The 40,470-nt window shown below is 62.6% G+C and carries 38 protein-coding genes, 2 tRNA genes, 2 pseudogenes and 1 riboswitch; of the genes and pseudogenes, 24 read left to right on the top strand and 18 right to left on the bottom strand.

Annotated elements, in window-relative coordinates; all coding sequences use genetic code 11:
• Nucleotides 1-245: 245 nt before the first annotated feature.
• The 3 genes from rtcA to F2P46_RS32250 form a co-directional block, all read right to left on the bottom strand.
• The gene (gene rtcA / locus F2P46_RS32240; protein WP_166898147.1) at nucleotides 246-1,268 is read right to left on the bottom strand and encodes an RNA 3'-terminal phosphate cyclase; all 1,023 of its coding nucleotides are present in this window, start codon (nucleotides 1,266-1,268) and stop codon (nucleotides 246-248) included.
• A 42-nt stretch (nucleotides 1,269-1,310) separates the two neighbouring features.
• Entirely contained in the window at nucleotides 1,311-2,546 is a 1,236-nt protein-coding gene (locus tag F2P46_RS32245; protein ID WP_166898149.1) for an RtcB family protein, read from the bottom strand.
• 544 nt (nucleotides 2,547-3,090) lie between these two features.
• Nucleotides 3,091-4,554 carry an RNA-binding protein gene (locus F2P46_RS32250; RefSeq protein ID WP_229509547.1) on the bottom strand — a complete coding sequence of 488 codons (1,464 nt, stop codon included), beginning with the start codon at nucleotides 4,552-4,554 and terminating at the stop codon, nucleotides 3,091-3,093.
• A gap of 284 nt (nucleotides 4,555-4,838) precedes the next feature.
• Here F2P46_RS32250 and rtcR point away from each other — a divergent pair, with 284 nt between their 5' ends.
• The 6 genes from rtcR to F2P46_RS32280 all read left to right on the top strand — a co-directional run bounded on the left by rtcR (nucleotide 4,839) and on the right by F2P46_RS32280 (nucleotide 12,117).
• Complete coding sequence (gene rtcR / locus F2P46_RS32255; protein WP_166898153.1) at nucleotides 4,839-6,455, top strand: RNA repair transcriptional activator RtcR; 1,617 nt, start codon at nucleotides 4,839-4,841, stop codon at nucleotides 6,453-6,455.
• A gap of 109 nt (nucleotides 6,456-6,564) precedes the next feature.
• Nucleotides 6,565-6,673, top strand: a riboswitch (glycine riboswitch).
• 167 nt (nucleotides 6,674-6,840) lie between these two features.
• The gene (locus F2P46_RS32260; RefSeq protein ID WP_166898154.1) at nucleotides 6,841-8,073 is read left to right on the top strand and encodes a D-amino acid dehydrogenase; all 1,233 of its coding nucleotides are present in this window, start codon (nucleotides 6,841-6,843) and stop codon (nucleotides 8,071-8,073) included.
• A 113-nt stretch (nucleotides 8,074-8,186) separates the two neighbouring features.
• Nucleotides 8,187-8,933 (top strand): hypothetical protein, encoded by a 747-nt coding sequence (locus F2P46_RS32265; protein ID WP_229509548.1) that lies wholly within the window; start codon nucleotides 8,187-8,189, stop codon nucleotides 8,931-8,933.
• Between the two features lie 33 nt (nucleotides 8,934-8,966).
• The gene (locus tag F2P46_RS32270) at nucleotides 8,967-9,560 is read left to right on the top strand and encodes a C39 family peptidase (protein ID WP_229476879.1); all 594 of its coding nucleotides are present in this window, start codon (nucleotides 8,967-8,969) and stop codon (nucleotides 9,558-9,560) included.
• Between the two features lie 113 nt (nucleotides 9,561-9,673).
• Complete coding sequence (locus F2P46_RS32275) at nucleotides 9,674-10,690, top strand: MerR family transcriptional regulator (protein WP_166898156.1); 1,017 nt, start codon at nucleotides 9,674-9,676, stop codon at nucleotides 10,688-10,690.
• Nucleotides 10,691-10,707: 17 nt separating this feature from the next.
• Nucleotides 10,708-12,117 (top strand): carotenoid oxygenase family protein, encoded by a 1,410-nt coding sequence (locus F2P46_RS32280; protein WP_166898158.1) that lies wholly within the window; start codon nucleotides 10,708-10,710, stop codon nucleotides 12,115-12,117.
• A gap of 9 nt (nucleotides 12,118-12,126) precedes the next feature.
• Here the strand turns inward: F2P46_RS32280 and F2P46_RS32285 are convergent, their stop codons facing one another.
• On the bottom strand, nucleotides 12,127-12,903 hold the full coding sequence (locus F2P46_RS32285; RefSeq protein ID WP_166898160.1) for an enoyl-CoA hydratase: 777 nt from the start codon (nucleotides 12,901-12,903) through the stop codon (nucleotides 12,127-12,129).
• 58 nt (nucleotides 12,904-12,961) lie between these two features.
• The gene (locus F2P46_RS32290; RefSeq protein WP_166898162.1) at nucleotides 12,962-14,173 is read right to left on the bottom strand and encodes a murein transglycosylase A; all 1,212 of its coding nucleotides are present in this window, start codon (nucleotides 14,171-14,173) and stop codon (nucleotides 12,962-12,964) included.
• Between F2P46_RS32290 and F2P46_RS32295 the strand changes: the two genes are divergently transcribed.
• Nucleotides 14,157-14,339: a hypothetical protein gene (locus F2P46_RS32295; protein WP_166898145.1), complete on the top strand. Its 183-nt coding sequence runs from the start codon at nucleotides 14,157-14,159 to the stop codon at nucleotides 14,337-14,339. The two genes, F2P46_RS32290 and F2P46_RS32295, sit on opposite strands and share 17 nt — an antisense overlap.
• Before the next feature lie 2 nt (nucleotides 14,340-14,341).
• On the opposite strand, the gene apaG is transcribed toward F2P46_RS32295, so the two are convergent.
• Entirely contained in the window at nucleotides 14,342-14,716 is a 375-nt protein-coding gene (gene apaG / locus F2P46_RS32300; protein WP_166898164.1) for a Co2+/Mg2+ efflux protein ApaG, read from the bottom strand.
• A gap of 181 nt (nucleotides 14,717-14,897) precedes the next feature.
• On the opposite strand from apaG, the gene rpe reads away from it, so the two are divergent.
• The 3 genes and pseudogenes from rpe to F2P46_RS32315 all read left to right on the top strand — a co-directional run bounded on the left by rpe (nucleotide 14,898) and on the right by F2P46_RS32315 (nucleotide 16,483).
• Nucleotides 14,898-15,569 (top strand): ribulose-phosphate 3-epimerase, encoded by a 672-nt coding sequence (rpe, locus tag F2P46_RS32305; protein ID WP_166878176.1) that lies wholly within the window; start codon nucleotides 14,898-14,900, stop codon nucleotides 15,567-15,569.
• 338 nt (nucleotides 15,570-15,907) lie between these two features.
• A pseudogene (locus F2P46_RS32310) lies at nucleotides 15,908-16,188 on the top strand (type II toxin-antitoxin system RelE/ParE family toxin).
• Between the two features lie 16 nt (nucleotides 16,189-16,204).
• Nucleotides 16,205-16,483 (top strand): HigA family addiction module antitoxin, encoded by a 279-nt coding sequence (locus tag F2P46_RS32315; RefSeq protein WP_166898166.1) that lies wholly within the window; start codon nucleotides 16,205-16,207, stop codon nucleotides 16,481-16,483.
• 550 nt (nucleotides 16,484-17,033) lie between these two features.
• Here F2P46_RS32315 and F2P46_RS32320 read toward each other — a convergent pair.
• The 3 genes from F2P46_RS32320 to F2P46_RS32330 all read right to left on the bottom strand — a co-directional run bounded on the left by F2P46_RS32320 (nucleotide 17,034) and on the right by F2P46_RS32330 (nucleotide 20,952).
• Nucleotides 17,034-19,088: a TonB-dependent receptor gene (locus F2P46_RS32320; protein ID WP_166898167.1), complete on the bottom strand. Its 2,055-nt coding sequence runs from the start codon at nucleotides 19,086-19,088 to the stop codon at nucleotides 17,034-17,036.
• 120 nt (nucleotides 19,089-19,208) lie between these two features.
• On the bottom strand, nucleotides 19,209-20,708 hold the full coding sequence (locus F2P46_RS32325) for a PepSY domain-containing protein (RefSeq protein ID WP_166898169.1): 1,500 nt from the start codon (nucleotides 20,706-20,708) through the stop codon (nucleotides 19,209-19,211).
• The gene (locus F2P46_RS32330) at nucleotides 20,701-20,952 is read right to left on the bottom strand and encodes a hypothetical protein (RefSeq protein WP_166898170.1); all 252 of its coding nucleotides are present in this window, start codon (nucleotides 20,950-20,952) and stop codon (nucleotides 20,701-20,703) included. Before F2P46_RS32330 ends, F2P46_RS32325 begins: the two co-directional genes overlap by 8 nt.
• 56 nt (nucleotides 20,953-21,008) lie before the next feature.
• Here F2P46_RS32330 and F2P46_RS32335 point away from each other — a divergent pair, with 56 nt between their 5' ends.
• From F2P46_RS32335 to F2P46_RS32345, 3 genes are all read left to right on the top strand, one after another.
• Nucleotides 21,009-21,266, top strand: coding sequence for a hypothetical protein (locus F2P46_RS32335; protein ID WP_166898172.1), 258 nt, complete (start codon nucleotides 21,009-21,011; stop codon nucleotides 21,264-21,266).
• A 100-nt stretch (nucleotides 21,267-21,366) separates the two neighbouring features.
• Entirely contained in the window at nucleotides 21,367-22,296 is a 930-nt protein-coding gene (locus F2P46_RS32340) for a hypothetical protein (protein ID WP_166898173.1), read from the top strand.
• 22 nt (nucleotides 22,297-22,318) lie between these two features.
• Nucleotides 22,319-22,999 (top strand): hypothetical protein, encoded by a 681-nt coding sequence (locus F2P46_RS32345; RefSeq protein WP_166898175.1) that lies wholly within the window; start codon nucleotides 22,319-22,321, stop codon nucleotides 22,997-22,999.
• Between the two features lie 16 nt (nucleotides 23,000-23,015).
• On the opposite strand, the gene F2P46_RS32350 is transcribed toward F2P46_RS32345, so the two are convergent.
• The 3 genes from F2P46_RS32350 to F2P46_RS32360 are packed head-to-tail and all read right to left on the bottom strand — an operon-like array spanning nucleotide 23,016 to nucleotide 24,709.
• Nucleotides 23,016-23,519, bottom strand: coding sequence for a hypothetical protein (locus tag F2P46_RS32350; protein ID WP_166898176.1), 504 nt, complete (start codon nucleotides 23,517-23,519; stop codon nucleotides 23,016-23,018).
• A gap of 36 nt (nucleotides 23,520-23,555) precedes the next feature.
• Nucleotides 23,556-24,428: a carboxypeptidase-like regulatory domain-containing protein gene (locus tag F2P46_RS32355; protein ID WP_166898178.1), complete on the bottom strand. Its 873-nt coding sequence runs from the start codon at nucleotides 24,426-24,428 to the stop codon at nucleotides 23,556-23,558.
• Nucleotides 24,429-24,460: 32 nt separating this feature from the next.
• Nucleotides 24,461-24,709, bottom strand: coding sequence for a hypothetical protein (locus tag F2P46_RS32360; RefSeq protein ID WP_166898180.1), 249 nt, complete (start codon nucleotides 24,707-24,709; stop codon nucleotides 24,461-24,463).
• Nucleotides 24,710-25,027: 318 nt separating this feature from the next.
• Here F2P46_RS32360 and F2P46_RS32365 point away from each other — a divergent pair, with 318 nt between their 5' ends.
• The 7 genes from F2P46_RS32365 (at nucleotide 25,028) to trpC (ending at nucleotide 31,218) form a co-directional block, all read left to right on the top strand.
• The gene (locus F2P46_RS32365; RefSeq protein WP_166898181.1) at nucleotides 25,028-25,477 is read left to right on the top strand and encodes a hypothetical protein; all 450 of its coding nucleotides are present in this window, start codon (nucleotides 25,028-25,030) and stop codon (nucleotides 25,475-25,477) included.
• A gap of 148 nt (nucleotides 25,478-25,625) precedes the next feature.
• The gene (locus tag F2P46_RS32370; RefSeq protein WP_166898184.1) at nucleotides 25,626-26,339 is read left to right on the top strand and encodes a phosphoglycolate phosphatase; all 714 of its coding nucleotides are present in this window, start codon (nucleotides 25,626-25,628) and stop codon (nucleotides 26,337-26,339) included.
• Between the two features lie 194 nt (nucleotides 26,340-26,533).
• Nucleotides 26,534-28,030 (top strand): anthranilate synthase component I, encoded by a 1,497-nt coding sequence (gene trpE, locus F2P46_RS32375; protein ID WP_166898186.1) that lies wholly within the window; start codon nucleotides 26,534-26,536, stop codon nucleotides 28,028-28,030.
• Between the two features lies 1 nt (nucleotide 28,031).
• On the top strand, nucleotides 28,032-28,595 hold the full coding sequence (locus F2P46_RS32380) for an aminodeoxychorismate/anthranilate synthase component II (protein ID WP_166898187.1): 564 nt from the start codon (nucleotides 28,032-28,034) through the stop codon (nucleotides 28,593-28,595).
• Nucleotides 28,596-28,620: 25 nt separating this feature from the next.
• On the top strand, nucleotides 28,621-29,652 hold the full coding sequence (gene trpD / locus F2P46_RS32385) for an anthranilate phosphoribosyltransferase (protein WP_166898189.1): 1,032 nt from the start codon (nucleotides 28,621-28,623) through the stop codon (nucleotides 29,650-29,652).
• Between the two features lie 123 nt (nucleotides 29,653-29,775).
• Nucleotides 29,776-30,408, top strand: a complete 633-nt coding sequence (locus F2P46_RS32390) for a LysE family translocator (protein WP_166898191.1) — start codon at nucleotides 29,776-29,778, stop codon at nucleotides 30,406-30,408.
• Nucleotides 30,409-30,417: 9 nt separating this feature from the next.
• Nucleotides 30,418-31,218, top strand: coding sequence for an indole-3-glycerol phosphate synthase TrpC (gene trpC, locus F2P46_RS32395; protein WP_166898192.1), 801 nt, complete (start codon nucleotides 30,418-30,420; stop codon nucleotides 31,216-31,218).
• A gap of 44 nt (nucleotides 31,219-31,262) precedes the next feature.
• Here the strand turns inward: trpC and F2P46_RS32400 are convergent, their stop codons facing one another.
• Genes F2P46_RS32400 through F2P46_RS32425 form a run of 6 tightly spaced genes read right to left on the bottom strand, consistent with a single transcriptional unit; the run spans nucleotide 31,263 to nucleotide 38,542 of the window.
• Nucleotides 31,263-33,086, bottom strand: coding sequence for a M61 family metallopeptidase (locus F2P46_RS32400; protein ID WP_166898194.1), 1,824 nt, complete (start codon nucleotides 33,084-33,086; stop codon nucleotides 31,263-31,265).
• Nucleotides 33,087-33,132: 46 nt separating this feature from the next.
• Entirely contained in the window at nucleotides 33,133-33,723 is a 591-nt protein-coding gene (locus tag F2P46_RS32405; RefSeq protein ID WP_166898195.1) for an NTP transferase domain-containing protein, read from the bottom strand.
• A gap of 14 nt (nucleotides 33,724-33,737) precedes the next feature.
• Nucleotides 33,738-35,957: a xanthine dehydrogenase family protein molybdopterin-binding subunit gene (locus F2P46_RS32410; protein WP_166898197.1), complete on the bottom strand. Its 2,220-nt coding sequence runs from the start codon at nucleotides 35,955-35,957 to the stop codon at nucleotides 33,738-33,740.
• Between the two features lie 10 nt (nucleotides 35,958-35,967).
• Nucleotides 35,968-36,426: a (2Fe-2S)-binding protein gene (locus tag F2P46_RS32415; protein WP_166898198.1), complete on the bottom strand. Its 459-nt coding sequence runs from the start codon at nucleotides 36,424-36,426 to the stop codon at nucleotides 35,968-35,970.
• A gap of 52 nt (nucleotides 36,427-36,478) precedes the next feature.
• Nucleotides 36,479-37,297, bottom strand: a complete 819-nt coding sequence (locus F2P46_RS32420) for a DsbC family protein (RefSeq protein ID WP_166898200.1) — start codon at nucleotides 37,295-37,297, stop codon at nucleotides 36,479-36,481.
• Between the two features lie 24 nt (nucleotides 37,298-37,321).
• Nucleotides 37,322-38,542 carry an FAD-dependent monooxygenase gene (locus F2P46_RS32425; RefSeq protein ID WP_166898201.1) on the bottom strand — a complete coding sequence of 407 codons (1,221 nt, stop codon included), beginning with the start codon at nucleotides 38,540-38,542 and terminating at the stop codon, nucleotides 37,322-37,324.
• 118 nt (nucleotides 38,543-38,660) lie between these two features.
• On the opposite strand from F2P46_RS32425, the gene F2P46_RS32430 reads away from it, so the two are divergent.
• From F2P46_RS32430 to F2P46_RS32450, 4 genes and pseudogenes are all read left to right on the top strand, one after another.
• A tRNA-Phe gene (locus F2P46_RS32430) sits at nucleotides 38,661-38,736 on the top strand.
• A 331-nt stretch (nucleotides 38,737-39,067) separates the two neighbouring features.
• Nucleotides 39,068-39,489, top strand: a pseudogene (locus tag F2P46_RS32435) (fasciclin domain-containing protein).
• Between the two features lie 92 nt (nucleotides 39,490-39,581).
• A tRNA-Phe gene (locus F2P46_RS32440) sits at nucleotides 39,582-39,657 on the top strand.
• A gap of 442 nt (nucleotides 39,658-40,099) precedes the next feature.
• Complete coding sequence (locus F2P46_RS32450; protein ID WP_166898203.1) at nucleotides 40,100-40,354, top strand: hypothetical protein; 255 nt, start codon at nucleotides 40,100-40,102, stop codon at nucleotides 40,352-40,354.
• Nucleotides 40,355-40,470 lie beyond the last annotated feature (116 nt).

Genomic DNA, 40,470 nt, shown 5'->3' on the forward strand with positions numbered 1-40,470 from the left:
ATCGACTGTTAATTGTTAAAGAACGTATTCGGTATTTCTATCTTGCCGCATGGTACGAAGCGTTGTGTTCGTTGCAGCAGAGAGGTGAGATTATGCAGCGTTTCGCGTTTCTCGTCAACCTCTTTTTACTACCGCGCCTCCTTGGAGACGGCCCTGACAGGCTGCTAACTACTTGATTTCGTTAACCCTTTCTGCGGGGAGGCGAACTATAGCAAAGCCTGCCCCGAACTGACAAGGGCTCTTTTTTACGCCGTGGCACGAACGGTACAGGTGCTGCGCTGCTCACCTTCTTCCAGGGTGATCGACACCGGCAGAAAACGGCCGATGACTTCCGCATTGGTGATGGCATGCTGGGAGATCACATCGGCCGTAAAACTGCCGCCGCCGGCCAGCGCCATCGGCAGCATCAACTGATCGGCCAGGTGCTCGCCCACCGCCGCCTGCGATGTTATATAGCGGCGCGCCTCGTGCATCGCATCCTTGGCGACGGTTTCGGCCCGCACCATTTTCTCGCCGAACGCGCAAAACACCTCGCTCGCGTATTCGTATTCCAATGTGATCAGCAAGGCATTGCCCGGCCCCTGATCGGCTGGCAAGCCACGCATGCGCAACTGGTCTCCCGACCAGCCCATTCCCAGGCCGACGCATTCGAGCTCGCGCAGCGCGATCGACGCGGGCAATCCCGCCACCATGCCCTCGGCATAGCCGCCAGTACGCTCGCCGCGCTCCGTCAACGTCAGCTGCTGCAATTGCGGGCATGGCGCGATAGTGGCCACAATGCAGCCGCCGCCCGCCGGATAAAACCCGGAACGCAGCAATTCAATGTTGATGTCCGCCCCCATCTTGCGCAGCAACGGTAAATATGCACGTTGCAGGAACTGCGCCGGCGGCGCCATGGGATTATGCGTGCCGCCGCTGATGCGCACCGTCGACGGGCCGTCCGCATGCAACAGGGCCAGCATCACCGTTTGCAGCACCAGCGTGCAACTGCCGGCCGAACCGATCGCGAACTGGTAATCGCCACCCTTGATTGCCTTGGGCGCAAACAGCAGCGTCTGCGACCCCAATTGCGCGCCGGTGACGATAGCCCCGCTGATCCCGGTGGCCGCCTGGACCGCCACCAGATGCTGGCGCAGCAGCCCGGGCTTCTTGCGGCCGGCCCGGATATTCTTGATGCAAAACGCCTGGCCGGTAATCATGGACAAGGTCAGCGCACTGCGCAGGATTTGTCCGCCGCCTTCGCCGACGGCGCCATCTAATTCAATCATCTTCAACTTTTCTTCTTATATATAGTGTAACCAGCGGCGGCATCAACCCTTGACGCACACCACCTGCTTGAGGATATGGACCACATCCACCAGGTCGCGCTGGGCGTGCATGACGGCGTCGATATCCTTGTACGCCATCGGAATCTCGTCGATCACGTTTTCATCCTTGCGGCATTCCACGCCCTCGGTCGCCTTGACCTGGTCGTCAACGGTGAAACGACGCTTCGCTTCGGTACGGCTCATGGTGCGGCCGGCGCCGTGGCTGCAGCTGTTAAAGCTGTCCGGATTGCCTTTACCACGAACGATAAAGCTCTTCGCCCCCATCGATCCCGGGATGATACCCAGTTCACCCGGACGGGCCGACACGGCGCCCTTACGGGTAATCAGCACATCTTTACCGAAGTGATGCTCCTTCTGCACATAATTATGGTGGCAATTGACCGCCTCCACGTGCGTCTCGAACGGCTTGGTGATCACGGTACGCACCGCCGCGATCAGGTTATGCATCATCACGTCGCGATTGGTGCGGGCGAATTTCTGCGCCCAGCTGACTGCCTCGATGTAATCGTTATAGTGCTGCGTTCCTTCGGCCAGGTACGCCAGATCCTGGTCGGGCAGGTTGATGAAGTGCGTGCGCATATCCTTCTTGGCCAGCTCGATGAAGTGGGTGCCGATGGCGTTACCCACGCCGCGCGAACCCGAATGCAGCATGAACCACACGAAACCTACCTCGTCCAGGCAGACTTCCACAAAATGGTTACCGCTTCCCAGGGTTCCCAGGTGACGGTAGTTATTCGTGGTTTTCAGCTTCGGCGTTTTCAGGCAGATGGCGTCGAATTCATCCTTCAACTGGCCCCAGGCCACATCCACCGCCGCTGGCGGCGTATTCCACGAACCCTCATCGCGGCCGCGGTAGCCGCGCGTCTTCGGCGACATACCGTGCGGGATCGCGCGCTCGATGGCGCTACGCAGCGCCGACAGGTTATCCGGCAGGTCGTTCGCGGTCAGGGTGGTCTTGGCAGCCATCATGCCGCAGCCAATATCCACGCCAACAGCCGCCGGAATCACCGCGCCGAGGGTCGGAATCACGCTGCCAATGGTCGAGCCTTTACCGAGGTGAACGTCGGGCATGACCGCGATATGCTTGTAGATGAACGGCATTTTGGCGGTGTTGGCCAGCTGCTTCTTGGCCACGTCTTCCACCGGCACGCCTTTGGTCCACATTTTGACGTGGCGGCCATCGTCCACATTCAGGACATCGTAGTTTTCGTTTTTCATATTTTTCTCACTATATATAAGGTGATGCAAGGGGGCGACAACATCGCCCGGATAATTTGCTCTACCAGTTGAGCTACGGCCGCTTGCGCAACCGCCCGGACTCGAACCGGGAACGCAATGTAGTCCGGACTGCATTCGCCAAAAATCAATTCCCGACAAGGAGTCGGCGGGACAAACAGTTGCCGGCTTCAGGCCAACAGCAACCCCTATGTAGTCCTGCCCGCATTCGGGGTAAAACGATTGAGCACGGCGCGACAAGAAAAATCCGATGCGAAATAGATTTGGAGATGTATTCGCACCAAGCATTCGCACCGCGCTCAAAACCTGTACAACAAATTCCCGACAAGGAGCGGCAAGACATGTCAGCTGTAGGACGCGAAGCCCTTGCAGCCGTGGATGTAGTCTTAACCTGCATTCGGGGTAAAACGATTGAGCACGGTGCGACAAAATTTTGCTGCGAACTTGGACATTTGCAAAATGTATTCGCATCGGCATTCGCACTGCACTCAAAACCGGTACATCAAAAAAACTTACTCAAGCAACCTTACTCAAGCGCGATCGCTTCGATCTCGCCCACCCAATGCGCCGCGCCCAGCTGGCCGGCCGCAAAGGCGGCGATGATTTTGAACACATCATCCGAAAAACCACCGACATTCAACACATCGGCGCGTTCCGCCGCCTGGCTGGTACTGTTCGGCGTGCAGTCGATACACACCAGCCGCGCCGCCGGATTGCGCTGCTTGAACACCGCCCATTCGGTCATCGTGGCGGTGGCGCCCGCACGCTGGTCGATCCACGATTCATTGTCGGACACGTACACCACCAGGTCGGCCATCACCTTCTGCTTGTTCATGTGCGCCAACGGTGCGCTGCAATTGGTACCACCGCCGCCAATCGCCGCCAGCTTCTGCGCATTGGTCATGACCGTATCGCGGGCATTCAATGCGCAAACCCGCACATAATTCTCGAACGGCAGCACCAGTGCATCCGGATTCTTGCGCAGCATCGCTGCGGCGATCAGCCCGGCCACATCGATACAACGCACCTTCGAGGTGCCGCCGCCCCGATAACCCGACACCGGCGACTGCATCGATCCGGATACATCCGGGCAAATCACGACCTTGCCCTCCACCTGCGGCACGTTCGACAGCGACAGTTCCAGCGCATCCTGCAAAGCATCGCTGATGGCCCGTGGCACATCGTCTGAAGCCGCCATATACGCCGACATTAGCTGGTACGGAAACACGCCCGCCTTGGCAATCGCCACCGGATCGCGCAGCTTGTCGGCGATGACTTCGACCATGCCCGGCAGCGCGTACACACCATTGCGGCCGAAGGTATTCAAATTCATGCGCACCATGTGCCAGCCGCCCTGGCGCGCAATCTGCGCCCATGCCTGCGCCGACAATGACAATGAAGTCAGCATCTGGAACGGCACCTCCGGCACCGGCTGCGACTGGTCGGCCTTGTACGCTTCGAAGGCCTTCAGCGCATCCGGCAGCGCCTCCGCGTTAAACGGCTTGCCGATCGACCAGGCGAAAAACGCTTCACGCCAGGCTTGCGACGGCTTCGGATGCACCATCTTCACCACATCGCCCAGCGACGGCATGGCGCCGATCGAGGCCGCCAGCAGCTCTTTTTCCGATGCGCGGTTCAACCATTGCTGCACCAGCTTTTTCGACCGGCTGCCCAGCGATTTACGACCCGCCGCGCCGGAGCGAATAATCTGTACCACATTGCGCAGCATCTTGCCGTTATTGACCACGCGGCGGAACACCGGGGTCAGTTCCGGCGCGCCCTTGGCGGCCAGTACAGCGGTCAACAGCGCCGGCATATCCTTCATATAACCGCGTTCGCGGCAGTAAATCGCGGTCTGCGCGATAAATTTGGCGTCGACCTTCTCGCACAGCTCCAGCACCGTCGCCAACTGCGATTGCGCATTGACGTAATAGGTCGAATTCAGGCATCCGGTGGCGGCATACTGCGCCAGCTGGTGCCGTGGCGTCATGCTGTAAGCCGGAGCGCCTGTCGAATTAAGACCATCGGCGCGAGGGACAAAGATTCCCTTCAAGGTCTGGAACAACTGTGCGTTTGCCATTTTGCCTTCCTCATTTTTCTTGTTTGTATCTCCTCTATTGCAAAGGGCGTGCCAGCTCGCAGCCCATCCGCATCAATTCCCCTTAAGTCCTTGATTTAAAAAAGATTACCAATTCGCCAAGCCAAACCGGCAAGAAATGGACAAGCTGGCAAGCACGTGATAAATTATCCGACAAGATAAAACTTTATACAGATATGAAACAGAAACGCATCGTGGTCATCGGATTCGTCGGCACCCAGCTCGACAGTGGCAAGGGCCCGGCCCGTTGGGAGAAGTGGCGCCCAAGCATCGCCATCACCCAGCACGAGGAATACGCCGTGCACCGCTTCGACATGCTCTACAGCGGCAAATTCGGCCCGGTGGTCGACGCCGTCACGGCCGACATCGCCGCCGTCTCGCCCGAAACGACGGTGGTCCCGCACAACATACCGATCAGCGACGCCTGGGATTTCGGCGAGGTCTACAGCGCCCTGTTCGATTTCGCCAAGCGCTACCCCTTCGATCCGGACAACGAGGATTACTGGATCCACATCACCACCGGCACCCACGTCGTGCAGATCTGCATGTTCCTGATGACGGAAGCGCGCTTCTTCCCCGGCCGCCTGCTGCAAAGCTCGCCGCCACGGCGCCAGTCCACCACCGAACCGGGCAGCTACGCGCTGATCGACCTCGACCTGTCGCGCTACGACCAGATCGCCCAGCGCTTTTCGCGCGAGCAAGCCGAAGGCGTGGCTTTCCTCAAGTCCGGCATTGCCACCCGCAACGCCAGCTTCAACACCATGATCGACGAGATCGAGCGCGTGGCCATCAAGTCGCGCGCGCCGATGCTGCTGATGGGGCCGACCGGCGCCGGCAAATCCTTCCTCGCGCGCCGGGTCTACGAACTGAAGAAAACGCGCCACCAGATCGACGGCAAGTTCGTCGAGCTCAACTGCGCCACCCTGCATGGCGACGGCGCCGCCTCGACCCTGTTCGGCCACGTCAAGGGTTCCTTCACGGGCGCCGCCGCCGACCGCCCCGGCTTGCTGCGCAGCGCCCACAAAGGCTTGCTGTTCCTCGACGAAATCGGCGAACTTGGTCCGGACGAACAGGCCATGCTGCTCAAGGCCATCGAAGAAAAGCGCTTCCATCCGGTCGGCAGCGACAGTGAAGTGCAGAGCGACTTCCAGCTCATCGCCGGCACCAACCGCGACCTGGCAAGCGAGGTGGTGGCCGGGCGCTTTCGCGAAGACTTGTACGCGCGCATCAATTTATGGACCTACGCCCTGCCCGGCCTGGTGGACCGGCCCGAAGACATCGAACCCAACCTGGTCTACCTGCTCAACCAGTTCAGCCAGGAATACGGGCAGATGGTGCGTTTCAACAAGGAGGCGCGCGAGCGCTACATGCGCTTTGCGATGTCGCCCGAGGCAGTCTGGGCCGGCAACTTCCGCGACCTGTCGGCGTCGGTCACGCGCATGGCGACCCTGGCCGAGGCGGGCGGCATTTCGGAGGGCATCGTCAGCGCCGAAGTGGCCCGGCTGCAAAAACTCTGGCACCACTACACGCGCGCGCCGGCGCCCACCCTGGCCGAGGTCGACCTCGCCGGGCTAATGGGCGACGAAGCCGCCGCCGGCCTCGACCTGTTCGACGCCCTGCAACTGGCCGCCGTGGTGCAGGTGTGCCGCGCGTCGAGCACCTTGTCCGACGCCGGGCGCAAGCTGTTCGCCGTCTCGCGCAGTGCCAAGAGCAAACCCAACGACGCCGACCGCCTGAAAAAATTCCTGGCGCGGTTCGACCTGGACTGGGATCGGGTCAGCGGCAGTCGGTAATTTGTCGGTATTGTCTTGGAAACAACAGCTATCATTTAAATAGGTTGTATTGGCGATAATTCCTGCGGTATTCTGCATACATATGCCCACGGCATACTTAGCGCAACGCTAAGCGTTATCGGGAGAGTCTGTCGATCGCAATGTCTCAGGTAAGGATCGATGGCGCCGAAGGAGCAACCGCCCCGGAATCTCTCAGGCCCCAGGACCGATAACGCATTTGAACTCTGAAGAGCCACCGGGAGTCGTCATCCGGTGCACCGAAGGAGCAAACCGGCCACGCATCGCGCGTTGCCGGCGAATCTCTCAGGTCCAGCACAGAGGGGGTATCCGACGCGCAGCGGCGCGCGGACTCTCCTATCTGACGTTTTTCGGACCTGGAAGACACATGAAAACCATTGCAGTAATAGGCGGCGGGATCACCGGCGTCACGACCGCTTACGCCCTTGCCAAACGTGGCTTTGCCACCACCCTGCTCGAACAACACCGCTACGCGGCGATGGAAACCTCGTTCGCCAACGGCGGCCAGCTGTCGGCCTCCAACGCCGAAGTCTGGAACCACCGCTCCACCATGCTCAAGGGCTTGAAGTGGATGTTCCGGCGCGACGCGCCGCTGCTGGTCAGCCCAAAACCGAGCTGGCACAAGCTGTCGTGGTTCGCCGAATTCGCCGCCGCCATTCCCCACTACCGCAGGAACACCGTGGAGACGGCGCGCCTGGCGATTGCCGCGCGCGAGCACCTGTTCGCGTGGGCCGAAGCCGAGGGCATCGACTTCGACGTCAAGCGCAAAGGCATCCTGCACATCTACCGCGACAAGGCCGGCTTCGAGCACGCCGCCAAGGTCAGCAGGATGCTGGCCGCCGGCGGCCTGGCGCGGCGGGCGGTGACTCCCGGCGAAATGCGCGCCATCGAGCCGACCCTGGCGGGCGACTTTTACGGCGGCTTTTTCACCGACAGCGACGCCACCGGCGACATCCACAAATTCACCACGGGCCTGGCCGCCGCCGCACGCCGCAATGGCGTGGACTGCCGCTACGGCATGCGGATCGGCGCAGTGCGCACCGACGGCCGCCACGCCCAGGTGACCGTGGGCGACGGCGAGCGCACCCAGACCGAGACCTACGACGGCATCGTCATCTGCGCCGGCACCGCCAGCCGCGCGCTGGCCGCCAGCCTGGGCGACCGGGTCAACATCTATCCGGTCAAAGGCTACTCGATCACGGTCAACCTGAACGACGCGGCCAGCCAGGCGGCCGCACCCACCGTCAGCCTGCTCGACGACGCCACCAAGCTGGTGACCAGCCGCCTGGGGATCGATCGCTTCCGCGTGGCCGGCACGGCCGAATTCAATGGCTTCAACCGCGACATCCGCGACGACCGGATTCGCCCGCTGATCGACTGGGTGCATGAATGCTTCCCCGGCGTGAACACGCGCAGCGTGATTCCGTGGGCCGGCCTGCGCCCGATGATGCCGACCATGCTGCCGCGCGTCGGTCGCGGCAAGTCGCCCTGCGTCTTCTATAACACGGGCCACGGGCATCTGGGCTGGACCCTGTCCGCCGTCACCGCCGACATGATCGGCGACTTGATGCAACGCTCTCTCGATTTTCCGACGCACTGACCATGTGCGTTGACAACGGTGTCCGGCATGCGTGCATGCCAATGCAGTCGCAGCACCCACCCCGCCTGGACAGGCGGGGCTCCAGTATCAATCTATGTGAGGAGAAGTCAATAATGCAAACAAAAATGCTCTCATGCCGTCCCATGCTCGCCGCCCTGCTGTGCGGCGCCAGCCTGGCCCTGGCCGGTGCGCCGGCACAGGCCCAGTCCGATGGGACCAGCACCTTCAAAGCGGTGCCCAAGCGCGCGGCAGCGGCGGCGCAGGCTGCGGCCCAGCGCGACTTCGCCCAGTTCGTGACGCACCAGGTACAAGTGCGCGGCGCCAGCGGCGCGCCGGTCGACTTCCCGCTCGACATCAACGACATGCAGGACCTGAAGGACGCCAAGATCGGCTACGGCTTCCCGGTCTATACGATCGATCCGAACGAGCTGCTGGCGGGACGCGGCAGCATGAAACAGATGGCCAAGGCGACCGGTCAGTGGCGCTTCGTCATCCTGTTGAACCGGCGTCCGATCGGCATGGCGACGGTGGAACTCAATAACGGGAACTACGAAACGGTCGCCTACGGCGCCGCCGTGCTGGCCAAGGATGTGGATGCGTCGATGGGCTACTACGCCGACGCCGAGCGAAGCAATGTGCGTTTCGTGCGCATCTACCAGGCGCGGTCCGACGTGCTGGAAGTGGTCGCCCGCGAAGACGGCCGCACCCGCTATGCACCTTTGCATTCGGCGCGCGAATCGCTGCTGATGCAACAGCGCGCCGTCAAGGACGGCAAGGCCGGCGACGCCCTGATGGACGAAGCGGAGCTGCTGCAGCCGCTGCGCAGCGCGGTCAAGCAGAACCTGGACGCTTCGAAGTAAGCCGACCATCCTCAGAACGAATCAGGAGATAACATGAACACAAATATGAAAAAGATCGTCGTCGGTGTCTCACTTTTGCTGGCGCTGCCGGCAGCCATGGCGCAATGGCGCACGCTGAGCGTGCCGCTGACGACCCAGGAACACAGCCAGTGGTGCTGGTCGGCGTCGAGCAAGGCGGTGCTGAACTATTACAAGAAGACACCGAGCCAGTGCCAGATCGTAAACTGGGCGTTCGGCTTGAACTACGCCTGCGGAAACACCTACTTCAACTGGAACAGCCCGGCCAACCAGCCGAACAATATGTACGGTTCCAACGGCAGCGTGCAGAACATCCTCAAGGCGTGGGGCGTGGCGAACGGCGCATACAGCGTGGCCTCGTCATGGAGCAGCGTGGTATCGGACATCAACGCCAATCGTCCGTTCGTGATGCGCTACGGCTGGAGCAACGGCGGTGGGCACATCATGGTGGGACGCGGGTACGAGACGGCCAATGGCGTGAACAACGTGTACATCATGGACCCTTGGCCGGGTGAGGGCCAGACCTACCGCACCTATAACTCCGCGGTGTCGGCGTCGGACCATCGCTGGACGCACACGCAGCGCATGAGCATCAACGGACCGACCTGAATGGCCTGAATTGCAAAACCGGGGTTTTCCCCGGTTTTGCAGGCTGTTGACGCGCTTGCGCTTGACCCTCTCGCTACGTGACGGTTTACCATCTTGCAAATGGAGAAACCGGCATGCTACTGAAAATAGGACAACTGGCCAAACGCAGCGGCTTGAGCGTGCGCGCCTTGCGCCATTACGACGATATCGCCTTGCTCACGCCCTCGGTCCGCTCGGACAAGGGTTACCGCCTGTACGACAGCGCGGACGTGGCCCGCCTGTATCGCATCCAGGCGCTGCGCCGCCTCGACCTGCCGCTCACGCAAATCCAGGCGATGCTGGCCGACGGCGGCGCCAGCCTGCCGCAGGTGGTGGCGCAGCAGATCGCGTCGCTCGAACGCCAGATCGCGCAAGCGAGCGCCCTGCACGGCCAATTGCGCGACTTGCAGGCGCAACTCGACGAGCGCCACGAGCCGTCGATGGACAACTGGCTGGCCGCCCTCGAACGCATGGCCGCCAGCGCACGCTACTTCACCGACGCCGAACTGCATACGCTCAAGACGCGGCGCCAGCACAGCGGCAGCGGCGGCGCCAATGCACAGCTGACCGCCACGCTGCACGAGCTGATGGCCCGGGGCCTGGCGCCCGACAGCCCTGAAGCCGGCGCGTTCGCGCAACGCTGGATCGCCACCCTGCTGGAGAGCGTGGGCGGCGATGAAGGGATGCTGATGAAGCTCTACGCCATGAACTGGAACGAGCCCACCCTGCACACTCTCAGCGGGGTTGACCGCGCGGCGATGCAGTTCATCTCGCACGCCATGGCGCACCGGCGCCTGGCCATCTACGCCAACTACTGCAGCCCGGCCGACATGGCCCTGCTGCGCCAGCACTACGTCAAGCAAACCGACACCTGGCCCATCCTCATCTGCGCCTTGCGCAATCACCTGGCCGAAGGCACGCCGGCCGCCAGCGTCGAGGTGCAAGCACTGGCGCGCCAGTGGCAGGCCCTGTCGCTGGCCAAGGCGGCGGGCCAGCCCGCGCTCCAGGCCAAGCTGCGCCACGCTTTCGACATGGAGCCCGGCTTGCGCACCGGCTCCGGCATCGACGCGCCGCTGATCGCGTACGTACGCGAAGCCATGCACAGTCTTTAAACCCACCAGGAATCACCATGCCAGGCCATTTCTTCACGGGGAACTACGCTCCCCTCGATACCGAATGCGACATCGACGCACTGCAGGTAGCCGGCACGCTGCCGCCGCAACTGCGCGGCGCGCTGTACCGCGTCGGACCGAACCCCCGCTTCGCGCCGCGCGACGACCACTATCACTGGTTCTCGGGCGACGGCATGGTGCACGCCTTCTTCATCGACGACGGCAAGGTGGCCTATGCCAACCGCTGGGCGCGCACGCCGAAATGGCAGCTCGAAAATGACGCCGGCCATGCGCTGTTCGGCACCTTCGGCAACCCGGCCACCAGCGACCCGTCAGTCCACGGCAAGAACAGCGGCACCGCCAATACCAATATGGCCTGGCACGGCGGGCGCCTGTTTGCGCTGGAAGAATCGCACCAGCCGTTCGAAATGGACCCGCACACGCTGGCGTCGAAGGGGCACCAGGATTTCGACGGCGCCGTGAACAGGCGCTTCACCGCGCATCCCAAGGCCGATCCGGCCACCGGCGAGCTGCATTTTTTCTCCTACCTGCCCGACAGTCCGGGGGAGCCCAACATGCAGTACGGCGTGCTCGATGCGCACTGCCGGGTCACCACGTCAGGCGTCTTCCGCGCCCCCTACGCAAGCATGATGCACGACTTCATGCTGACCGAACGCCATGTGCTGTTTCCGGTTACCCCGCTGACCATCAGCGTGGAACGCGCCATGAAAGGACTACCCTTGTTCGCATGGGAAGCGGAAAAGCGCAGCCACGTCGGCATCGGCGTGCGTGGTCAAGCGATGGACAAGCTGCGCTGGTTCGCCAGCGACGCCTGCCACGTGTTCCATGTGATGAACGCCTGGGACGATGGCGGGCGCATCGTGGCGTATGTGATGGAGTCACGCACCGCACCCGGCATGCCCAACGCCGACGGCAGCCCTGGCGACCCGGCCGGCATGGCGGCGTGCCTGTGCCGCTGGACGTTCGATATGGAGAGCGATGGCGATAGTTTCGAGCGCACCATCCTCGACGACCTGGCGGCGGAATTCCCGCGCATCGACGAGCGCTTTAGCGGGCGCCGCAACCGCGTGGGTTTTTACTGCTGCCACAGCGTGCAGCGCATCAGGAGCGGTTCGGAGAGTGTGCTGTACGACGCGCTGGCATGCTTCGACTTTGCCTCTGGCACGCGCCAGCTCTATACACTGCCGGCCGGCGACGTTGTCTCCGAACCGGTCTTCGTGGCGCGCTCGGCGCAGTCGCCCGAGGGCGATGGCTGGCTGCTGGCGGTGGCGTGGCGCGCCAAGGAAGGCCGCAGCGACCTGCTGGTGATCGACGCGACGGACCTGGCGGCCGGCCCCGTCGCAACGGTGCGCCTGCCGCACCGGATACCGTTCGGCTTTCACGGCTGCTGGCGCGCCAGCGACTGACTTACAAACTTACAAGCCGTCGAAGTTGGGCGGACGCTTGGCCAAAAACGCCTGCATGCCTTCTTTCTGGGCGGGCGTGCCGAACGCCGCGTGGAAGTAGCGGCGCTCGTAGCGCACGCCTTCGGTCAGGGTGGTCTCGAACGCGCGGTTGACGCTGTCCTTGATCGCCATCGCCACCGACACCGACATCGAGGCGATGGTGGTGGCCGCAGCCAGTGCTTCTTCCATCACCTTGTCCGCCGGGACCACGCGCGATACCAGGCCGGTGCGCTCGGCTTCGGCCGCGTCGATCATGCGCGCCGTGAGCAGCATGTCCATCGCCTTGGCCTTGCCGATGGTGCGCGGCAGGCGCTGCGTGCCGCCGGCGCCTGGGGTCACGCCGACCTTGATTTCGGGCTGGCCGAATTTGGCGGTGTCCGCCGCGATCAGGAAGTCGCACATCATGGCCAGTTCGCAGCCGCCGCCGAGGCAGAAGCCCTGCACCACGCCGATGACGGGTTTGCGCACGTTGAGGATATGTTCCCAGTTGCGGCCGATGTAGTTGCCGCCGTAGGTGTCGCCGTAGTCGTAGTCGACCATCGCCGCGATGTCAGCGCCGGCCGCGAAGGCCTTTTCGCTGCCGGTCAGGATGATGCAGCCGATATTGCTGTCAGCGTCGAACTTGTAGAGCGCGTCGCCCAGTTCATCCATCATGTTGTCGTTCAGGGCGTTCAGCGCTTTGGGACGGTTCAGGCGAATCACGGCCACTTTGCCGTGGGTCTCGATCAGCAGGTCTGCATAGTTCATGGAATCCTCTATAAAAAAGCGTGGGGTAATGTGCGATTGTAGCCAATCTGCGCGTCAATCAGGGTTTGGGCAACAGCACCCAGAGCTGGCCGCGCTGCTTCATGCGGCCGGCGTTTTCCATCGCATCAATGCCGAAGCCGAAGAAGAAGTCGGCCCGCACCGCGCCGCGAATGGCGCCGCCCGTGTCCTGCCCCATCACCAGGCGCCGCATCGGCACCTCGCTGCCCGATTCGGTGGTGGCCAGCCAGATGGGCGCGCCGAGCGGCAAGAACGTGGGGTCGATCGCGACCGAACGCGCCGGCGTCAACGCCACGCCCAGTGCGCCCTTCGGTCCGACCGAGGGATCGGGCAGGCGCTCTTCGCGAAAGAAAATGAAGCTCGGATTGGCGTTGAACAGTTCCTGGCGCCGCTCGGGATGCGCCGCAATCCAGGCCTTGATGCCCTGCGCGGTAGCCTGCTCCGGCGTCAGCTCGCCCTGCTCGATCAGCCAGCGTCCGATGGCCTTGTACGGATGGCCGTTCTGGTCGGCGTAGGCCACGCGTACCGTCTCGCCGCTGTCGGCCAGCTTGACCCGCCCGGAACCCTGCACTTCCAAAAAGAACGCTTCGACCGGGTCGTCGACCCACAGCAGTTCCTTGCCGGGGATGTCGGCGCGCTCGATCTCGGCGCGGCTGCCGTACGGGACCACCTTCTTGCCCACCAGCCGTCCGCGCACGCGCCTGTTTTTCAGCTCCGGATACACGCTGGCCAGGTCGATCGTCAGCAGGTCGTCCGGCACCCGGTACAGCGGTGTCTGGAAGGCGCCGCCGCGTTTGCGGGCGCCGCGCAGCAAGGGTTCGTAGTAACCGGTGATGAGGCCCGTGTCGACGCCGTCAGCCGCGCGCACCTGGTTCGGCACGAACCAGGTTTCAAAATAGCTGCGCAGGGCCGCGCCATTGTTTGCATCAACCGTGCGCGCGGCGCCGCACGCGGTTTTCCATTCGGGCTTGCGCGCCAACACCCCGCACGAGGTCATGAAAGCCGGCCAGGCCTGGCGCAGGTCGTCGCGCTCCCAGCCCGGCAGCGCGGCAAAGGTCGATGGCGTCATCAACGGCGCCGGTTCGGCCTTCGCTGGCGGTGGCAAAGGCGGCTCTGGCGGCGGCTCCACCCGCATTGCCGGCGGCGGCATGACGACCGGCGGCGCCTGTTTGGGCTCGGGCGTGGTGCATGCCGCGAGGACCAGCGCGACGGCGCCGGCCGAAACGAGTAAACTGATGCGTGTTGAAGACATGGGAGTCGATATGTGGGTGTTAATGCTTGAAGCAGGCGTGGCGTTTTTCCTGCTGGTGTTTATCGTGTGGTGGACGATGTATTCGGGACCGAAGCCGACCAATAACGACCAGCAGCTGAACGCGCCGGAGAAAAAACAGGAACTCCCCGACGACACCAGCCGCTGAGATCAGTGCAGGGTGCGCGGCAGCGACAGCACGAATTCGGGAATCTTGGTCTCGAACTGATGGCCGTCTTCGGCCACGCAGAAGTATTCGCCGGTCATCGAGCCTTGCGGGGTCGCCATCTGGGTGCCGCTGGTGTATTCGAACTGTTCGCCCGGCTGCAACAGCGGCTGATGCCCGACCACGCCCAGGCCGCGCACTTCGTCGATGTGGTTGTTGGCGTCGGTGATGACCCAATGCCGCGAGATCAGCTGCGCGCCGACGGTGCCGGTGTTTTTTATCGTAATCGCATAAGTGAACACGTAATTGCTTCGGCTCGGATCGGACTGCTCCGGCAGGTACTGGGTCCTGACAGTGACAGTAAATTCGTAAGCGGCCATCTGGATTTCCTTGATTAAGACTGTAAAAGTTGCCCGAGTGAATTTTCAGGTACCGGCCTGACACGGCCCGGCGAAGCATCATACCTTGCGCGGCAAAATGGGGCCGGCCGCAAGGGCGCGCCACGGGAGAGCGTAAAATAGCGCATCTTCATTAACCGCAAGCTTTTTGCCAGCCGCCGCCATGACCACTTTCCGCATCGCTCCCAGCATTTTGTCCGCCGATTTCGCCCGCCTTGGCGAAGAAGTCCGCAATGTCGTCGCCTCGGGTGCCGATATCATCCACTTCGACGTCATGGACAACCATTATGTTCCCAACCTGACCATCGGCCCGCTGGTGTGCCAGGCGATCCGCCCGCACGTGCAGGTGCCGATCGACGTGCACCTGATGGTCAAGCCGGTCGACCGCCTGATTCCAGACTTTGCCAAGGCTGGTGCGAACATCATCACCTTTCACCCGGAAGCGTCCGAGCATATCGACCGCTCGCTCCAGCTGATTCGCGATAACGGCTGCAAGGCCGGCCTGGTCTTCAATCCGGGCACGCCGCTGCACTTCCTCGACCACGTGATGGACAAGATCGACATGATCCTGATCATGTCGGTCAATCCGGGCTTTGGCGGTCAATCCTTCATTCCGGAAGCGCTGAAGAAAATCGCGCTGGCGCGCCGCATGATCGACGATTCGGGCCGCGATATTTTGCTGGAAGTCGACGGCGGCATCAAGATCGACAATATCGCCGCCGCCGCCGCTGCCGGTGCGGACACGTTCGTGGCAGGCTCGGCGATTTTCGGCCAGCCGGACTACAAGGCCGTGATCGACGCCATGCGCGTGGAGCTGGCCAAGGTCGGCAAGTAAGATCGGGGACCGCACCGACGCCGATGCGCTGATCGACGGCGTCGGTGCGGTCCCGATAACGATCAAGACAATCAAGCGCGAGTGAATAAGCCGGCGACGGAATTGATCCGCATCATAGATACCTGCGCGTTTAGATCAAAGAGATTCAGTAACGATGTATTCTGAATCGCGCCAACGTGAACTCCGACCGGTTTGGACAAACCCGGTTCAGATACACATGCCAACCGGCAAACCAAGCTTGGGCCTGCCGCTGGCCGGTGACAGCACAAGCGATGCGAACGCAGCGTCAATCAACAGCCTTCTTGTATCGCGTAGCGATACCCGATACAAAGGATGCCATGATAAGAACGTTCAGACACAAAGGACTGCAACGGTTTTTCGAGACGGGTAGCAAGGCTGGAATTCAAGCAGCGCATGCAGCGAAATTGCGTCTCCAGTTAGGCGCCCTTGACCAGGCAATTCGTCCGGAAGACTTATCAGCGCCATCATGGGATGGCTTCATCCGTTGAAGGGCGATTTGAAGGGACACTGGGCAGTCACCGTCAACGGCAATTGGCGGCTGATTTTCGCATTCGATGGGAACGATGCGATCCTCGTTGACTACCGACACTATCACTGAATTGACGAGGGATCATATGACTCGCATGCACAATCCGCCCCATCCTGGGGAAGTACTTCGGGAGTACTTGGGGGGCATGACGGTAACGGAAGCCGCCACCCGTCTTGGAGTAAGTCGTGTCACGCTTCAGCGTGTCGTTACGGGCGCCGCAGGGGTGTCGCCAGATATGGCGTATCGTCTCGGCACGGCCTTTGGAACAAGCCCGGAGTTTTGGGCGGGAATGCAGCTCCAATATGATCTCTACCAGGCCGGAAAAATCAAGCGGACGGGAATTGAACGGATCACGGCTAGCTAAAAAACCCGCAGCCTCCTGCGCCGCCAGATCGGACCTCTCTTGCCCCCGACAGTATCGACATCACCTCGACATGTTGACCTGCGAGCCATTCCTGTTCACGCTGCACGGACTTGATCCGGGAAGGCGCAGGCTCGATCAACGGGAGCAGAAGACCATCCGGCAGGTGATTCGAAAAGCGCACCGGCTTGTCGACACGCTCCCTGCATACCTGACTGCATGAACCCTCCGGTAGAATCATCCCAACCTCACCGCGCCGATTCAATGTTTACCAACTCTGCCAACCCACGCCCCGATCCGCGCCGTCATACCCGTTAACGATCAAGACGATCAAGCGCGCGCCTCTCGAACAACGGGCACCCGCTGGTGCTTGGCGGCGTTGTCGTTTCATGTCCTGAATTGATCTCCCTGGCCCGCAGCGCAAGTCAAGCCGCACTCGCTACCGGCTTGATGGCGGAATACCGCCTCACGCGCGAACAGGCGGCCAGGGCATCAGTGGAACTGATCGACTTCATGAAAACCTATCAGCGCCAACACACCGGCGGCATCATCCCTACATGTCGTAACGCACCGCCAGGCCCACGCTGCGCGGGGCGGACACATCGAGCACCCTGCCCGACTGGTTGTTAGCGATGTACTGACGGTCCGCCAGGTTTTTCACATAGGCGGTGACGGTCGCCTTGCCGATCCGGTAGGCGAGGTTGGCATTGATCAGGGTGGCGTCGTCGCTGCGACGAACCTGGCTCACTTTGCCGCTGGTATCGGTCAGGTAGGCCGATGCGCTGCCATCCTGGTAGATCGCGTCGGCGCTGGCCGTGAGCCGGTCATTGGCGCGATACACCAGCCCGACGCTCAGCTTGCGGCGCGGCGCCCCGATGAACGCGCGGCCGCTCAGGTTCTCGCCGTTGGAGACGAAATCAAGGTAGCGGGTATCGCTGTACGAGGCACCAGCCTGAATCTGAAGCGCGCGGTTCAGGGCAAACTCGGCGCCAAGTTCCAGTCCTCTCATCCGGCTATGCCCTGCGTTGCCCACTTGTAGCTCTTCGTTGGCATCGAGCCGCGCCACTTGCTGATCTTTCCAGTCGGTGTAGTAGACGTTGGCCGTGGTGCGCAGCTTCTTGTCCAGCCAGGCCGCGCGGTGCGAAACTTCAAAGGTATTCGTGTACTCGGGATCGTATGGCTGGTGATTGGTGCCGACCCGCACGTTGACGCCGCCGCTGCGGTAGCCGCGCTGCACGAAAGCGCCGAGCAGCTGCTCTGGCGCCAGGCGGTAGTGCAGTCCCACTTTCGGCAACAAGGCGCTGAAGGTCGTGACCTGCCTGACCGAAGGATCGCTCGCCAGTTCGTCTTCGAGCTGCGTGTTGTTGCGCTCACGCTCGTAGCGCAGGCCGCCGACCAGTTGCCATTGCGGCGTCAGGTCCAGCGTCGCTTCACCGAACACGCTGCGGCTGGCGATGCGGGTCGTTCCCGTCACACTGCCGACGATAACGCCGCTGTAATCGAGCCGGTCGTCCAGTTCGTTCCTGACGGTGCCGTAGTAGACGCCAGCCTGCGCCTGCAGGCCGGGAACCTTGTAGGCGACGCGCACTTCCTGATTGAACAGCCTGTTCTTGTGGACGCGCATGACTGACTGGGTGCGGTCGGCGCGCTGGTCGAAGTCGAGCAGCGCATCGTAGGTGCCGCGCGAAGATGAGGTGATGCTGGTCAAGGTCATGGCCGGCGTGATTGCATAGTCGGCGCGCAAGGTCGCCGTATCCTGGTCCATCTGGTCGAATTCCCCGGTGTTATAGCTCACCGTGTAGTATTGCGGACCTGCGTTCACGGCCTGAATGCCGCGCCGGTTGCGCGTGTGCGCCAGGGTGAACAGCACATCGAGTCCGTCGACCGGCTCCACCAGGACCTTGGCGCGCAGGCTGGTGCTACGCTGCGGGTTGGCGTCCGTGCCCAGGGTTGCATTGCGAATGTAGCCATCGCCACGCTGCACATCGGCCGCGAAGCGCGCCGCCACCTTGCCCTCGACAAGCGCGCCGCCGCCGGCCACCGAGGCGCCGCGCTGACCATCGTTGCCGCCGTTAAGCCGGGCCGACAGCGATGGCGCATAGGTCGGGTTCCTGGTCTGGAACACGATGGCGCCGGCCAGTGCATTGCGCCCTTGCATGGTCGATTGCGAGCCGCGGAAAATCTCGACCTGCTCCACATCCCACAGCGGCATCGGGCTCAGGGTCAGCATGCGATGCGGCTGCAAGGCGTCGTCCACATACACCGAGACGGCGCCGTTGCTGGTGGCCGGCCCCTGCTCGTCGAAGCCCGCCACCGGTACCCCGCGAATGCCCCAGGTTTCATTGCCGGACTGGGTATTGAGGCCCGGCAGCCGCCCGATGATGTCGCTCAGCGAGGTATCCGCATGCTCAAGGATATCGCGCGCGGTCACCACCGCCACGCTGGCGAGCGTGTCATCGAGCGGGCGGTCGATTTTGCTGCCCTTGACGATGACCGTCTCGAGCGCCGGTTCCGGGTCGGCGGCGGCCGCGCTTCCCGCCGCCATCAGCCACAGGGCCGCCGCGACCGCGATGGCCATCTTGTTTTTTTCAATGTGGAACAGCTTCATACGTTTACTCCGGTTTGTTTTTGCGGTTTGTTTGTGCGGTTTGTTGTTTGTGTGACTGGCGCCGTGCCGCACGCGCCAGGCGGCGCGGATGCATCATTGCCAGCGATGTGATGTGCCTCGTCAGCCCCGTTCAGCCGCCTTGAGCCGCCGGCTCGCGAGCAGCAAGCCCGCGCCCAGCGCCAGCATGACGCCGTCGACCATGTGGCTGGTGTCGAAGGGACCGGGGAGCGCAAAGAGCAGCGTGTCCCGGGTCGTGAGCGCATTGAGCGGCGCCACGAGCACGAACAGCACGCCGGCCAGGCCAAGCAGGCCGCGCACGGCGCCCGGCTGCGCACCGCGCCAGAGCGCCCAGGCCGCGCACAGGGCCCATGTTGCGATGAACACGATGGCAGGCGCGCCCTGCACCGCCATCGCGCCCGGTGCCAGCCGATCGGCCAGGAACAGGCTGGCGAACGCAATGGGAAAGCCGAGCGTCACCCCTGCGCACAGCCCGTGCATCAGCCGGTGCGAACGCGCCAGCGTGCCGGCGTGCCGCTGCCGGTCCAGCCATAGCACGATGCCGGACACCGGCAGCATGCAGGCGGCCAGTCCGAGTATCAGATACACGAACTTCAGTCCGGCCCCGCCGAAATCGCCAAAATGCAGCGGCAGCATGGCGGAGTACGTCCGCCATCCGGCGCCCTGGTGCACGCCGCGCGGCAGCGCGACCAGTTGGCCTTGGGCGTCGAATATCTTGCGGTCGGTAGCGCTCAGGTAATCGGGACGCTCGCCGTCAACCGTCACCGTGGCCTTCGCATCGCCGCGCTGGGAAAATGTGATGAAGCGCGGCACGAACGGCTCGCCTGCAATGTCGGGCGCGAGCATGGGGCCGGAGCGGCCGGGCGCCGCCCTGAGCGTGCCCGGTTGGCCGGCGCTGCCGGTCAACTCGGCATACGCCTTGCCGGCATCGCCGCGATGGACGACAAGCGCCGTCTGCAGCAACAGCAAACCCGCCAGCCCCAGGATACTGCCGGTAAAACCCATCATCCCCAGGAACACCATGCCCCAGGTGCCGGCCACTTTATGCGTGTCCGACCAGCTCAGGCGCCAGCCGCGTCCCGTGCGCAAGGTAAACACCTCGCGAAACAAGCGGCGGTGGGTCATCACACCGGTCAGTACCAGGAACAGCAGCGCGATACCCAGCAAACCGGTCGCATAGGCACCGATCGGGAAAGGCAGCAGCAGATCGGAATGCAAGCGCCGCAACATGTGGCCAAAGCCTTGCGGCTTGATGGCGACGAGTGCGCCCGAGGCGGGATCGAAGATCGCCATCCGGTCCGAATCGTCCGTCAGCCGCAAAATGAGCCCATTTGTATGATGCGGCAGTTGAAAGCTGGCGCTGTCGCCGGCCAGACCGCGCCGCGTAGCCTGCGCCAATGCTGCCTTGACATTCGGCTCGCCGTTGGGCGGCGCGCCGATGCGCTGCAGTTCCGGGTACTGCCACAGCACAAGCTCGTGCACGAACAAGGCCACCGAACCCGATGCGCAGACCACATACACCATCAGCGCGAGGATAATCCCGGCCCAGGAATGCAGGAGATACCAGGCCTTGGGGCTGGCCGCTTGCGGGTGATCATCCAAAGCGATAACCCACGAGGACGGCCGCGTACAGGATCAAGGCGCCCGCGAGCAGGCGCCGCCACAGCTGCTTCCAGCTGCTGAACCAGAGCCACAGCATGGCCGCGACCCAGGAAAGCGGAATCAGTATGCCGCCGAAGAAGATATTGTTGGTGCGCGTGGACGGAAAATGCAGCGCCCATGCCAGGCCGATGCCGCACGCGAGCACAAGTCCGCCCAGGAACGAGACCAGGAAACGTCCTGTCACTTGGGCGGCGCCGCGACCGGCCGCCGCGCCCCATTGGCAAGCCGTACACGCGATGATTGCGCCGTCCGCCACTGCGCGCGCAGTCCGGCTGCCAGGAATGGCGTCAACAGGCCGGCGGCCAGCAGGCTCACGAGCCAGGCCGCAACGCCGCGTTCAACGCCGTGCGCCAGCACGCTGGAAGCGGCGGCGACCGCCATGCCCGCCAGGCCCGCTGCGATGAAGACCGCGCGCAAGCGGGGCCCACGCGCGAGTCGCTGGTGCAGGCATTGCATCGACACCAGGAGAGCGAAAAAAGTGAGCACGATTACGAATGAGAATAACTATCATTCCATTTTACTGTTGCATTGTTTCAACGTCAACTTCCATATTTACACCCGGCCATGCGCGTTGAACTGACCAAGGCTGGCAGGTAAAATGGACGCCATGCCCTATTTTGAACTTTGCCTCGGATTTGCGCCCTCGTTCCACCGCCCCGGCGCGATTCGCGTCGAGGGCGACGTCACGGGCGTGGCGACATTCGAATCCGGTCCCACAGGACTCTTTCCGGGCCTGGCGTTTGCGCTGCCGGTGGAATCGGAACGCATGGCGACACTCTTCGATTGCTGCCTGGGCATGCTGACCGGATGGGACAAGCGCTGGAGCAAATCCGGGCTCGATGGCATCGGCATTGAAGGCACATTCGATTCGACAGAGGCAACGCCGCGAACATTTACGCTGTGGAGCCCCAGGTGCAAGGGGGCGCCGCAGGCGATGATCCGCGCTGCGCTCGACTGTTTTCCGGTCGAGCGTTGCAGTGGCGTTGCGGAGGCCGGGCTTGAGAATATGCGCAGCTACTTCGATCTGCAGCCCCCTGTCACGGTATACGCCGAAACGCCGATCCGGCTTCGTCTCGCGCCGCACGTTGGCGTCGATGACGCGAACGAGGTCGAAACGCGTGTGCGCGCCCTGCCCGGCCACGTTGACTTGATCGTCGATTTATCCGGGGCCGACAACGTCGGCCGGGTGTTGGCGCAGGTGCTCCCCATGCAGCTGCTTCTGGAGCGAAGCCAGGCCGTGCGCTGGATCGTATACAGCACCGACGCCGATGCGCTGATCGCCAGCGGGGTTAACCCGATAACGATCAGGACGATCAAGCGCGAGCGCATCTCGAACAACGGGCACCCGCTGGTGCTTGGCGGCGTTGTCGTTTCATGTCCCGAATTGATCTCTCTGGCCCGGAGTAGAAGCCAGGCCGCACTGGCCACCGGCTTGATGCGGGAATATCGCATCACCAGCGAACAAGCGGCCAGGGGATCGGTGGAACTGATCGACTTCATGCAGGCATATCAAATTCAATCCAACTAATGCCACGCTGTCACTTCATCCATTGGAAATTCACCGCCCCGATTATTGGTTCCGCGATCCCGCCCTCGATGAGGCGGCCACTATTGGCATGGCGGCTATCCTGCCCCGGGTCGGACAACGCGCGGCAGTCGGATTCGCACCCGATACCGCGCTGTGCGTTGGTGCGGTTGAAACGCTTCTTTGGCAGCCTCCGCATACCGAATTGAACGGATGGGTCGACCAACCGTCCGAGATCGCACACAGCTATCTGGTGAGTGCGAAGGTGATCGACCTCGCCACCAGCCTCGAACAGCGCAATGGTTTTTCAAACGTCTATCGGCACCATGTCGACATCGTCTCCTGCGAGCCGCTTCTGCCCGTGCTTCATGGACTTCATGAGGAAGCAAAGAGCTGGGGCCTGGTCAAGGTGGGCACGCAGCGCGACACCTTGCTGGTCTGGGACGAGGTGCACTGGTGCGGCACCGCAGCGATCGATGGGCTCATCTTCGTCATGGGCAACGCCGACCAATCGTTCATGGAACTGATCGTCGAAGACGTCGATGGCGAGCTATTCGGACTTTTCAATGGCCACATGGACCCGGGCGGCAGCAGCCACCATGTGGGCAGGCACCGGCTCGATCGGCGTGAGCAGAAAACCATCCGCCAGGTGATTCAAAAAGCGCACCGGCTTGCCGACACCGCCTCTGCGTACCTGACCGATTGAACGAGCGCCACCGGACTCACAGGTCGAACCAGAAAATCATGCGGCAAAAGTAGCCGCGCGCTTCGATGTTCACCATCAGGTCGATCGTCAAGCGGCACTCGAGCGTCATATGCAGCTCGCCGTCATCGGTGGCTGCGACCGCACGCCGGAACTCGGCCAGCGTGAGCCAGCTGCAACGCGAGTAGTGCGGTGCCGAGATAAAGTCCGGCCGGTAGACGAGCGGATGACTTTCTCCCGCCCGCAGCGCCTCGTCCGCCTCCGATCGTGCAATCGATGGCATTGCCAGCGCACTGTCCATATCGTCATCGTCGATGACATGCAGCCCATAGTGAAAATTCGCCATTCCCGATGCCGGCTCGGGAAATCCACGTGCAGCAACGAGGCCGTCGCGCTTATGCCGGTTGTTCATCGCATTGAAGAGGGACGAACGTCTCGGCCACTCAAAAAATGCGATCGCCTGCGGAGCGACGAATTGTTCGGTATCCGATGCCTCCACCACCAAATGAATATCTGCGCCCATCCTGGTCCTTATCAATCGGTTAGCGTGCGGGGATGCTTACATTCTCGTCATCACGAAATTGCCTGTGCTGGAACAGGTAAAACCCATATTGCACCAGCTGCCGCGCAGGATGCCGTCCTTGTCGATAGTGCCGCTCAGCGAGATCCGGTGATGGGAAAGCCCTCCCTGGAAGATCATCTCAACGCGGTCCTCGCTCAGGACGGTGCCAGCCGCGTCATTGAACATATATGCCGCCATCCAGCCATTGTCCGGAGCGTATACATCTTTGGCCACCTCTGTTGCCCAATAACCCAGGAAGGGCCGCCAATCGATATGAAAGCTGCCGTACTCCGGGTACAGGGCCTTATCCGGATCGGATGGCGCCGTCACACGCGCCCACAAGCCCGACCTGAACCGAACCGTCCCGCTGATAGTGCTTGCGGATACAGTCGAGGGCGTGCCCGGATCAATCGTCAACTCTACCCTCCACTTGCCTGCCAGTTGGCAGCACGGCGGTGGCGCTTTGGCTAGCTTGACGATCAACCGCGTGGTCTTGCCGGCCTCGACGGCAACATCTCGCCGTTGCACCAGCAGTTCGGTCCGACCGATGTCGACCGTCACAACACCCGGCACCAGCAGCGCCAGTCCAAACTCGCCCGACGCTCCCGTCCGGTCAGAAACGTAGTCCGACGTGGGGCTGTCGTGGTCGGCAGAGACCAGCACACCCTGAAGCGGCAAGCCAGTTTCCAGATCGACGACCTTGCCCTGGATGGCTCCTGTCGTGCGCGCCTCCTCAACAGTAAAGGCGCGACGGGCAGTCACTTCCGAACCGAACTGCACCTCCCTGGGCAGGGACCAGCCCCACACGACGAGCGCGAGCAATATCAACAACAGGCCGATGCGAAGCACGGCGACGACACGACGCGACATGAACCGGACGCGGCTCGCCGCAATTTGAGGTATCAATAGTGCTTTCTGAAAGGGTTGTGGCAAATACGCTGGCAAGCATCACCGGCGGCGCGGATGCAAAGGCAGACGCCGCGCACCAGGTTTTTCGAGGCCCTGAAGTCGAACCAGAAAATCATGCGGCAAAAGTACCCACGCTCTTCGATGTTGGCGATCATGCCGATGGTCGGGCGGCACTCCAGCGACAAACCCCGTTCCACGTGGCCTGCGCCTGCCACCACGAGCCTGAACTCGGACAGCGTCAACCAGCTGCATCGTGAAAATGGGACGCAGAGATAAGAAATGAATATCTGCGCCCATCGCTACTCTTGTCGAGGTCTGGCGCCACTGCGTGGCGCGAGGTTCCGCCGGTTGTATCAAACCGGTCACAGGAGGCGCCACGATGCCAGATCCGCGAACATCCTCCCAAGCTCATTGCGCCCATTCCACGTCAACCAGATGCGCAACGTGGCGCAGAACGATAACACGCCGTATTGATGAATTGCCAATTTCAGCTCATACTCGCTCCCTGCACCGAAATATTGCCAATTTGCACTAAAATTTAACGAAAGCCACACCTCAACATGAATAAAATTTCGCTTTGCTGCCTCCTTTCGCTTGCCTTCCTCAATACCGCCTCTGCGGCGGAAGAGGCGGCGCCACAGTCCGATCCGAACAATTTCTGCTTTTTCGCTGGCGTCCCGCCAGCCGAGTTCACCTACACGGTGCTAAGGAAAGTCAAAGTGGCTAAGGGGACGTATGGCGGCGTTGCGGAGCTCCTTGGGGAATTGTCCCAACGCGCCAGAGCGGAAGGTGGCGACGCCATTATTAACTATGCCGGCTCGCAGCGCTTTGGCTTTTTCCCATGGCGCCTGGTACGTCCCGTGGTGCGCGGCCAGTCGATCAAGTGGACCGGTGCCGCCCCCAATTGCGAACAGGCTGGCGGATCGACGCTCGCGACAATCGTCCGGACAAACAAGGCCCCCGACCAATCCGGTCAACCAGCTGCACCCGAAACCCCGGCGGCTCAATAAACGTCCCGTCGCCTTGTGATGGCAGCCATGCCGCATGGCGAAGCGGCCAGCTGCCCCGCATCAACAGAGTGCCCGATCGCGGATCGACGAATGCGCCCGTGCGTCTGCGCTGTGCCATCCGATCGACGCCCCTAACCGACCCTATCCCATGTTGACCAACTCTCTCAATTCCGGGCACAGCCCCATACGCGCCGTCATCATCGATCTCGATGGCACCATGCTCGACACCCTGCCCGACTTCCACGTGGCCATCAACGCCATGCGCGGGCAATTCGGCTACGCGCCGATCACGCAGCAGCAAATCGCGCTGATGATCGGCAAAGGCTCCGAAAACCTGATCCGCAGCGTCCTCGCGCTGGACAACGACGCCGCCGGCGTCGAACAGCGCTTCGCCGACGCCATGGCCTCCTACCAAAGCCACTACCTGGCCATTAACGGCGACCATAGCGCGCTATATGACGGTGTGATCGACGGCCTGGAAGCGATGAAAGCCGACGGCCTGCGCCTGGCCTGCGTGACCAACAAGCCGATTGCCTTCGCCACCCCGCTGCTGGCGCAAAAGGGCCTAGCGCCGTATTTCGAGGTGGTCTACGGGGGCGACTCGCTGCCGCGCAAAAAGCCCGACCCGATGCCGCTGCTGCAGGTCTGCGCCGACTTCGACCTGGCGCCCTCGCAAGTGGTGGCCATCGGCGACTCTTCCAACGACGCCGAGGCGGCGCGCGCGGCCGGCTGCTTTGTGCTGACGGTACCGTATGGTTACAACCACGGGCGGGCTATACACGAAACCGATTCCGATGGTATAGTTATCTCACTTGTAGATGCTGCAACGCGGATTCGTTCGCACAACAACAACGCAAACTAAAACCTCCACCACATATGTTTTTCATCAAAAAACACAATGTCACCCAAACCGGCTCGATTGAGGCCTGGCTTTGGCGACGCTGGCAATCCTGGGCTAAGTGACCCCGTATTGATTGCTGTCGGCCGCCTTTTTGCGCCGGCAGGTTTTTTGAAACCCACCGCCCGCAAACACGCCATGGCGGCATGGAGAAAAGCATGACCGAACTCGAATTCAAATCGCTGGCCAACGAAGGCTTCAACCGCATTCCATTGATTTCGGAAGCCTTCGCCGATCTCGAAACGCCCCTCACGCTCTACCTCAAGCTGGCCCAGACCCAGAACGCCGGAAAGAACACCTTCCTGCTCGAATCGGTGGTCGGCGGCGAGCGTTTTGGCCGCTATTCCTTCATCGGCCTGCCCGCCACGACGGTGCTGCGCACCTTTGGCGCGCGCACCGAGATCGTCAAGAACGGCAGCGTGATCGAAACCCACGACGGCAATCCGCTCGACTTCATCGAACAGTACCAGGCGCGCTTCAAAGTGGCGCTGCGTCCGGGCCTGCCGCGCTTTTGCGGTGGCCTGGCCGGCTACTTCGGCTACGACACCGTGCGCCACATCGAGCGCAAGCTGGCCGACACCCAGCCGAAGGACGACCTGGGCCTGCCCGACATCCAACTGATGGTGACCGAGGAACTGGCGGTCATCGACAACCTGTCCGGCAAGCTGTATCTGATCGTGTACGCCGACACCGCGCAACCGGAAGCCTATTCCAAAGCCCGCCAGCGCCTGAAAGACCTGCGCATGATGCTGCGCCGTGGCGTCGACGCGCCGGTCACATCGAGCTCGGTGCGTACCGAGGCGGTGCGCGACTTCAGCAAAGAGGATTACCTCAAGGCGGTCGCGCGCGCCCACGAATACGTGATGGCGGGAGACCTGATGCAGGTGCAGATCGGCCAGCGCATCCGCAAGCCGTACGTGGACAATCCACTGACCCTGTACCGCGCCCTGCGTTCCTTGAATCCATCGCCGTACATGTACTTCTATAACTTCGGCGACATGCAGATCGTCGGCGCCTCGCCCGAGATTTTGGTGCGCAACGAGACTGCGTCCGACGGCACCAAAAAAGTCACCCTGCGCCCGATCGCCGGCACCCGTCCACGCGGCGCCACGCCGGAGCGCGACGCCGAATTGTCGAAAGAGCTGCTGGCCGACCCGAAAGAGATTGCCGAACACGTCATGCTGATCGACCTGGCGCGCAATGACCTGGGGCGCATCTCCGAGACCGGCAGCGTCAAGGTCACAGAACGCATGGTCGTCGAAAAATACTCGCATGTGCAGCACATCGTCTCGAACGTCGAAGGCACGCTCAAGGACGGCATGTCCAACCTGGACGTGCTGCGCGCGACCTTCCCGGCCGGCACCCTGACTGGCGCGCCGAAAGTGCGCGCCATGGAAGTGATCGACGAACTCGAACCGACCAAGCGCGGCATCTACGGCGGCGCCTGCGGTTACCTATCGTTTGGCGGCGAGATGGATGTGGCGATCGCGATCCGCACCGGCGTCATCAAGGACGGCATGCTGTACGTGCAGGCCGCCGCGGGCATTGTGGCCGATTCGATTCCAGAAATGGAATGGCAGGAAACCGAAAACAAGGCGCGCGCGGTCCTGCGCGCAGCCGAGCAAGTGCAAGACGGCCTGGATGGGGAGATCTGAGATGCTGCTGATGATCGATAACTACGACTCGTTCACCTACAACCTGGTGCAGTATTTCGGTGAGTTGGGCGAAGACGTGCGTACCGTGCGCAACGACGAAATCACGATCGACGAGATCAGCGCGATGCAGCCGGACCGCATCTGCATCTCGCCCGGTCCCAAGACCCCGGCCGAAGCCGGGATCTCGATCTCCATCCTGGAGCAGTTCAAGGGCAAGCTGCCGATTCTCGGCGTGTGCCTCGGCCACCAGGCCATCGGCGCCGCGTTCGGCGGCAAGGTCATTCGCGCCAAGCAGGTCATGCATGGCAAAACTTCAGTGATCGCGCACACCGGCGTGGGCGTGTTCAAGAATCTTCCGAGTCCGTTTACGGTCATCCGCTACCACTCGCTGGCGATCGAGCGCGCGTCGCTCCCGGCCTGCCTGGAAGTGACGGCATGGACCGACGACGGCGAGATCATGGGCGTGCGGCACAGGCAATTCGATATCGAGGGTGTGCAGTTCCACCCCGAATCGATCCTGTCCGAGCATGGCCATGCCCTGCTGAAGAATTTTCTCGAACGCTAACGCCTGCCCGGATCAAGGAGCTGTCATGCCGATCACCCCACAAGAAGCACTGCTGCGCTGCATCGAACACCGCGAAATTTTCCACGACGAGATGCTGCACCTGTTCCGCCAGATCATGTCAGGCGAAATGTCGCCGACCATGATTGCCGCGCTCACGCTCGGCCTGCGCGTGAAAAAGGAAACCATTGGCGAAATCGCCGCCGCCGCGCAAGTGATGCGCGAGTTCTCGACAAAAGTGCCGATGGCCGACACCACCCACCTGCTCGACATCGTCGGCACCGGTGGCGACGGCGCCCACACCTTCAATATTTCGACCACGGCGATGTTCGTGGCCGCCGCCGCCGGCGCGCGCGTGGCCAAGCACGGCGGGCGCAGCGTGTCATCGTCGTCCGGCAGCGCCGACGTGATCGAGTCGCTGGGCGCGAACATCAACCTCTCGCCCGAGCAGATCGCGCAGTCGATCGCGCAGACCGGCATCGGCTTCATGTTCGCACCGAACCACCATGCCGCCATGAAGCACGCGGCGCCGGTGCGGCGCGAACTGGGCGTGCGCACCATTTTCAATATCCTCGGGCCGCTGACCAATCCGGCCGGCGCGCCGAATATCCTGATGGGCGTGTTCCACCAGGATCTGGTGGGCATCCAGGTGCGCGTGTTGCAGCGCCTCGGCGCACAGCATGCGGTGGTGGTGTATGGGCGCGACAATATGGATGAAGTCTCGCTGGGCGCGGCCACCATGGTCGGTGAACTGGTCAACGGCGAAATCCGCGAATACGAGATTCATCCCGAAGACTTCGGCCTGCCGATGATCGCCAGCCGCAACCTGAAGGTGGCGAACGCGGAAGAGTCGAAGATCAAGATGATGGAAGCGCTCAACGGCGAGCCGGGTGCGGCCTACGATATCGTGGCGCTCAATGCGGGGACGGCCTTGTATGCGGCTGGCGTAGCCAGTTCGATTGAAGATGGCCTGAAAAAGGCCCGCGAGGCGATCGAATCGGGCGCCGCGCGGGCCAAGGTTGACCAGTTCGTTCAGGTGACGCAGCAGCTGGCCGCATAGCTGCCGCTCCGTCGTTCCCGCGAAGGCGGGAACCCAAGTCTGCTCCACACCCGCTGGCGGCGCGGCGAACTTGGGTCCCCGCCTGCGCGGGGACGACGGCGCATAAAAAAGGACATCATCCCCATGTTCGGCATCCACGACCTCCCCCTGTTCATCCTCTCCGGCCTGCTGCTCAACATCATGCCCGGCCCCGACTCGCTGCTGATCATGACGCGCAGCGCCACCCAGGGCTGGCGCGCCGGCGTGGCCGCCACACTGGGCATCGGCGCCGGCACCATGATCCATATTCTCGCTGCGGCACTCGGCCTGTCCGCCATCCTCGCCACGTCGGCAACCGCCTTCATGGTCGTCAAGTACATCGGCGCGGCGTACATCATCTACATGGCGATCGGCCTGCTGCGCAGCAAACGGCGCGACCCGGCTGCACCGATCACCGTGGCACCCCTGCCCTACGCGAAAATCTTCGCCCAGGGCTTCCTGACGAATGTGCTGAATCCCAAGGTAGCTGTCTTCTTCCTCGCCTTCGTGCCGCAGTTTATCTCGCCCGACGCGCCCGGCAAGGCGCTGGCCTTTGTCATCCTCGGCTGCATCTTCAACCTGAACGGCATGCTGTGGTGTACCTCGCTCGCCTTGTTCACGGCGCAGGCCAGTGCGCGCATCAAGATCAACCCGAGCGTGTCGCTGTGGCTTAACCGCGTCACCGGTGGCCTGTTCATCTGGCTCGGCATCAAGCTCGCGCTCTCCAAACCAAACTAAGGCCTCTCCATGTCCGATATCCTCAACAAAATCCTGGCGGTCAAGGCTGACGAAGTCGCCGCCGCCAAAAAACACCGCGACCTGGCCAGCCTGCGCCGCGACGTCGAAACCGATGCCACCTTGCGCAGCGGCCTGCGCGGCTTCGAAGCAAGCCTGCGCAAGCACATTGCAGCCGGCCACGCGGGCGTGATCGCCGAAGTCAAAAAAGCCTCACCCTCAAAAGGCGTGCTGCGCGCCGACTTCCGTCCCGCGAACATCGCCGAGAGCTACGCGCGCCACGGCGCGGCGTGCCTGTCGGTGCTGACCGACGTGCAGTTCTTCCAGGGCCAGGTCGAGTACCTGAAACAGGCGCGCGCCGCCTGCGAGATTCCGGTGATCCGCAAGGACTTCATGATCGATATGTACCAGGTCTACGAAGCGCGCGCGATGGGCGCCGATGCGATTTTGCTGATCGTGTCGGCCCTGGACCACGGCCTGATGGCCGAACTGGAAGCCTGCGCGCACGAACTGGGCATGGACGTGCTGGTGGAGGTTCACGACGGCGACGAACTGACGGCCGCGCTCAAGCTCGATACGAAGCTGGTCGGCATCAACAACCGCAACCTGCGCACCTTCGAGACATCGCTGCAAACGACCATCGACCTGCTGCCGCGCATCCCGGCCGAGAAACTGGTGGTCACCGAATCGGGCATCATGGGGCCAGGCGACGTCAAGCGCATGCGTGACGCCAATGTACATGCCTTCCTGGTCGGCGAAGCGTTCATGCGCGCGCCGGAACCGGGTGTGGAGTTACAGCGCCTGTTCAGCTGACCAGGCCTTCTCATTGCCCGCCGCGCGAGCGGCGGGCGCCCGTATCAACGCGGCGCGCTCGGACGCGCCAGACCCGCCACTTTCTTGCGCTCGTCGACCAGCGTCAGTTTCACATCCGGCACGCGGTCGCCCTGCAACTGCACGGAGAACGTCATCAGCTCGTCGCGCCGGAAGGCGTGCACGCCGACCGTGTCGCCCACCTTGTAGCGCGACAGCAGCGCATCCAGGTTGGCCGGGCTGCCCGCCACCCGCAAGCCTTCCACCGCCACCAGAATGTCGCCCGCCGACAGGCCCGCGCGATGGGCGGCGCCGCCTTCGTGCACCTGCGTCAGTTTGCAGTCGCCGCCATCGCGCCCGATACCGACGTCGAAGGCCGGCTTGGCGTTCTTGCGTACGTCTTCCAGCTTGACGCCGAACGGCCCATACAGCCTTGCCAGCGGCAGGTCGGCCGTGCCGCGCACGTATTTGTCGAACAGCGGCTTGAGTTTCAGGCCGCTGATCTCGTCGAACAGCGCCTCGACTTCGGCGTCGGTCACGCCACGGCCCACGCTAGGATAAAAATCGCGCCCGTAACGCTGCCACAGCGCCAGCATCACGTCGTCAAGCGACTTCTTGCCCTCGGTCTTGGCGCGGATGGTCAGGTCGAACGCGAGTGCGATCAGCGAACCCTTGCCGTAGTAGCTGACGATGGCATTCGGCGCGTTCTCGTCCTGGCGGTAGTATTTGCCCCAGGCGTCGAAGCTGGAATCGGCCACGCTTTGCTTGGTGCGCCCGCTCCCGCGCAGCACGCCGCTGACGGCTTTGCCGAGCAGCTTGAGGTAGGCCGCTTCGCCAATGATGCCGCTGCGGACCAGCATCAGGTCATCGTAGTAGCTGGTGAAGCCTTCGAACAGCCAAAGCAGCGGGGTGTAGGTTTCGTTTTGCAGGTCATACGGCGCAAACGCTGCCGGCTTGATGCGCTTGACGTTCCAGGTATGAAAATACTCGTGGCTGCACAGGCCGAGGAATTTGAGGTAGCCCTCGCCGATGTCGGCCACCTTGGGCGCGACGGTGCTGGGCAGGTCGGCGCGCGTGCAAATCAGCGCGGTCGAGGCGCGGTGTTCCAGCCCGCCGTAGCCGTCGCCCACGGCCAAGGTGAGGAAGACGTAGCGGTCCATCGGCGCGCGCCGGGAGCGCGGCTCGAAAAAAGCGATCTGGGTTTCGCAGATGGCTTTCAGGTCGGCTTGCAGGCGCGCCATGTCGAGGTTGGGCACGCGGCCCGAGACGACGATGTCGTGCGCGATGCCGTGCGCCTTGAAGGTGGCCAGCGCAAAGTCGCCCATTTCGACCGGGTGGTCGATCAGCTCATCGTAGTCGCTAGCTACGTAGGTGCCGAAGCCGTAGCGCTTCGCGCCCAGTTCCGGCAGCGAGGTGGCCACGCGCCAGGTTTTGGCGGCGGCGTCGAGCGGGCGCTGGATGTCGACTTCGTGCGGCGTTTGCTCTTGCCCCAGCACGCGCAAATAGACGCTGGTGCCGTTGAAGAAGCCGTGGGTCTGGTCCAGGTGCGCGGCGCGCACCGACAGGTCCCAGGCGTAGACTTCATACTGCACGCTCAAGGCGCCAGCCACCGGGGCGGCTTGCCAGGAATGCTTGTCGAGCTTTGTCAGCGCGACCGGCTTGCCGTTCGATTCGGCGCGGATCTGGATGATATTGCGCGAAAATTCGCGGATCATGTAGCTGCCCGGGATCCACGCGGGCAGGGCAAACACCTGGCCTTCGGGCGATGGTGCGGCCACGGTGACGGTGACGTCGAACAGGTGTCCGCCCAGGTCTTTAGGAACAATGGCGTACTGGATAGCCGCCGGCTTCTTGGGTGTCGGTTTTTTCATGTTCAATGGGTAGTTCGTGGAGATGGACCAGCACAAGCTGTCCACCTTACGCGAGTGTAATGGTTTTTAACAGGTCCGCGACGGTATCGATGTCCGAAACAACGCCCGGATCGTCGACCGAAACAACACTCACCGGGTGCGCCGTGAGGATGGCGCGCGCGCCCTGGTCGCCCCGTAGCGCCAGCAGCGCCTCGCGGTGCACGCGGCCAAAGCCGACCGGGTTGCCGCGCTGGCCGGCATGCACCGGAACCGCGATCGGCGCGCCCTGCTCCAGCGCGGCGCGCAGCGCCAGCATGGTAGCGGCGCGTACATACGGCATGTCGCCCAGTGCGATCAGCCACGATGGCGCATCCGGCGGCGCATGGCCGATTGCATGCACCAGCGAGGCGGCCATGCCGCTGTCGGCGTCCGGGCAGACGGTGACGATGCAGCCGAGCGCGCGCAGGCAGTCGCCCACGCCGCCGTCGTCAGGCCGTACGACGGCGATCACTTTATCTACCGAGGAGAGTAAAACGCGGGCGCTGGCGGCGACAAGCAACTCGCCGCCAGGCAAAGGCTGGAGCAGCTTGCTCGCTGCGCCAGTCGGATCGAAACGACGCCCCCTGCCGGCGGCCAGCAGGATGCCGACAGGGGTCATGGCCGTGCGCGGGCTCAGGCGGCCTTCAGGTCGAACGGCAGCTTGCGCAGCCGCTTGCCCGTCAGCGTGAACAGCGCATTGGCAAACGCCGGCGCCAGCGGCGGCAGGCCAGGTTCGCCCATGCCGGTCGGCGCGTCGCTCGACACCACGGTGTAAACATCGACCTGCGGCATGTCGCTCATGCGCGCCACGGTGTAGTCGCCGAAGTTCTGCTGTTCGACCACGCCATCCTTGAGGGTGATGGCCGCGCCGGCCAAGGTGGTACCGAGCGCCATCAGCACCGCGCCCTGCACCTGCGCTTCGATCGTCAAGGGATTGACGACCTGGTTGCAGTGGATGCCGGCGGTGACTTTATGCAGCTTGGGTACGCCCTTGACGACGGACGCCTCGACCACGTACGCGACCACGGAGCCGAACGACGCGTGCAGCGCCACACCCCATGCGCGGCCCTTGGCCAGCTTGCGCTTGCCGTAACCGGACTTCTCGACGGCCAGGTCGAGCGCGGCCAGGTGCCGCACATGCTTTTCGCCGATCAGCTTCTTGCGATAGGCCACCGGGTCCATCTTGGCCACGTGCGCGGCTTCGTCAACCAGGGTTTCCATCACAAAGGCGGTGTGGGTCGAGCCCACGGAGCGCCACCACAGCACCGGCACGTTGGCCTTGACGTTGTGCACGGAGAGCTTCATCGGCACCTCGTACGGCGCGCCCATGCCTTCGACCATGGTGTGGTCCACGCCATTCTTGATCATGAACGGCTCGAACGGCGTGCCGCTGATGATCGACTGGCCGACGATGGCGTGATCCCACGCGAGGATATTGCCCTTGGCATCGAGGCCAATATCGGCGCGGTGCACGTGCGACGGACGGTAGTAGCCGCCCTTGATGTCGTCTTCGCGGCTCCAGATCACTTTGACCGGACCGCTTTTGCCGGCCGCCTTGTAGGCCTTGGCGACGTTGACCGCTTCAACCAGGTAGTCCGACGACGGCACCGCGCGGCGGCCAAAACCGCCGCCCGCCATCATGGTGTTAAGCGTGACCTGTTCGGCCTTCAGGCCCGCCGTGGCGGCGATTGCCGCATGGTCGACCGTTTGCATCTGGGTGCCGGCCCACACGGTGCAGCTGTCGGCCTTGAGGTCGACCACGCAGTTGAGCGGCTCCATCGGCGCGTGCGCCAGGTACGGGAATTCGTAGACGGCCGAGATTTTCTTCGGCGCGCCGGCCAGTTTGCTCACATCGGCCTGTTTGGCGACGGTGCCGGCTTTCTTGGACAGCGCCTTGAACTCGGCCATCTGCTTGCTTGTCGTGACCTTCTCGACCGTGCTGGTATCCCACTCGATCACCAGCGCCTCGCGGCCCTGCTTGGCCGGCCAGTAGCCGTCGGCGATGACCGCTACGCCACGCCCGCCGCGGTCAAGCGCGATTTCGAACACGTCGATCACGCCCTTGACGGCGCGCGCCTTGGCGGCGTCCAGCTTGGCGACCTTGGCGCCGAACACGGGCGGGTGCGCCACCACGGCCACCTTGGCGTCGGGCAGGGTGAAGTCGATGCCGAATTGCTGCTTGCCGCTCGACTTGGCCAGAGCGTCGAGGCGCTTGACCGGTTTGCCGATGAAGCGAAAATCCTTGGCGTCCTTGAGCGCCACGGTTGCCGGCATCGGCTGCTTCATGGCGGCGTCGGCCAGCGAGCCGTAGCTGGCTTTGCGTCCGTCGGGGTGCAGCACGAAACCGCTGGCGGTGCTCAACTGCGCGGGACTGGTCTTCCACTGCCCGGCGGCGGCGGCGATCAGCATGGCGCGCGCCTTGGCGCCGATTTCGCGGTACTGCATGAACGAGTGGGCGATGGTGCCCGAGCCGCCCGTGATCTGCATGCCGAATGCCGGGTCCTTGAAGACGTCGCCGGCGGGAGCCAGTTCGCCGCGCATCTGCGACCAGTCGGCGTCGAGTTCTTCGGCGATCAGCATCGGCAGCGCGGTGTGTACGCCCTGGCCGAATTCGAGCCGGTTGACCATGACGGTGACGCTGTTATCCGGCGCGATGCGCAGGAACGCGTTGGGCGCGTACACCGGCTTGACGGCGGCATCCGCCGCGCGCGCGAACTTGTTCGCGCCGGGCATGAAGAAGCCCAGCACCAGGCCACTGGTGGCGACGGCGCCGGCTTTCATGAAACTGCGGCGCGACATGCCGCCTTCAGGCGGGCGTGTCAACGCCGCCTGGTTGATCCATTCGGTACGCATGCGGCTCTCCTCAGGCTAACGTGGTCGCCGCATCCTTGATGGCCGCGCGGATTCGTTGATAGGTACCGCAGCGGCAGATATTGCCGCTCATGGCGCCGTCGATGTCGGCATCGGTCGGCTTCTTGTTGGTGCGCAGCAGGGCCGTGGCGCTCATCACCTGGCCACTCTGGCAGTAGCCGCATTGCGGCACGTCGTGGCGTACCCACGCATCCTGCACGGCCTTGCCGACCGCGTCGCCCTCCATCGCTTCGATGGTGGTGATCTTCTGGCCGGCGCAAGCCGAAATGGGCGTGATGCACGAACGGATCGCATCGCCGTTCAGGTGCACCGTGCAGGCGCCGCACAGGGCCGCGCCGCAGCCGAATTTGGTGCCCGTCATGTTCAGGTTATCGCGCAGCGCCCACAGGATGGGCGTGGCCGGATCGGCGTCGACCTGCATATCGCGGCCGTTGATATTCAAAGTAACCATGTACTGCTCCCTTGTCTTGGTACTGCGCTTTGGACTGCTGTTTTTATATGTGCTACTTTTTTGCAGCGACCGGCGCCGGTGCGGCTGCGGCGGCTGGAGCGGCAGGTTTGGCCGCCGGCTTGGCCGTCTTGTTCAGGGTGGCGAATTTGGCTTCCAGGCCCTTGGTATCGATCGCGCCCGGAATGCGGCTGCCGTCGGCGAAGAAGATCGCCGGCGTGCCCTCGATGCGCAGTTTGCGACCGAGTTCAAATACCTTGTCGTTCGGGTTGGCGCAGTTGGCGGCGGCGGCCGGCGCTGCCTTGTTATCGATCATCCAGTCATCCCAGGCCTTGTTGCGGTCCGGCGCGCACCAGATGTTCTTGGACTTGGCCGAGGAATCCTCGGACAGGATGTTGTACATGAAGGTGTACACCGTCACGTTGTCGATTTCCTTGAGCGTGGTCTGGCGGAAGCGCTTGCAGTAGCCGCAGTTCGGGTCTTCGAAGATGGCGATGGTGCGCTTGCCGTCGCCCTTGACCAGCTTGAGCGCATGCTGGAACGGCAGGTCGGCAAAATTGATCATGTTAATCTCGTCGACGCGCTCCTTGGTCAGGTTGCGCTGGGTCTTGACGTCGACCACCTGGCCGAAGATCAGGTACTCGCCGGCTTCGTCGGTGTAGATGATGTCGCCACTGGCGCGCACCTCATACAGGCCGCCGTAAGGCGTTTTTTTGATCGAATCGATCTTCATATCCTTGCCCAGGCGAGGCTCGATGCGCTTCCTGATGGTCTCTTCCAGGCTCGCTTTGGCGGGGGCGGGAGCCGGGGCGGCGTTGGCGACAGTGGCGGTCAATGCGGCCAACACAAACAGCGCGAGTTTACTTTTAGTCATAGCTTCTCCGATTTCTTTAACAGCCTACTTGCCCATGGCGTGCGACATCAGTCGACGCTTCAGCAGTGGCAACTTGTCCAGCAAATTCATTCCCAGGTTACGCGCGATGCGCACCGGCTCCAGGTTGGTGCCGAACAGACGCGCCAGGCCGTCCGTGGCGACCTGCATCAGCAGGATGTCTTCCTTGCGCGCGCGGGCGTAGCGTGCCAGCACGCGCTCGTCGCCGATGGCGCGTTGCGGCTCGCGCGCGGCGATGGTCTTGAGCAGCGCCGACACGTCGGCAAAGCCGAGGTTCATGCCGTGGCCGGCCAGCGGATGGACCACGTGGGCGGCGTCGCCCACCAGCGCCACGCGCGGCGCGACGATGGCGTGCGGGCGGATCAGCACCAGCGGCAAGTCCTTGACCGCCTCCGGTTGCAGGGGCTTGAGTTCTCCCAGCTTGTCGCCGGCCAGCACCGCCAGGCGCACGGCCAGTTCGCCCATGCTTTCGTTCATGATGGTGTCGGCCAGCGCATCGGGCGCGGACCAGACCAGCGAGACACGTTTTCCCGGCAGCGGCAGCAGCGCCACGATGCCCTCTTCGCCGGTGAACCATTGATGCGCCACGCCGTGGTGCGGTTTTTCGCAGGCGAAGTTGGCTACCACGGCGCGCTGGAGGTAGGCGCGGTAGTCGACCCCGATGTCGCACTGGCCGCGCACCCACGACTGGCCACCGTCGGCGCCGACCACCAGCGCGCTGGCGATGGCGCTGCCGTCGTCGAGATGCACGGTGGCGCCGTCAGCGTCGCTGGCCAGCCTGACCGCGCGGCCCTGTACGATGGTGACGTTGGCGGCGAAGCGCAGCGCAGCGTCGAGCGCCTGGTTCAGGTTGCGGTCTTCGACGATCCAGGCCAGTGCGCCGACATGGGCGCCAAAGGCATCGAAGGCCATCTCGCCCGGTTTGGCGCCGTCGCCGTTGACGGCCATGACGTCGACCGCCGCCACCCGATCCATGTCGAGCGCGCCCCACACCTTGAGCGTAGAGAGCAAGCCGTGCGCGGTGTGGTTGAGCGCGTAGACGCGCACATCCCAGGGCTGCTCGCCGCTCGTGGCCGCGGGGGGGATTGAAGCCGATGGCGGGACCAGCACGGTAACGCTGTGACCGGCCTGGGCGAACCCGAGGGCGGTTGTCTTGGCGATGGCGCCGTTGCCAACGATGCACACCGCGCTCTGATGACGCGCGGAAGAAGAATTTGGACTAGTCATACAGAGCATTATAGCGGCTGGCAAGCAGACAGTTTTTTGCGGCAGCCGAAGGTTTTATCGATAAAGTTGCCAGTCGGCCTTGCAAAGTGGGAATCGGGTGTCTATAATCATGCCTCTTGGCCTGGTAGCTCAGTCGGTAGAGCAGAGGATTGAAAATCCTTGTGTCGGTGGTTCGATTCCGCCCCGGGCCACCAAGAATTGAAAAATGCCGCCTTCGGGTGGCGTTTTGCATTTCTGCGCGTCACTTTCCCCCCTTCCCTTTTTGATGATCGGCCGCGGCATTGACGTCGCCGACCGCTCGCGTCGCGGCACATAGCATGGCTGTCGATGAACCGCTTTTGAACCGACCCTACTCAATCGTGCAAGCGCACACAATAGACTTGCCCAGGTGTTAACGATAAATTGGCTGCATACCGGTTCAATATCGATGCAACAGAGTGCATTCTTAATCCTTCGCATCCTGCGGCGGTCAATTTATCTAAAGGAAATCGCAATGAAAAAGTACTCATCGCAACAGCATTCTCCCTGGCATTTGGCGCTGCGAACGCAGCCGATATCGTCGATACCGCCAAGTCGGCCGGCACCTTCAACACGCTGGTAGCGGCGGTACAGGCTGCGGGCCTGGTCGACACCTTGAAGGGCCCGGGGCCGTTCACCGTGCTCGCGCCGACCGACGAAGCCTTCGCGAAAATCCCGAAAGCCAAGCTCGATGCCCTGTTGAAAGACAAAGCCGCGCTGACCAAGGCGCTCACTTATCACGTTGTACCAGGCAAAGTGATGGCGGCGGATGTGAAGCCGGGAGCGGTCAAGTCGGTTCAGGGCAGTAAGCTGACGGTCACTGCGGCGGGCGGCAAGGTCATGCTCGACAAGGCGCATGTGATCAAGACCGATATCGCGGCCGATAATGGCGTGTCCACGTGATCGATACGGTCGTGATGCCGAAATAACAGGCGGGATCGGCGGCGCGGTGCGGGCGCGCCAAGCGATGCGCGCGCAGCACTAGCCAGACCGGCCCGGGGCTGCTATGATAGCGACCCTTGGCCTGGTAGCTCAGTCGGTAGAGCAGAGGATTGAAAATCCTTGTGTCGGTGGTTCGATTCCGCCCCGGGCCACCAAGAACATTCTTTTCCCAACGCCCACTCATGCAAGTGGGCGTTGTCGTTTCTGGGATCTGTAGCCCTCGTATACCGCCTACTTCCGGTTAAGCTTACCGAGTTGTGCCGAAGAACAGCCAGCGGCAAGCTTCACTGTTTGAGCCAGTTAGGCCGGCCGAATCGTCCAACACGATCATGCAGACATTGGACAGCCTGAGCTCAGGTGTTTCCGGAGCCGGCCATGACGCTGGCGGCGGTCGACTGACTGCTGCACCACTCGACCATCTTCGAGTTAAACGTGGAGAGCTATGGGCGGCGAGCAGCGTCGGTCAGCAACGCTACCACTAAGCAGAAAACTAAGGAACAGAGAGATTAACAACACTTTGCTTCACCGGCTAAGATAATTGACGCCAACCGGCCAAGATAGTTGACGCCAACCATACATTCTTCCCACAGGCTCCTCATGACATTTACAGAACTGATCAAAGGTATCTTACGAGAACACTCTCAAGGGCAAACACCGCAGCAGATCCGCGAGATCATCAAACGCCAACACCCGACCTACTACGGTACCGAAGCTCACCAATGCAATGTGGAGAAAGGCCACTACAAGGATTTGGAGCATGCCCTACTCGCTCAAATCTACGTAACCGCGCGCAGTGGTGGCCAGTTCTATGTCGACAAATCATCCAAGCCGTTTGTCATGTCGCTAGCCTGAATTTTGCATAAAAAAGGGCAAGAATGCCGTAAGTGATTGATAAAATGTGAGTTATCCATAAAACACAATTTCAACACGAACGCACCTTGCCCGGCATGAATTCTACCTCAGAGCAG

The organism is Massilia sp. CCM 8734 (assembly GCF_011682155.1).
In the GTDB taxonomy this organism is placed as follows: domain Bacteria; phylum Pseudomonadota; class Gammaproteobacteria; order Burkholderiales; family Burkholderiaceae_D; genus Telluria_A; species Telluria_A rubra.

Coding starts and splice junctions, on each gene's coding strand:
- rtcA (WP_166898147.1), bottom strand. CDS start 1,268: ATGATTGAATTAGATGGCGCCGTCGGCGAAGGCGGCGGACAAATCCTG.
- F2P46_RS32245 (WP_166898149.1), bottom strand. CDS start 2,546: ATGAAAAACGAAAACTACGATGTCCTGAATGTGGACGATGGCCGCCAC.
- F2P46_RS32250 (WP_229509547.1), bottom strand. CDS start 4,554: ATGACGCCACGGCACCAGCTGGCGCAGTATGCCGCCACCGGATGCCTG.
- rtcR (WP_166898153.1), top strand. CDS start 4,839: ATGAAACAGAAACGCATCGTGGTCATCGGATTCGTCGGCACCCAGCTC.
- F2P46_RS32260 (WP_166898154.1), top strand. CDS start 6,841: ATGAAAACCATTGCAGTAATAGGCGGCGGGATCACCGGCGTCACGACC.
- F2P46_RS32265 (WP_229509548.1), top strand. CDS start 8,187: ATGCAAACAAAAATGCTCTCATGCCGTCCCATGCTCGCCGCCCTGCTG.
- F2P46_RS32270 (WP_229476879.1), top strand. CDS start 8,967: ATGAACACAAATATGAAAAAGATCGTCGTCGGTGTCTCACTTTTGCTG.
- F2P46_RS32275 (WP_166898156.1), top strand. CDS start 9,674: ATGCTACTGAAAATAGGACAACTGGCCAAACGCAGCGGCTTGAGCGTG.
- F2P46_RS32280 (WP_166898158.1), top strand. CDS start 10,708: ATGCCAGGCCATTTCTTCACGGGGAACTACGCTCCCCTCGATACCGAA.
- F2P46_RS32285 (WP_166898160.1), bottom strand. CDS start 12,903: ATGAACTATGCAGACCTGCTGATCGAGACCCACGGCAAAGTGGCCGTG.
- F2P46_RS32295 (WP_166898145.1), top strand. CDS start 14,157: ATGCGTGTTGAAGACATGGGAGTCGATATGTGGGTGTTAATGCTTGAA.
- F2P46_RS32290 (WP_166898162.1), bottom strand. CDS start 14,173: ATGTCTTCAACACGCATCAGTTTACTCGTTTCGGCCGGCGCCGTCGCG.
- apaG (WP_166898164.1), bottom strand. CDS start 14,716: ATGGCCGCTTACGAATTTACTGTCACTGTCAGGACCCAGTACCTGCCG.
- rpe (WP_166878176.1), top strand. CDS start 14,898: ATGACCACTTTCCGCATCGCTCCCAGCATTTTGTCCGCCGATTTCGCC.
- F2P46_RS32315 (WP_166898166.1), top strand. CDS start 16,205: ATGACTCGCATGCACAATCCGCCCCATCCTGGGGAAGTACTTCGGGAG.
- F2P46_RS32320 (WP_166898167.1), bottom strand. CDS start 19,088: ATGAAGCTGTTCCACATTGAAAAAAACAAGATGGCCATCGCGGTCGCG.
- F2P46_RS32340 (WP_166898173.1), top strand. CDS start 21,367: ATGGACGCCATGCCCTATTTTGAACTTTGCCTCGGATTTGCGCCCTCG.
- F2P46_RS32350 (WP_166898176.1), bottom strand. CDS start 23,519: ATGGGCGCAGATATTCATTTGGTGGTGGAGGCATCGGATACCGAACAA.
- F2P46_RS32355 (WP_166898178.1), bottom strand. CDS start 24,428: ATGTCGCGTCGTGTCGTCGCCGTGCTTCGCATCGGCCTGTTGTTGATA.
- F2P46_RS32365 (WP_166898181.1), top strand. CDS start 25,028: ATGAATAAAATTTCGCTTTGCTGCCTCCTTTCGCTTGCCTTCCTCAAT.
- F2P46_RS32370 (WP_166898184.1), top strand. CDS start 25,626: ATGTTGACCAACTCTCTCAATTCCGGGCACAGCCCCATACGCGCCGTC.
- trpE (WP_166898186.1), top strand. CDS start 26,534: ATGACCGAACTCGAATTCAAATCGCTGGCCAACGAAGGCTTCAACCGC.
- F2P46_RS32380 (WP_166898187.1), top strand. CDS start 28,032: ATGCTGCTGATGATCGATAACTACGACTCGTTCACCTACAACCTGGTG.
- trpD (WP_166898189.1), top strand. CDS start 28,621: ATGCCGATCACCCCACAAGAAGCACTGCTGCGCTGCATCGAACACCGC.
- F2P46_RS32390 (WP_166898191.1), top strand. CDS start 29,776: ATGTTCGGCATCCACGACCTCCCCCTGTTCATCCTCTCCGGCCTGCTG.
- trpC (WP_166898192.1), top strand. CDS start 30,418: ATGTCCGATATCCTCAACAAAATCCTGGCGGTCAAGGCTGACGAAGTC.
- F2P46_RS32400 (WP_166898194.1), bottom strand. CDS start 33,086: ATGAAAAAACCGACACCCAAGAAGCCGGCGGCTATCCAGTACGCCATT.
- F2P46_RS32405 (WP_166898195.1), bottom strand. CDS start 33,723: ATGACCCCTGTCGGCATCCTGCTGGCCGCCGGCAGGGGGCGTCGTTTC.
- F2P46_RS32410 (WP_166898197.1), bottom strand. CDS start 35,957: ATGCGTACCGAATGGATCAACCAGGCGGCGTTGACACGCCCGCCTGAA.
- F2P46_RS32415 (WP_166898198.1), bottom strand. CDS start 36,426: ATGGTTACTTTGAATATCAACGGCCGCGATATGCAGGTCGACGCCGAT.
- F2P46_RS32420 (WP_166898200.1), bottom strand. CDS start 37,297: ATGACTAAAAGTAAACTCGCGCTGTTTGTGTTGGCCGCATTGACCGCC.
- F2P46_RS32425 (WP_166898201.1), bottom strand. CDS start 38,542: ATGACTAGTCCAAATTCTTCTTCCGCGCGTCATCAGAGCGCGGTGTGC.
- F2P46_RS32450 (WP_166898203.1), top strand. CDS start 40,100: ATGACATTTACAGAACTGATCAAAGGTATCTTACGAGAACACTCTCAA.